This window comes from Variovorax sp. KBW07 (genome assembly GCF_003852515.1).
In the GTDB taxonomy this organism is placed as follows: domain Bacteria; phylum Pseudomonadota; class Gammaproteobacteria; order Burkholderiales; family Burkholderiaceae_C; genus Variovorax.
In genome coordinates this window covers 1-45613 of the sequence record NZ_QAJK01000124.1, presented here as the reverse complement: position 1 = coordinate 45613, position 45613 = coordinate 1, and the positions used below count along the sequence as shown (strand labels likewise).

The following is a 45613-nucleotide window of genomic DNA, read 5'->3' as shown; positions in this document are numbered from 1 at the left end:
TCCCCGCAGCGAAATAAAGGAGGAGCGAAGCGGGGGACATTCGCGGAGGGGAGCACCCGGTGTCATTCGCACAAACCAAGAATGACCCCGAACCCGACAACCGAAGAAAGACTAAGCAGCCGCCTCAAGCCCGTTCTTGAAGTGCTCACGCATGCGCGCCATGGCCGCAGCCGCGTCGCGCGTCTCGATCGCGGCCATCACCAGGCGATGTTCCGCCAGCGATTCGCCAATGCGGCCTGCCTTCAGCAGCGAGTTGTGACGGTTCAGCTTCATCACCTTGCGCAAGTCGGCCACCATCTGGTCACGCCACTTGTTGTCCGCAATCGCCAGCAGCCGCATGTGAAAGCGCTCGTTGATCGCGAAGAAGTGTTCGCGGTCTTCCTTGCCCGGGGCCGCCGCCGCTTCCAGCTCCGCGTGCAGTGCCTTCAGTTCCGCGCGCTGGGCCTCCGTCGCGCGCTCCGCCACCACGCCGGCGGCGTCGCTCTCCAGCAGCGACAGCAGGTGGTACACGTCGGCCAGGTCCTGCTCCGACACCTCCGTCACGTAGGCGCCGCGGCGTACCTTCATCGTCACCAGGCCTTCGGCCGCCAGCACCTTCAACGCTTCGCGCAGGGGCGTGCGGCTGATGCCGTATTCCTCGGCCAGCTTGAGTTCGTCGATCCAGCTGCCGGGCTCCAGCTCCCGGCGGAAAATCCGCTGGCGCAGCAGCTCGGCCACCTCTTCGTAGAGGGCGCGGGGGGTGAGGGTGACGGCGGACATGAGCCGGACTGTACTTCAAAAAATGCGTTTGAATTAATAATTACGGATCGGTTAGACTCGCGGCCGGCTTGCAAATCCGTGCAGGCGAATTTGCGAATATCCAGCAAGACACTGCAAAGCGGCCCCTCATGAGCAGCACACCCGAACCCACCTTCAAGCCCGCCGACCTCGAGGCCTGGGCCAAGTCCGCTGCCAAGTCAGCGCCCGGTGGCGACGTGAATGCGCTCAACTGGATCACGCCCGACGGCATCAGCGTCAAGCCGCTGTACACCGCGGCTGACCTGCAGGGCCTGAAGTACACCGACACGCTGCCCGGCTTCGAGCCCTACCTGCGCGGCCCGCAGGCCACCATGTACGCGGTGCGCCCCTGGACCATCCGCCAGTACGCGGGCTTTTCGACGGCTGAAGAATCGAACGCCTTCTACCGCAAGGCGCTGGCCGCCGGCGGGCAGGGCGTGAGCGTGGCTTTCGACCTGGCCACCCACCGCGGCTACGACAGCGACCATCCGCGTGTGACCGGCGACGTCGGCAAGGCCGGCGTGGCCATCGATTCGGTCGAGGACATGAAGATCCTGTTCGACCAGATCCCGCTGGACAAGGTCTCGGTGTCGATGACGATGAACGGCGCCGTGCTGCCGGTGCTGGCGGGCTACGTGGTCGCGGCCGAAGAGCAGGGCGTGTCCAAGGACCAACTGAGCGGAACCATCCAGAACGACATCCTCAAGGAGTTCATGGTCCGCAACACCTACATTTTTCCGCCGGCGCCGAGCATGCGGATCATCGGCGACATCATCGAGTACACGGCGCAGCACATGCCGAAGTTCAACTCGATCTCGATCAGCGGCTATCACATGCAGGAGGCCGGCGCCAACCAGGCGCTGGAGCTGGCGTTCACGCTGGCCGACGGCAAGGAGTACGTGAAGACCGCGCTGGCCAAGGGCCTGGACGTCGACGGCTTTGCCGGGCGCCTGAGCTTCTTCTGGGCCATCGGCATGAACTTCTATCTTGAAGTGGCCAAGATGCGCGCGGCGCGCCTCCTGTGGTGCCGCATCATGAAGGAGTTCAACCCCAAGAACCCCAAGAGCCTGATGCTGCGCACGCACTGCCAGACCTCGGGCTGGTCGCTCACCGAGCAAGACCCGTACAACAACATCGTGCGCACCACCATCGAGGCCATGGCCGCGGTGTTCGGCGGCACCCAGTCGCTGCACACCAACGCGCTCGACGAAGCCATCGCGCTGCCCACCGAGTTCAGCTCGCGCATTGCGCGCAACACGCAGCTCATCATCCAGGAAGAGACGCACATCACCAACGTGGTCGACCCCTGGGCCGGCAGCTACATGATGGAGAAGCTCACGCAGGACATGGCCGATGCGGCCTGGGCCATCATCGAAGAAGTCGAGGCCATGGGCGGCATGACCAAGGCGGTCGACAGCGGCTGGGCCAAGCTGAAGATCGAAGCCGCCGCCGCCGAGAAGCAGGCGCGCATCGACTCGGGCAAGGACGTGATCGTCGGCGTCAACAAGTACAAGCTGAAGAACGAAGACGCGATCGACAGCCTGTCCATCGACAACGTGATGGTGCGCGACCAGCAGGTGGCGCGGCTGCAGGCCATTCGCGCCTCGCGCGACGGTGCCAAGGTGCAGGCCGCGCTCGATGCGCTGACCGACGCCGCCGAGAACAACAGCGGCAACCTGCTGGCACTGAGCATCGACGCGGTGCGCCTGCGCGCCACGGTGGGCGAGATTTCCGATGCGCTCGAAAAATCGTTCGGCCGCCATCGCGCCGACACGCAGAAGGTGACCGGTGTGTACGCAGCGGCCTACGACTCGGCCGAAGGCTGGGAAGCGCTCAAGACCGAGATCAACGCCTTTGCCGAAGAGCAGGGCCGTCGTCCGCGCGTGATGATCTCCAAGCTCGGGCAGGACGGACACGACCGTGGCGCCAAGGTGGTTGCGACCGCGTTCGCCGACCTGGGCTTCGACGTTGACATGGGCCCGCTGTTCCAGACGCCCGAAGAATGTGCGCGGCAGGCGATTGAAAACGACGTGCATGCCGTCGGCGTGAGCACCCTCGCGGCCGGCCACAAGACGCTTGTGCCCGCGATCATCAACGAGCTGAAGAAGCAGGGCGCGGACGACATCATCGTGTTCGTCGGCGGCGTGATTCCGCGGCAGGACTACGACTTCCTGTACGAAGCCGGCGTGAAGGGCATCTACGGACCGGGCACGCCTATTCCGGCCAGTGCCAAGGACGTGCTGGAGCAGATTCGCGCGGCGGTTGCGGCCTGAAGAAAAGCATCGACGTGAGCGATCTCTTGTCGCGGCTGTCGCTGCAGCCGGTGGACTCCGGCGATTTCGAGGACATGCTGGCCGTGCGCATCGATGCGATGCGTCCGAGCCTGGAGCGCGTCGGCCGCTTCGACCTCACGCGTTCGCGCGAGCGGCTGTCGGCCGGCTTCGTGGTGCCGTTCATGCACCACATCGTGCTCGACGGCGAGCAGCGCGTCGGCTTCGTCACGCTCAAGCCCGAGGACGCGGATGCGCTGCGCCTGGACCACCTGTACCTGCGCACCGGCTTCCAGGGGCGCGGCATCGGCGAATGGGTGATGCACTGGGCCAAGGCGCAGGCGCGCGAAAAGAACCTCGACATCAAGCTCACGGCGCTGGTGCAGAGCGATGCCAACCGCTTCTACCTGCGCCACGGCTTCGTGCTTGAAGGCGAAGAGGGCGTGGACCTGCACTACCGCTGGCGTGTGGCGTCGGAGGCGTCGGCAGCGTCGGAGTTGGCGAGCCGATGAAGACCGTGCAAGCCATCGAAAGCGCGGTCGTCGATGCGCCCGGCATGGCGCAGCGCCGCGCGATTGCCAAGGCGATCACGCTGCTCGAATCGACCCGCACCGACCATCGCGCGCAGGCCGACGAGTTGCTGACGGCACTGCTGCCGCGCACCGGCCAGTCGTTTCGCCTCGGCATCTCGGGCGTGCCGGGTGTGGGCAAATCGACCTTCATCGAAACGCTGGGGCTGCTGCTGATCGACAAGGGGCACCGCGTGGCGGTGCTGACCATCGACCCGTCATCGACCGTGTCGGGCGGCTCCATTCTTGGCGACAAGACGCGCATGGAACGCCTTTCGGTGCACGAGCGCGCCTACATCCGGCCCAGCCCGTCGAGCGGCACGCTCGGCGGCGTGGCCGAGAAGACGCGCGAAGCCATGCTGGTGTGCGAGGCCGCCGGCTACGACATCGTCATCGTCGAGACCGTGGGCGTGGGCCAGAGCGAAACAGCCGTGGCTGGCATGACCGACATGTTCGTGCTGATGCAGCTGCCCAACGCGGGCGACGACCTGCAGGCGATCAAGAAGGGCGTGATGGAGCTGGCCGACCTCGTGGTCATCAACAAGGCCGACATCGACAAGGACGCCGCGACGCGCGCACAGGCACAGATCACTTCGGCGCTGCGCCTGTTCGGGCACCAGGGCAACCCGGACCACGCGCATGCGGTGCACGACGCGCACAGCGGCGCCGAGGTGCGCTTCTGGCTGCCCAAGGTGCTGCAGCTGAGCGCGCTGGCGGGCACCGGCGTCGACGCCTTCTGGGACGCCGTCATGCAGTTCAGGCAACTGCAGACTGCCAACGGCAAGCTCGCAAAGCGCCGCGAGAAGCAGGCGACCGCGTGGATGTGGGAACGCATCGACGCCGGCCTGAAGCAGGCCTTCAGGCATCACGCGCAAGTGCGCGAGCTGCTGCCGCAGCTCACCCAGCAGGTGGCGCAAGGCGCGCTGCCGGCATCCACCGCGGCGCGCCAGCTGCTCGCGGCGGCGGCCATTACCGCCAGGCCGTGAGGCCCCCGAAAAACACACACAAGACATTGCAATTCAGGACCACAGCTTCGGAACCACACCATGCAAGAACTGATTGAAGAACTCGAAAAGCGTCGCGCCCAGGCGCGCCTCGGTGGCGGGCAGAAGCGCATCGATGCGCAGCATGCCAAGGGCAAGCTCACGGCGCGCGAGCGCATCGAGCTGCTGCTCGACGACAACACCTTCGAAGAGTGGGACATGTTCGTCGAGCACCGCTCGGTCGATTTCGGCATGGCCGAGCAGAAGATCCCCGGCGACGGCGTGGTCACCGGCTACGGAATGATCAATGGCCGCCTGGTGTTCGTGTTCAGCCAGGACTTCACCGTCTTCGGCGGCGCGCTCAGCGAAGCGCACGCCGAGAAGATCTGCAAGGTGATGGACCAGGCCATGAAGGTCGGCGCACCCGTCATCGGCTTGAACGATTCGGGCGGCGCCCGCATCCAGGAAGGCGTGGCCTCGCTCGGCGGTTACGCCGACGTGTTCCAGCGCAACGTGATGGCCTCGGGCGTGGTGCCGCAGATCAGCATGGTCATGGGCCCCTGCGCGGGCGGCGCGGTGTATTCGCCCGCCATGACCGACTTCATCTTCATGGTGAAGGACAGCAGCTACATGTTCGTCACCGGCCCCGACGTGGTGAAGACCGTGACGCACGAAAGCGTCACGGCCGAAGAGCTGGGCGGCGCCATCACCCACACCACGCGCAGCGGCGTGGCCGACATGGCGTTCGAGAACGACGTCGAGGCGCTGATGATGCTGCGCCGCCTGTACAACTACCTGCCGCTGAACAACCGCGAGAAGCCGCCGGTGCGGCTGGGCAACAACGGCCAGGGCGACCCGGCCGACCGGCCCGACTATTCGCTCGACACGCTGGTGCCCGACAACCCGAACAAGCCCTACGACATCAAGGAACTGATCCTGAAGGTGGTGGACGACGGCGACTTCTTCGAGCTGCAGCCCGACTACGCGAAGAACATCGTGATCGGCTTTGCGCGCATGGAAGGCCAGACCATCGGCATCGTGGCCAACCAGCCACTGGTGCTGGCGGGTTGCCTGGACATCAAGAGCAGCATCAAGGCCGCGCGCTTCGTGCGCTTCTGCGATGCGTTCAACATTCCGGTCGTGACCTTCGTCGACGTGCCCGGCTTCATGCCCGGCACCGGCCAGGAGTACGGCGGCATCATCAAGCACGGCGCCAAGCTGCTCTACGCGTATGCGGAGTGCACGGTGCCGAAGATCACCGTCATCACGCGCAAGGCCTACGGCGGTGCGTACGACGTGATGGCTTCCAAGCACCTGCGCGGCGACGTCAACCTGGCCTGGCCACGCGCAGAGATCGCGGTGATGGGCGCGAAGGGCGCGGTGGAAATCATCTTTCGCGAAGACAAGAACGATCCCGAAAAGCTGGCCGCGCGCGAAGCCGAATACAAGGCTCGCTTTGCCAACCCGTACGTGGCAAGCGCTCGCGGCTACATCGACGACGTGATCCTGCCGCACGAGACGCGCAAGCGCATCTGCCGCTCGCTGGTGATGCTGCGCGAGAAGAAGCTCGAGAACCCGTGGCGCAAGCACGGAAACATTCCGCTGTGAACGGCACGGAGAAGAAGAACATGTTCAAGAAAATCCTGATTGCGAACCGCGGCGAGATCGCCTGCCGTGTCATTCAAACGGCCAAGAAGATGGGCATCCTTACCGTCGCCGTCTACTCCGACGCCGACAAGGAAGCACGCCACGTCGAGTTGGCCGACGAGGCCGTGCACATCGGCGCGGCGCCCAGCCGCGAGAGCTACCTGCAGGCCGACCGCATCATCGCGGCCTGCAAGAAGACCGGCGCCGAGGCGGTGCACCCGGGCTACGGCTTCCTGTCGGAGAACGAAGCCTTCGCGCGCAAGGTCGAGGAAGAGGGCATTGCCTTCATCGGGCCGAAGCACTATTCGATCGCGGCGATGGGCGACAAGATCGCTTCGAAGAAGCTCGCGAACGAAGCCAAGGTCAACACCATTCCGGGCTGGAACGACGCCATCGAGACGGCCGAGCGCGCGGTCGAGATTGCCAAGGACATCGGCTACCCGGTGATGATCAAGGCTTCGGCCGGCGGCGGCGGCAAGGGCTTGCGCGTGGCCTTCAACGACAAGGAAGCCTTCGAGGGCTTCACCTCGTGCCGCAACGAGGCGCGCAACAGCTTCGGCGACGACCGCGTGTTCATCGAGAAATTCGTCGAGGAGCCGCGCCACATCGAGATCCAGGTGCTGGGCGATTCGCACGGCAACGTCATCTACCTGAACGAGCGCGAATGCTCGATCCAGCGGCGCCACCAGAAGGTGATCGAAGAGGCGCCGTCGCCCTTCATTACCGACGCCACGCGCAAGGCGATGGGCGAGCAGGCGGTGCAACTGGCCAAGGCCGTGAACTACCAGAGCGCGGGCACGGTGGAGTTCGTGGTCGGCAAGGACCAGAGCTTTTACTTCCTGGAAATGAACACGCGCCTGCAGGTGGAGCACCCGGTGACGGAGTGCATCACGGGGCTCGACCTGGTCGAGCTGATGATCCGCGTGGCGGCCGGCGAGAAGCTGTCGCTGACGCAGGCCGAGGTCAAGCGCGATGGCTGGGCCATCGAGTGCCGCATCAACGCGGAAGACCCGTTCCGCAGCTTCCTGCCGTCGACCGGCCGGCTGGTGAAGTTCCAGCCTCCGGCCGAGACGATGTTCGCGAGCGACACGAAGCACCTGCAAGGCGTGCGCGTGGACACGGGCGTGTACGACGGCGGCGAGATCCCGATGTACTACGACTCGATGATCGCCAAGCTCATCGTGCATGGCAAGGACCGCCAGCATGCGATTGCCCGCATGCGCGAGGCGCTCAACGGCTTCGTGATCCGCGGCATCAGCAGCAACATCCCGTTCCAGGCGGCGCTGCTGGCGCACCCGAAATTCGTGGCGGGCGACTTCAACACCGGCTTCATTGCCGAGCACTACGGCAAGGGCTTCCACGCGGAAGACGTGCCGCACTCCGACCCGTCGTTCCTCATCGCGCTCGCCGCGTATGTGCACCGCCGTTATCGGGCGCGCGCCTCGGGCATCAGCGGGCAGCTCGAAGGCCACGGCGTGAAGGTGGGCGAGCAGTTCGTGGTGGTGGAGCTGGGGCCGGAAGGCAAGCACGTGCACCACCCGGTGTCGGTGTCCGACTTCCATGGCAAGACCGGCGCGAGCGCGGTGGCCGTGGGCGACAAGAGCTACAAGATCGACAGCAGCTTTGCGCTGGGCGCGATCCGGGTGCAGGGCATCGTCAACGACAAGCCCTTCACGGCGCAGGTGGAGCGTGGCGCGGGCAAGAACCCGCTGGCGCTGCGCGTGTCGCACGACGGCACGCAGATCGAGACGATGGTGCTGTCGCCGCTGGGCGCGCGCCTGCTGGAGCTGATGCCCTACAAGGCGCCGCCAGACCTGAGCAAGTTCCTGATGTCGCCGATGCCGGGCCTGCTGGTCGAGGTGTCGGTGCAGCCGGGGCAGCAGGTGCAGGCTGGAGAGAAGCTGGCCGTGATCGAGGCCATGAAGATGGAAAACGTGCTGTTCGCCACGCAGGACGGCGTGGTCGGCAAGATCTCGGCGGGCAAGGGCGAATCGCTCGCGGTCGATCAAATCATTCTGGAGTTCAACTGATGGGTGCCAACGACCTGCAACAAGCGATCACGCTGCATCGCCCCACGAAACTCGCGGCGCCGCAAGGCCCGTGGACGATCGAGGCCATCCAGGCGCTGCTCGACAAGCCGCTGATGGACCTGCTGTTCGAGGCGCAGACGGTGCACCGCCAGCACTTCCCCGAAGGCGACATCGAGCTGGCCACGCTGCTGTCGGTCAAGACCGGCGGCTGCCCCGAGAACTGCGGCTACTGCCCGCAGTCGGCCGAGTTCGACACTGGCGTGAAAGCGCAGAAGCTGATGGAGGTCGACGAGGTGGTGCGTGCCGCGCAGGCCGCCAAGGACGCCGGCGCCACGCGCTTCTGCATGGGCGCCGCATGGCGCGCGCCGAAGGACCGCGACGTCGAGAAGGTGGCCGTGCTGGTCGAGGCCGTGAAGGGCCTTGGCATGCAGACCTGCGCCACGCTGGGCATGCTGGAGCCGCACCACGCGCACCAACTGAAGGCCGCGGGCCTGGACTACTACAACCACAACCTGGACACGGCGCCCGAGTACTACACCGACGTGGTCGACACGCGCACCTACCAGGACCGCCTGGACACGCTGGCCCACGTGCGCAGCGCCGGCATCAGCGTGTGCTGCGGCGGCATCGTGGGCATGGGCGAGGCGCCGGTGCATCGCGCGGGGCTGATCGCGCAACTGGCCAACCTGAACCCGTACCCGGAGTCGGTGCCGATCAACAGCCTGGTGCGCGTGCCGGGCACGCCGCTGGCCGATTCGGAACCGGTCGATCCGTTCGACTTCGTGCGCATGATCGCGGTCGCGCGCATCACCATGCCGACGGCGCGCGTGCGGCTGTCGGCCGGTCGCCAGCAGATGGGCGATGCGGTGCAGGCGCTGTGCTTCATGGCGGGCGCCAATTCGATCTTCTACGGCGACAAGCTGCTGGTCACGGGCAACCCCGACGTGGAGGCCGACGTGCAGTTGCTGCGCAAGCTGGGCCTGCAGTCGCGCCGCACCACGACCACCGAAAAAGTCGAGGTCTGCGCATGACGGGCACGGTCTCCGCGCGCCCGTTCAAGGTGCTGGGCATCCAGCAGATCGCCATCGGCGGACCCGACAAGCTGCGGCTGCAGAAGCTGTGGGTCGACATGCTGGGGCTCGAAGTCACGGGCACCTTCAAGAGCGAGCGCGAGAACGTCGACGAAGACATCTGCTCGATGGGCAGCGGGCCGTTCAAGGTCGAGGTCGACCTGATGCAGCCACTCGACCCCGAGAAGAAGCCCGCGGTGCACACGACGCCGCTGAACCACGTGGGCCTGTGGATCGACGACCTGCCCAAGGCCGTGGAATGGCTCACGGCGCAGGGCGTTCGCTTTGCGCCGGGGGGCATCCGCAAAGGCGCGGCCGGTTTCGACATCTGCTTTCTGCACCCGAAGGCGAATGAAGAATTTCCGATCGCGGGCGAGGGCGTGCTGATCGAGATGGTGCAGGCGCCACCCGAGGTGGTGACGGCCTTCAACGCGCTCGCGGCAACTGCTACGCGTTGAGCACTTTTCGAATCGGCGGTTTCACGTCGGCGCGCTGAGGCGGCAGCATCGGCAGATGTTCGCGCGCCGGGTTCAGGATGATCGAGGTCGCGGTCTCCGTGAGGATGCAGAACTTGGTGACCACCGCGTCGAGGTGGCTCACGTCGATCACCGCGATCTCCAGGATCCAGCTGTCCTCGCCGGTCACGTTGTAGGCATTGATGCATTCGGGCGTTTCCTGCACCAGCGCGACCACGCGGTCGTAGTCGGCGCGGCCGACGCGGATGATCGCGCGGATGCCGTAGCCCAGCCGCGTGAGGTTGACTGTGGCGCGGTAGCCGCTGATGACGCCCGCGGCTTCGAGCTTCTTCACGCGCTCCGTTACGGCCGGCTGGCTCAGGTGCACGCGGCGGCCGAGTTCGGCCATGGTGAGGCGCGCATCGGCCTGGAGTTCGGCCAGGATGCGGGTGTCGTGGGCGTCCAGCGTGGGGTTCAAGGCGAAGTCCATGTAACTCCTTTAAATCGACGGTGTGGCGTGGGCAGAACCATGAAATCTGCATGGCAGCCGAAGAGTGGCTTTCATACCATGTCGGGCATCTGGTTCCAACAAGAGACACCCTCGATATGGCGACACTCGCTTCCCCCGCCCATGCCGGGCCTGCTGCCGCGCAGCCCCGGCTGACGCCCCTGTTGTGGCTCTGCTTGGCGGCCACCTGGGTGGTCTGGGGCTCGACCTACCTGGGCATCAAGTACGCACTGATCAGCTTTCCGCCGTTCCTGCAGATGGGCTCGCGCTTTCTTTTCGCGGGCGTGCTGCTCGCGGTGTGGATGCGCTGGCGCGGCGCACCATGGCCGACGCGCCTGCAGTGGCGCAATGCGCTGGTGGTCGGCGCGCTGATGCTGGGTGGAGGCATGGGCGGCACGGCGCATGCCGAGGTGTCGATCGGCTCGGGGCTGGTGGTGGCTTTCATCGCGGTCATTCCGCTGCTGATCGCGCTGTTGAACCTGATCTGGGGCGTGAAGCCGTCGCGGCTCGAAGCGGCGGGCATTGCGGTGGGGCTGGTCGGTGTGCTGATGCTCACGCAGGGCAGTGGCTTCAAGGCGTCGCCCGAAGGCCTGGTGGCGATCTGCGTGGCGTGCAGTTGCTGGTCGCTCGGCAGCGTGTTGAGCCAGCGCAGCCTGCCGCTGGCGCCCGGTGCCATGGGCTTTGCGAGCGAGATGCTGTGCGGCGGCGTGGTGCTGATGGTGCTGGCCGCGGTGTCGGGCGAAACGATGAGCTGGCCGCCACAGCCCGTGGCGGTGGTGGCCTGGGTCTACCTGGTAGTGTTCGGCTCGCTGATTGCGTTCAACGCCTACATGGTGCTGCTCGCGCAAGCGCCGGCCGCGCTGGCGGCGAGCTACACCTTCGTCAATCCGGTGATCGCCATGCTGTTGGGCGTGTGGATCGCCAACGAGACGGTGACGCGCTTCGAGTGGTATGCCGTGGGCGTGGTGCTGGCGGGCGTGCTGCTGTTGCTCTTCAAGCGCTCGAAGGCGGCCTGAGCAAGCGGCTGGCTGTGCCGGTTCAGGTGCCGGGGCGGCGCCAGAACGCGAGGGTGGCCGCGAGCAGCCACATGCCGACCGCGCAACCGCGGTTCAGCGCCGTGAGGCCACGGCGCGAGAGCCAGCGCACGGCCTGCGTTCCGGCGGCTGCGTAGGCCAGCATGACGCAGGTGTCGAGCACCACGAAGATCGCGCCGAGCAGCAGGTACTGCGAGCCCTGCGGCTTGCCGATGTCGATGAACTGCGGCAGGAAGGCCGCGAAGAACAGCACCGTCTTCGGGTTGGACAGCGCCACGAGCAGGCTGCGCATCAGTGCGACGCGGCCCCGCGGCCGCACCTCGATGGCGGACTTGGCGAGCGCGGTGCCCAGGTCGGTCGCTTCGCTGCGCCATAGCTTGAAGCCCAGCCAGACGAGGTAGGCGACGCCGGCCACGCGGATCGCGTTGAAGAGCAGCTCCGACGCGGCAAGCAGCGAGCCCAGCCCGAGCGCGACGACCGCGATCAGCGTGACGCTGCCGAGCGACGCGCCGGCAATGCCCCAGCTTGCGCGGCGCATGCCGCCGTCGATGCCATTGGACAGCGCCAGCAGCATGGTGGGCCCCGGGATCACGGCCAGTGCGAGCGAGGCGACGACGTAGATCAGCAGGGTGTCGGTGGTCATGGTTTGGTGGCCGGCGGCGGGCGTTGTTGCGAGGCGGCGCGGGCACGCGCCAGTGCGGCTTCGACGATGGAGCGCTTGCGCGTGTCGGCGGCCTGGGGTTCGGCGATGGCGGGGAGGGCTTGCGCCTCGTTTTTGGCGCCGCAGCGATGCTCGCCGTGCAGCTTGTAGCGTTGCAGCGCTGCTTCGGCCTGGGTTTGCGACCACGCCTGCCAGCCGCTGCGGCCCGGCGTTTCGACTTCGAGCGAAATGCAGTCGACAGGGCAGACCGGAATGCACAGCTCGCAACCGGTGCAGTGCGCCTCGATCACGGTGTGCATGCGCTTGTTGATGCCGACGATGGCGTCGGTGGGGCAGGCGTCGAGGCAGAGCGTGCAGCCGATGCACCAGGCCTCGTCGATGACGGCCATGGCGCGCGGGCCTTCGGTGCCGAACTGGGGATCGAGCGGCAGCAGGGGCTGGCCCGTGAGCTGCGCGAGCCGGGCAATGCCTTCGGCGCCGCCCGGCGGGCACTGGTTGATGCCGGCCGTGCCGTCGGCCACCGCTTGCGCATAGCCTGCGCAATCCGGGTAGCCGCACCGTGTGCACTGCGTTTGAGGCAGTGCGTCGTTGATGCGTGCGGCGAGCCCGTTCACTTGCTGTTGGCGTGCGCGCTTTTAACGCGCGGCGCGGGTGGCGGGCTTCTTGCGCGCCACGGGCTTCTTGGCGGCCGCGACCGTGGTGGCCTTGGGCTTGGCCGGGGGCCTTGCTGCTGCGGCAACCGTGGCAACTGTGGCCTTGCGGCGGGCCGGCTTGACGGTGTCTTCGGCGGCCAGGGCATCGCGCGCGCTGGCGCGGCTTTGCGGCTGGTCGTTGGCGGCGATGAACTTCACCAGCTTGGGGTAGACCAGTTCGCGCCAGCGGCGGCCACTGAAGATGCCGTAGTGGCCCGCGCCCTTGACTTCGTAGTGCTCGCGCTTGGAGTCGGCGACGCCGGTGCACAGGCTGTGCGCGGCTTCGGTCTGGCCCGAGCCCGAGATGTCGTCGAGCTCGCCTTCGACCGTCAGCAGCGCGGCGGTGCGGATGTCTTGCGGACGCACGCGCTCGATCTGGCCTTCGGGGTTCTTCACGTCCCAGGTGCCGTTGACCAGCTCGAACTGCTGGAACACGGTGCGGATGGTGTCCAGGTAGTAGTCGGCGTCCATGTCGAGCACGGCGTTGTACTCGTCGTAGAACTTGCGGTGGGCCTCGGCGCTGGCGTCGTCGCCCTTGATGAGGTCCTTGAAGTAGTCGTAGTGGCTGGTGGCATGGCGGTCGGGGTTCATGGCCACGAAGCCGGTGTGCTGCAGGAAGCCCGGGTACACGCGGCGGCCTTCACCGGGGAAGCCTTGCGGCACGCGGTAGATCACGTTGTTCTCGAACCACTCGTAGCTCTTGTTCATCGCGAGGTTGTTGACCGCGGTGGGCGACTTGCGGGCGTCGATGGGGCCGCCCATCATCGTCAGCGTGAGCGGCAGCGGTTCCTTGCGGCTGGCCATGAGCGACACGGCCGCGAGCACCGGCACGGTGGGCTGGCACACGCTCACCACGTGGCAGTTGCCGTACTCGGCCTGCAGCAGGCGAATGAACTCCTGCACGTAGTTGATGTAGTCGTCGAGGTGGAATTCGCCTTCCGACATGGGCACGAGGCGTGCGTTCTTCCAGTCGGTGATGTAGACCTTGTGGTCTTGCAGCATGGTGCGCACGGTGTCGCGCAGCAGCGTGGCGTAGTGGCCCGACAGCGGCGCCACGATCAGCACCACGGGCTGGCTCTTGAGCGTCTTGAGAATGTGCGGCTCGTCGGTGAAGCGCTTGAAGCGGCGCAGTTCGCAGAACGGCTTGTCGAGCTCGATCGCTTCCTGGATGACGACCTCTTCGCCGTCGACCTTGACCGACTTGATGTTGAACTCGGGCTTTTCGTAGTCCTTGCCCAGGCGGTAGAGCAGGTCGTAGCCTGCGGCCATGCGCTGGGCCATGGGCAACTGGCCCCACACGGCGCCCTGGCCGTAGAGCTTGGAGGCTGCCTGTGCGAAGTCCGAGAACGGCTCCATCAGGGAACGCTGGGCTTCGTAGAGTTGATAGAGCATCGCTGGTCTTGGAGTGGAATGTTGCGGTGCAATATATCAGCGCATTCGCTGCGATGCAGGGGGCCTAACCCCTACACCGACCCCGCTGCGAGGGTCCTTCTCTTGCAAAGTGTGGGGGAATCGTCNNGACGATTCCCCCACACTTTGCTGTCACCTAGATGACTTTGGCAATCGACGCGCAGACGTAGTCGATGTTCTTGCTGTTGAGCGCGGCCACGCACATGCGGCCGGTGTCGGTGCCGTACACGCCGAATTCATTGCGCAGGCGCACCATCTGGTCCTTCGACAGGCCCGAGTAGCTGAACATGCCGATCTGCGTGGTGATGAAGCTCATGTCTTCCTTCACGCCGGCGGCCTTGAGGCCGTCGACCAGCTTCTGGCGCATGGCCTTGATGCGCACGCGCATCTCGCCGAGTTCTTTTTCCCACAGGGCGCGCAGCTCGGGGTTGCCGAGCACCGCGGCCACCACGGCGCCGCCATGGATGGGCGGGTTGCTGTAGTTGGTGCGAATGGCGATCTTGAGCTGCGACAGCACGCGGCTGGCTTCTTCCTTGTTCTCGCACAGCACCGACAGGGCGCCGACGCGCTCGCCGTACAGGCTGAAGCTCTTCGAGAAAGAGGTCGAGACGAAGAAGGTCAGGCCGGCATCGACGAACTTGCCGACAGCCGCGCCGTCTTCCTTGAGGCCGTAGCCGAAGCCCTGGTAGGCCATGTCGAGGAAGGGCACCAGGCCCTTGGCCTTGACGACGGCAACCACCTGGTCCCACTGGGCGGCGGTGATGTCGTAGCCGGTCGGGTTGTGGCAGCAGGCGTGCAGCACGACGACCGTGCCGGCGGGCGCCGCGTTCAGGGCGGCCAGCATGCCGTCGAAGTTGATGCCGCGCTTGGCCGCGTCGTAGTAGGGGTAGCTTTCGACTTCGAAGCCCGCGTTGGTGAACAGGGCGCGGTGGTTTTCCCAGCTCGGGTCGCTGATCAGCACCTTGGCGCTGGGGTTGATCTTCTTCAGGAAGTCGGCGCCGACCTTCAGGCCGCCGGTACCGCCGATGCCCTGGATGGTGGCGACGCGGCCCGATTGCACGGGTTCGCTGTCCGCGCCGAAGACCAGGCCCTTGACGGCGTTGTCGTAGGCCACGATGCCGTCGATCGGCAGATAGCCGCGGGCCGAGGGGGCCTTCATCATGTTTTGTTCGGCTGCCTGCACGCACTGGAGCAGGGGCAGCTTGCCGTTGTCGTCGTAATAGACGCCGACGCCGAGATTGACCTTGTTGGGGTTGGTGTCGGCTGCAAATTGCTCGTTGAGGCCGAGGATCGGGTCGCGCGGCGCCATTTCGACCGCGGTGAACATAGACATGGAAAGGTCCTTTGGGATGAAAGCTTCGCTGGCAACCGGACTTGCGCTACGCTTTCCGGTTGCCTTGAATTTTACCGGCGCGATCGCCACCTGTCGGGAACAGCCATGCCAGAGAACAACGAAGCCATAGCAGACCTGAAGAAACTGGACCCGATCGGTCCGGCGAAACCGGGTGAATTCATCCGCTACCCCGACTCGCCTTTCGAGTTGTTCCAGCCCTATCCGCCGGCCGGGGACCAGCCCAAGGCGATCGACGGGCTGGTCGAGGGCGTGATCGACGGCGAGGTGTTCCAGACGCTGCTGGGCGTCACGGGCTCGGGCAAGACCTTCACCATGGCCAACGTGATCGCGCGGCTGGGCCGCCCGGCCATCGTGTTCGCGCCCAACAAGACGCTGGCGGCGCAGCTCTACAGCGAGTTTCGCGAGTTCTTTCCTAAGAACGCGGTCGAGTACTTCGTGAGCTACTACGACTACTACCAGCCCGAGGCGTACGTGCCGCAGCGCGACCTGTTCATCGAGAAAGACTCCTCGATCAACGAGCACATTGAGCAGATGCGGCTGTCGGCCACCAAGAGCGTGCTGGAGCGGCGCGACACGGTGATCGTGGCCACGGTGAGCGCCATCTATGGCATCGGCACGCCCGAGGACTACATGGAGATGCGGCTGATTGCCCGCGTGGGCGACAAGATCGGCCAGCGCGACCTGATCGCCCGGCTGATCCGCATGCAGTACACGCGCAACGAGCAAGACTTTGCGCGGGGCACTTTCCGCGTGCGCGGCGACACCATCGACGTGTTTCCGGCCGAGCACAGCGAGCTGGCCATCCGTTTCGAGCTGTTCGACGACGAGATCGAGTCGCTGCAGCTGTTCGACCCGCTGACCGGCCGTGTGCGGCAGAAGGTGCCGCGCTTCACGGTGTACCCGTCGAGCCACTACGTGACGCCGCGCGACAAGGTGCTGGCCGCCGTGGAAACCATCAAGATCGAACTGGCCGAGCGGCTCAAGGAACTGGTGGGCGCGGGCAAGCTGGTCGAGGCACAGCGGCTGGAGCAGCGCAGCCGTTTCGACCTTGAGATGCTCGCCGAAATCGGCCACTGCAAGGGCATCGAGAACTACACGCGGCACCTGTCGGGCGCGGCGCCCGGCGAACCGCCTGCCACGCTGACCGACTACCTGCCGAAGGACGCGCTGATGTTCCTCGACGAGAGCCACCAGATGATCGGCCAGCTCAACGCCATGTACAGCGGCGACCGGGCGCGCAAGACTACGCTGGTCGAATACGGCTTTCGCTTGCCGAGCGCCATGGACAACCGGCCGCTCAAGTTCGAGGAATTCGAGACGCGCATGCGCCAGTGCATCTTCGTTTCGGCCACGCCGGCGCAATACGAGAAGGACCATTCGGGCAATGTCGTCGAGCAGTTGGTGCGGCCGACGGGGCTGATCGACCCCGAGGTCGAGGTGCGGCCCGCCACGCACCAGGTGGACGACGTGCTGGGCGAGATCCGCATCCGCGTCGACAAGGGCGAGCGGGTGCTGATCACCACGCTGACCAAGCGCATGGCCGAGCAGCTGACCGATTACCTGGGCGACAACGGCGTGAAGGTGCGCTACCTGCACAGCGACGTGGACACGGTCGAGCGGGTGGAAATCTTGCGCGACCTGCGGCTGGGCACCTTCGACGTGCTGGTGGGCATCAACCTGCTGCGCGAAGGCCTGGACATTCCCGAGGTGTCGCTGGTGGCGATCCTCGATGCCGACAAGGAAGGCTTCTTGCGCGCCGAACGCTCGCTGATCCAGACCATCGGCCGAGCGGCCCGCAACCTGAATGGCAAGGCCATTCTGTATGCGGACCGGATGACGGACTCGATGAAAAAGGCGATCGGGGAGACCGAGCGCCGCCGCACGAAGCAGATTGCCCACAACGAGGCCCATGGCATCACGCCGCGCAGCATCGTCAAGCAGGTGCGGGACCTGATCGACGGCGTCTACAGCGAGAAGACCGGTAAGGAAATGGCCAAGCTCGACCTGGAACGCGCCAAGGTCGAGGACATGAGCGAAAAAGACATTGCCCGCGAAATCAAACGGCTCGAAAAGCAGATGCTGGAGCACGCCCGCAACCTCGAATTCGAGAAGGCGGCGCGGGTGCGCGACCAGCTGGCGCTGTTGCGGGAGCAGGCTTTTGGCGGTTCGAGCAGCGACAACATCGCGGGTTTGTCGCAGTAGGTCGGAGGTTCGCGTTCTTCAAGCGGGCAGCGCTGGGGTTTACCCCAGCAGACCTGAAGGTCTTCTGCTATACTTGACCGAAATACTCAACAACAAGAAGAACTTCGCGATGAAGGACCGACTCCTACCCCCAGGTTCACCGGGGTCAAGGGTCGGGCAGGGCGGAGACGAAGTCATCGCAGCCCCAGGCCGCGGTGTCATTTCAACGGTAAGCACTTGAAGGAGCTTGCGATGCGTCTCACTACCAAAGGCCGTTTTGCGGTCACAGCAATGATCGATCTGGCGTTGCGTCAGAACACCGGTCCGGTCACGCTGGCTGCGATCAGCCAGCGGCAGCAGATTTCGTTGTCGTACCTCGAGCAGCTGTTCGGCAAACTGCGCCGCCACGAACTGGTCGAATCGACCCGTGGCCCCGGCGGCGGCTACAGCCTTGGCCGCAAGGCCGCGGACATTACCGTGGCCGACATCATCGTCTCCGTCGATGAGCCCATCGATGCCACGCAATGCGGCGGCAAGGAAAACTGCCTGGGCGAAGCCGGCCGGTGCATGACGCACGAGCTCTGGGCCTCGCTGAACCAGCGCATGGTCGAGTTTCTCGATTCCGTCACGCTGCAGAAGCTGGTCGACGACCAGATCGCCAAGGGCGTGCAGATCGAGAACAAGCCGGTCGTCAAGCGCGCGATCTCGGCACAGCCGGTGGTCAAGCCGATTCGCGTGAATGCGCCGAATTCGGTGTTTGCCCTCGGCAACGTGTTCGCCAAGTCCTGAGTTTTCGATAGCGCCTTCGGGCGCTGTCACGAGCAGCCAGATTAAAAAACAACCCCCACGCCAGCACGAGCCAGCCATGGACGTAACTCCTCATTTCCCGATCTACCTCGATTACGGCGCGACCACGCCGGTCGACCCGCGTGTGGTCGACGCCATGATTCCCTGGTTGCGCGAGCACTTCGGCAACCCGGCGTCGCGCAGCCACGCCTGGGGCTGGGAAGCTGAAGAGGCGGTCGAGAAGGCACGTGCCCAGGTGGCCGAGCTGATCAACGCGGACCCTCGCGAAATCGTCTGGACGTCGGGCGCTACCGAGTCGATCAACCTAGCCCTGAAGGGCGCTGCTCAGTTCTACAAGGGCAAGGGCAAGCACCTGATCACGCTGAAGACCGAGCACAAGGCCGTGCTCGACACCATGCGCGAACTCGAGCGCCAGGGCTTTGAGGTCACTTACCTCGACGTCGAGGAAAACGGCCTGGTCGACCTCGATAAGTTCAAGGCAGCCATTCGCCCCGACACCATCCTGGCCAGCGTGCTGTTCGTGAACAACGAAATCGGCGTCATTCAAGATGTGGTCGCGCTGGGCAATGCCTGCCGCGAAAAGGGCGTGATCTTCCACGTCGATTCGGCCCAGGCCACCGGCAAGGTCGAGATCGACATCACGAAGCTGCCCATCGACCTGATGAGCCTCGCCTCGCACAAGACCTACGGCCCCAAGGGCATCGGCGCCCTGTACGTGCGCCGCAAGCCGCGCATTCGCCTCGAAGCGCAGATGCACGGCGGTGGCCATGAGCGCGGCATGCGTTCTGGCACGCTGCCCACGCACCAGATCGTCGGCATGGGCGAGGCCTACCGCATCGCCAAGCTCGAAATGAAGGACGACATCGCCCATGCGGCTCGCCTGCAGAAGCGCCTGCTCGACGGCCTGAAAGACGTGGAGCAAGTGTTCATCAACGGCGACCTCGAGAAGCGTGTGCCGCACAACCTGAACATGAGCTTCAACTACGTCGAAGGCGAGTCGCTGATCATGGGCATCAAGGGCCTGGCGGTGTCGTCGGGTTCTGCCTGCACCTCGGCCAGCCTGGAACCCAGCTATGTGCTGCGCGCCCTGGGCCGCAGCGACGAGCTGGCCCACAGCAGCCTGCGCATGACCATCGGCCGTTTCACGACCGAAGAAGAAATCGACTACGCCATTTCGACCATCAAGCACAACGTCGCGAAGCTGCGCGAGCTGAGCCCCCTGTGGGAAATGTTCCAGGACGGCGTCGACATCAGCACGATCCAGTGGTCGGCCCACTGACGGACAAGACAAGAACGGCCCACCCGGCGCTCCACGATTGAACAAAGTTTGAGAGGTACACCATGGCATATTCATCCAAGGTCATCGACCACTACGAAAACCCGCGCAACGTCGGCTCCTTCGAAAAAGGTGACGACACGGTAGGCACCGGCATGGTCGGCGCACCGGCTTGCGGCGACGTCATGAAGCTGCAGATCAAGGTCAACCCCGAAACCGGCGTGATCGAAGACGCACGTTTCAAGACCTACGGCTGCGGCTCGGCCATCGCTTCCTCGTCGCTCGTGACCGAATGGGTCAAGGGCAAGACGCTCGACGAAGCGGCTGCGCTCAAGAACGCGCAGATCGCCGAAGAACTGGCACTGCCGCCCGTGAAGATCCACTGCTCCATTCTGGCCGAAGACGCCATCAAGGCCGCAGTGAGCGACTACAAGGCCAAGCACGGCGTCAAAGCGGCCGAAGCCGAAGCTGTTCACTGACATGGCCGTCACGCTGACCGAAGCCGCTGCACGGCACGTCACCCGTTACCTCGGCAAACGAGGCAAGGGCGTGGGTGTGCGGCTGGGCGTGAAGACCACCGGCTGCTCGGGCCTGGCCTACAAGCTCGAGTACGTGGACGAGTTCACCCCTGAAGACGTGGTGTTCGAAGACCACGGCGTGAAGGTGCTGGTCGATCCCAAGAGCCTGGCTTACATCGACGGCACGCAGCTCGATTTCGTGCGCGAAGGCCTGAACGAGGGCTTCAAGTTCATCAACCCGAACGAGCGCGACCGCTGCGGCTGCGGGGAAAGCTTTCGCATCTGATGCGCCGTCGCTGACTGCGACCACAGCCGCCACCATGTCATGTGCTGGCGGTTTTTTCTTGCCATGAACCTGAACGACACCGACTTTGAACTGTTCGCCGTCCCGGCGACCTTCGCGCAGGACCGCGCCGCACTCGATGCGCGCTGGAAAGAGCTGCAGCGCGAGGCTCACCCGGACCGCTTTGCCGCGCAGGGCGCCGCAGCCCAGCGCGTGGCCATGCAGTGGTCGGTGCGCATCAACGAGGCCTACCAGCGCCTCAAGGACCCGATTCGCCGCGCCAGCTACATCTGCGAGCTTCATGGTGCGCCGCTGAATGCCGAGAACAACACGGCCATGCCTCCCGACTTCCTGATGCAGCAGATGGAGTGGCGCGAGGCGCTCGACGACATCGACAGCATTGCCGCGCTCGAGCAGCTGCAGGCCGAGGTCGAAGTGGCCCATGCGCGCGCGCTGTCGTCGCTCGACTGGCTGATCGACGAGAAGGGTGACTACCCCGCCGCTGCTCAGCAGGTGAGAGCCCTCATGTTCATTGAGCGCTTCGGGCAGGACGTCGAAGCCAAATTCGATCAGTTGGGACAATAACGAAATGCACCCCCACACTCCTCACTTCGTGTATTCGCTGCCCCCCGAGGGGGCGCAGGCCTCCCTTGGGGCGGCCCGGCGGGAGGCCTGATGGCTCTTCTTCAGATTTCCGAACCCGGCCAGGCGCCCGATCCGCACCAGCGCCGCATTGCCGTGGGCATCGACCTCGGCACCACGCATTCGCTGGTTGCCTCGGTGCGTAACGGCGTGGCCGAATGCCTGCCCGACGACCAGGGCCGCGTGCTGCTGCCCTCCGCCGTGCGCTACCTTGATGGTGACCGCCGCCAGATCGGCTTCGACGCGGTTGCTGCGCGCGCGCAGGACCCGGCCAACACCATCACTTCGGTCAAGCGGCTCATGGGCCGCGGCCTGGCGGACATCGCGAACCGCGAAGCCATGTCCTACCGCATCGAAGGCGGCGACGGCGGCATGGTGAAGGTGCAGACCCAGGCCGGCGAGAAGTCGCCGGTCGAGATCAGCGCAGAGATATTGGCAACGCTGCGCTTTCGCGCCGAAGACACCTTCGACGACGAGCTCTATGGCGCGGTCATCACCGTGCCCGCCTACTTCGACGAAGGCCAGCGCCAGGCCACGAAAGACGCCGCGCAGCTCGCCGGCCTCAACGTGCTGCGCCTGATCAGCGAGCCCACGGCCGCGGCCATTGCCTACGGCCTGGACAACGCGAGCGAAGGTGTCTATGCGGTGTACGACCTCGGCGGCGGCACCTTCGACATCTCGATCCTGCGGCTCACGCAGGGCGTGTTCGAAGTGATTGCCACGGGCGGCGATTCAGCGCTCGGCGGCGACGACTACGACCATGCGCTCGCCGATTTCGTGCTGGCCCAGACCGGCCTGCAAACCCGAAGCGACAACGACAAGGCCGCCATGCTGGTGGCCGCACGTGCCGCGAAAGAGGCGTTGACCGATGCCGATTTGGTGGCGTTCCGCGCGGAAGTCGCGGGCGCGACGGCCTCGTTCGAGCTGACCCGCGAACACTTCGACGCCGCAACCAAGCCGCTCACCGACCGCACCATCGCGGCCGTGCGCAAGGCATTGCGCGATGCGAAGCTCAAGCCCGACGACCTGCAAGGCATCGTGCTGGTCGGCGGCTCGACCCGCATGCCGCAGGTCCGCCGCGCCGTGGCTGAATTCTTCGGCCGCGAGCCGCTGGTCAACCTGAATCCCGATGAAGTCGTGGCGCTCGGTGCCGCGATCCAGGCCAATCAACTGGCCGGCAACAACGGCGCGGGCGAACTGCTGCTGCTCGATGTGATTCCGCTGTCGCTCGGCATTGAAACCATGGGCGGACTGGTCGAGCGCATCGTGCCGCGCAATCAGACCATCCCGACCGCGATGGCGCAGGACTTCACCACCTATCAAGACGGCCAGACCGCGTTGGCGCTGCACGTGGTGCAAGGCGAGCGCGACCTGGTGGCCGATTGCCGCAGCCTCGCGCGCTTCACGCTGCGCGGCATTCCGCCGATGGCCGCCGGTGCCGCGCGCATCCGCGTGACCTTTACCGTCGATGCCGATGGCTTGCTGAGCGTCAGTGCCAAGGAGCAGGGCAGCGGCGTCGAGGCCAGCGTTGCGGTCAAGCCCTCGTACGGCCTGTCGGACGATCAGATCGCGACCATGCTGCAAGAGAGCTTCTCCACTGCGCAGCAAGACATCCAGGCCCGCGCGCTGGTGGAAGCGCGCGTCGATGCAGACCGCATGCTGCTCGCCACGCAAAGCGCGCTGAACGCCGATGGCGACTTGCTGAGCGACAGCGAGCGCGCCGTGATCGACGCGTCGATGGCCAAGCTGCGCGAAGCCATCAAGGGCAACGAAGCCGCCACCATCGAAGCCGTGACCAAGGCGCTTGCCAACGACACCGAGGCCTTTGCCGCCCAGCGCATGAACGCGGGCATTGCGCGCGCGCTGGCTGGCCGTAAGGTCGAATCTCTGTAGAACAACAACATGCCCACGATCAAGATTTACCCGCATCCCGAGTACTGCCCGCAAGGCGCCGAAATTACCGCGCCCGCCGGCACCTCGATCTGCGAGGCGCTGCTCGACAACAACATCAACATCGAGCACGCCTGCGAGATGAGCTGCGCCTGCACCACCTGCCACGTCATCGTGCGCGAGGGTTTCAATTCGCTCAACGAAGCAGAAGAGGGCGAAGAAGACCTGCTCGACCGCGCCTGGGGCCTGGAGCCGCAATCGCGCCTGAGTTGCCAATCGATCCTGGCGCAGGAGAATGTGACGATCGAGATTCCGAAGTACTCGATCAACCACGCCAAAGAGAACCATTGAAAGAGTCACCGTATGTCGCGCCAGATCGTCCTTGATACCGAAACCACCGGCCTCTCCGCCGAGAACGGCGACCGCATCATCGAGCTCGGCTGCGTCGAGCTGTTTGCCCGCAAGCTCACCGGCAACGACCTGCACATCTACTTCAACCCCGAGCGCGAGAGCCATGAAGACGCGCTCAAGGTGCACGGCCTGACGACCGACTTCCTGCGCGACAAGCCGAAGTTCGCCACGCTGGGCAACGACATCGTCGAATACCTGCGCGGCGCCGAGCTGATCATTCACAACGCGGCCTTCGACGTCGGGTTCCTGAACAAGGAGCTCGAAATGGCGGGCCTGCCGCCGCTGCGCAGCTTCGTCGGCGAAGTGACCGACACGCTGGCCATGGCCAAGCTGGTGTACCCCGGCAAGCGCAACTCGCTCGACGCGCTGTGCGACCGCTTCGGCGTCGACCGTTCCAACCGTACCTTCCACGGCGCCAAGCTCGACGCGCAGCTGCTGGCCGATGTGTACATCAACCTCACGCGCGGGCAAGACGCGCTGCTGATCGACGTGGCCTCGAACGAGCCTGAGCAGGGCACCACCGTGGTGGCGATCGACCTGACCCAGTTCGAGCTGCCGGTGATCATGGCGGCCGAGCATGAGCTGACCGCGCACGAGGCCGTGTTGGCGCAACTCGATAAATCAAGCAACGGCAAAACCTTGTTTCGCCAAAACGCTTAAAAAGCTGTGGCATAATCTGAGGCTTCGCACAGCGCGATACGTTTTCAAGACGCTGCAGTCAAACAGCAGCGTCAAGGGCGGTTAGCTCAGGGGTAGAGCACAGCATTCACACTGCTGGGGTCGGAGGTTCGAAACCTCCACCGCCCACCAAACTTGATAAAAAGCGACCTGGATCTCCAGGTCGCTTTTTTTGTTTGTGCGCTTGCTTGGGGTGGGGGAGGCTAGTTGGCCTTGAACAGGTCTTCGCAGCTGTCGCACGCAAAGTACAGCTTCTGCTCCCCGCATTGAACAGAACCCGTGGCGCCGGCACGAATCTGCCAGTCGCACGATTTGCCCTGGCGGCTCAGCGTTCCCTCGACGTAGCAGGGCGCCAGTTCGTAGTTGTCATGCAGCGTCTTGTAGTCGACCTGCCGTGCCCGCGAAAAGAATTCCCGCGCCTTGCCATGGCTCTGCGGCACATCGGAAGTGCGGCAGCGGGCCGGCTCGTCGGAATGAAAGTCGGCGACATAGACGTTGGAGAAGGCCGCGTCGCCGGTTGCGCAAGAAGCGACGAGCATGGCGCCGACGGCCAGGGCAATGGCACGCGCTTTCGCTTTCATTTCCATATCGCCGAACTCGCTTCGCCCGGATTCTTGTACGAGACGGTCGGGTGCCTGTAGACGTCGCTCGACTTCAGGTTGAACTGCACGTACAGCGCGTCGATCAGCCACTGGAGCGATGTGTTCTGTGCTGCCGTCACGGCTTCGTAGCTCTTGTCGTCGATGTGCATGCCGACCAGCTCGATGCCGATGGAATCGCTGTTCACCGGGTAGCGGTCGGGGTACGACTTGGCGCGCTCGTGTGCGTCGAGTGCATTGATCTGGCTGGTCCAGGACATCGCCAGCATCTTGGCCATCGCGGCCGTGTCGCAACTGCTCTTGTTGACGGTCAGGCACTTCGATTTGATGAGCTTGCCGACGTGGTAGCAGCGCGCGAAGACGCTGGCGGTCTGGTAGATCTGGCCGTTCTTGTCGATCAGGAAGTGGGCGCCGTTGCCGCCCACCTGGTAGCCGTTGAGGCTGGACTCGGCGGTTCCCGAATCGGTCTGGTGAACGACGATGGCGAGCACGCTGGGCAGGCTGCCGTGCTCGATTCCGGACGACCGCCGAAGGATCACCTTGGGATCGATCAGCATCCCGTTTGCATCGATGGTGGACATTGCTCTCCCTGAAGAAAACGAAGCTGGCCGGGTGCGGCAGCGCGTCAAAGTACAACATAGCCTCGGGGGATTTCAAAGACACAGGAAGTAGTAATGCGAGGGCTGGTCGCCTTGCTGCGAGGCGCATCGTGGCGAACCGGCGACGTTGAGCTATCGAATTGTCGGCACCCGCCGACGGCAAGTGCAGCCCGATGCTGGCGCCAGTACGGCGCCAGGCGCCTACAACTTCAGGCAAAGGAGAGCAGCCATGGCCACGCACCCCGATCTTCCGACCCCCGTCACTCCGAACCTGCCTGTCGAGCCCGACGAAGGGCCGGGCACGCCGTCCGACGAACCCACCGATCCCGAGCCGCCACCCTCCGTGTCGTGAGGTTTTCGGCGCGCAAGCCGCGATAAGCTTGCGCGATGGATGAAATCGATTGCGCCGTCATCGGCGGTGGTGTGGTGGGGCTGGCCGTGGCGCGCGAATTGGCGCTGGCTGGCCGGGAAGTGCTGGTGCTCGAAACCGAAGGTGCCATCGGCACCGGGACCAGTTCGCGCAACAGCGAAGTGATTCACGCGGGCATCTACTACCCGCAGGGCTCGCTCAAGGCGAAGCTGTGCGTGGAAGGCAAGGAACTGCTGTATGCCTACGCGGCGGAGCGCGGCGTGCCGCACCGGCGTTGCGGCAAATTCATCGTGGCGACATCGCCCGAGCAGGCTGGCCAGCTCGAAGCGATCCGGGTCAAGGCCGCGGCCAATGGCGTGGATGACCTGGTTCAGATCACCGCGCAGCAGGCCATCGCGATGGAGCCGCAACTGCATTGCGTGGCGGCGCTGCATTCGCCGAGCACCGGCATCGTCGACAGCCACGCGCTCATGCTGAGCCTGTTGGGCGATCTCGAAAATGCGGGCGGCATGCTGGCGCTCAAATCGCCCATCACGCGGGCTGAATGCGGTGATGGCGCCATCGTGCTGGTAGCGGAAGACGGAACGGCACTGCGCTGCCGCAGCGTCATCAATGCGGCAGGGCTCGGGGCGCCGGCGCTGGCCAGCCGCTTCGAAGGGCTGGCGCCCGAGACGATCCCCAAGGCGTACTTTGCCAAGGGCAACTACTTCACCCTGTCCGGCAAGGCGCCGTTCGGCCGCCTCATCTACCCCGTGCCCGAGCCGGGTGGCCTGGGCGTGCACCTTACCGTCGACCTGGGCGGCCAAGCCAAGTTCGGGCCCGACGTGCAATGGGTCGCGTCGGCCGACGACCTGGTGGTCGACCCCGCGCGTGGCGATGGCTTCTATGCCGAGGTTCGCAAGTACTGGCCTGCGTTGCCCGATGGCGCGCTGATCCCGGGCTATGCGGGCATGCGGCCCAAGATTTCGGGACCGGGCGAACCGGCCGCCGACTTCGTGATCGACGGCCCCGAGTCGCATGGCGTGCCGGGGCTGGTGAACCTGTTCGGCATCGAATCGCCGGGGCTCACGAGCAGCTTGGCCATCGGCCGCCATGTGGCCCGCCTGCTCGCGCAGGCCTGACGTTCAAGGCCGCATCGTGAGGGCATTGGGTGCGACGGCGGGCACAAGTCCGCACATCTGTCGCGCATGAGGGGCTTTCGAGCCTGTAACATGACAGCACGCCATATGCTGGCGTGAAGCCGCCGGCGCGGTGCCGGTGTCATCACGGAGGAAAGATTCCAATGAGTGCATCCAACAATCTTGAAGCAGCAGCCGAAGACATCGCGAGCGACGTGCGCGGCGTGCTGGCCAGCAAGGACCTGGATTCGGTTCCCCACATCAAGGCGCTGCGCCAGCGCATCGACACCAAGCTCGCCATCGCGCGCGAGCTCGCCGCCGAAAAAAGCAAGCTTGCCGCCAAGAAGGCGCGAGACGCGGCCACCGCCACCAACGCCTACGCTCACGACGAACCATGGCAGATCGCCGGTGCCGCACTGGCCGTCGGCGTGCTGGTGGGCCTGCTGCTTGGCCGCCGCTGACCTGAGCACCCACCGCAGCATCGTTCACCAGGCGCCTCGGCGCACTGCCGGGGCCGGCTCATGAGGCTGCGGTCATTGTTCGGGCTCGACGCCCGGATCCGTCGGCTGCGCATTGCCGCCGCCGAAGGCGCCCTGGCCGCCGAAGACCGGGTGCAACTGCTGCGCATGGCATGGGAAGACGAGAAGCAGCGCCTCAAGCTGATGCTCGTGTTCGTGGTCGCCGTGCTGGGGTTGACCACCGTCGCCGTGGCGCTGCTGTCGATGGCGGTGGTGGTGAATTTCTGGGACACGCCATACCGCGCCACGGCCGCCTGGTCGGTGGCCGGTGTGTGGATCGCGCTTTGGGTGGTGGCCGCCGTCGGCTTGCTGCTGACGCTGCGCAACGCGTCCAGCAGCTTCATCCCGACGCGCCATGAGTTCGAGCGCGACTGGGCCTGGGTGCAAGACCGCTTCGGCCTGGGCAAGGACCCGGAGCAGCACGAAGACGAACCACGCCCCGCACGCCCGGCCACGCGCGAAGAGCTGCTGGCCCGCATGGACCGTCAGCGCGAGCGCATCGCAACGATGCAGGGCGGGCGCGAACCCCAACCCGCGAGCGCCTCGGCCGATGCGCCTCCGCCCAACGAAACGGCTGCCGCCGCCGCGTTGCGCATCGCGAAGGCGCATCCGGTGGCCACAGGTGTCGTTGCCGCGGCTGCCGTCGTGGTGATCCGTCCGAAGCGCCTGCTGCGCTGGGCCGCAGTCATCGCGCCAATTCTCTGGCGCATGCGCTGAGAAGAAGCGAGACGAAAAAGCCTCAGGCCTTGCTGCGTTCCCGCAGCAGCGCCTGGGCAGCTTCGCGGACCAGCGCAGGGCCGCGATAGATCAGCCCCGTGTAGATCTGCACCACGTCCGCGCCCGCGGCGATCTTGGCCTTGGCATCGGCCGCGCTCAGGATGCCGCCGACCCCGATGATCGGGAAATCTTTCCCCAGTGCCGCGCGCAACTGCGCAATGACCCGGTTGCTCGCCTCGCGCACCGGCGCGCCCGACAGCCCCCCGGCCTCGCCCGCATGCGGCAGGCCCGCGACCGCGTCGCGTGCCAGCGTGGTGTTGGTGGCGATCACGCCGTCCATGCCGTGGCGCTGCAAGGTGGCGGCGATGACCGCGACCTGGGCTTCGTCGAGATCAGGCGCGATCTTCACGAACAGCGGCGAGCGCTTGTCGTGGCGCGCGGCCAGGGCTTCGCGCCGCTCGGCCACCGCGCCCAGCAGGGCGTCGAGCGCCTCGTCGCTCTGCAGCGAGCGCAGGTTGGCCGTATTGGGGCTCGAGATGTTGATCGTTACGTAGTCGGCATGCGGGTACACGCCGTCGAGGCAGGCCAGGTAGTCGTCCACTGCGCACTCGATCGGCGTGGCGGCGTTCTTGCCGATGTTCAGGCCCAGCAGCATCGGCGCCTTGGTGCCGCCGCCGGCCCTGCGAAAACGCGCCTTCTGCACGTTGGCCAGGAAGGCGTCGAGCCCTTCGTTGTTGAAGCCCAGCCGGTTGATGAGCGCGTCGCGTTGCGGCAGGCGGAACATGCGCGGCTTGGGGTTGCCCGGCTGCGCCTTGGGCGTCACCGTGCCGACTTCGACAAAGCCGAAGCCCATGGCCGAGAAGGCATCGATGCAGCGGGCGTTCTTGTCGAGCCCGGCGGCCAGGCCCACGCGGTTCGGAAAAGTCAGCCCGGCAAGCTGGACGGGGTCGTCCACGCGCGGGGCCGAGTAGGCGCAGGCCAGCGGCGTGTTCTGCGTGCGTGCCAGTCCGTCGAGGGTCAGTTCATGGGCATGCTCGGGGTCGAAACCGAACAGGAAAGGGCGGGCCAGGCCGTAGAGCGAAGAGGGCATCAGCAGGGGCATCGGATAATTCTCGACTTCAATGAGCCAAGGATTCTCCGCGATGACCGCACCCGCCTCCCCAACTTCCGCCCCTGGCGCCCCCGCCGCGCTTTCCCAGGACGAACTCAAGGCCCAGGTCGGCCTTGCCGCGCTGGCCTACGTGGTCAAGGGCGAGATCGTCGGTGTCGGCACCGGCTCGACGGTCAACAAGTTCATCGACGCGCTGGCCACCATCAAGGACCAGATCAAGGGCGCCGTTTCCAGCTCGGTGGCCTCGACCGAACGGCTGCGCGCACTGGGCATTCCGGTGTTCGACAGCAATGAAGTGGAAGAACTGGCCGTCTACATCGACGGGGCCGACGAAATCGATCACCGTGGCTTCATGGTGAAGGGCGGCGGCGCCGCGCTCACGCGCGAGAAGATCGTCGCGGCCCAGTCGCGCAAGTTCATCTGCATTGCCGATGCGTCGAAGCTGGTCGAGACGCTCGGTGCTTTCCCCCTGCCGGTCGAGGTGATCCCGATGGCCGTTCAGCGCGTCATGCGCCAGTTTGCCGCCATGGGCGGCATTGCCCAGGTGCGCGAGAAAGACGGCCTGCCGCTGGTGACCGACAACGGCCAGCACATCATCGACGTGACCGGCCTGCGCATCAGCGATCCGCGTGCCTTCGAGTCCGAGGTGAGCCAGTGGCCCGGCGTGGTGACGGTCGGCGTGTTTGCCTACCAGAAGGCCGATGTGTGCCTGCTGGGCACGGCCACGGGCGTGAAGACGATGCAGTTCGCCTGAAGGCAGAAGGACTGAAAGGACCGAAGGGTGGGCCGAACGGCCCTTCGGTTCAGGCCCGGATCAGAACTTGATGCCAGCCGGGTTGCTGGGGCTCGGTCCGCTCGGCGCGGCCTGCGGCGCGGGTTGCGCTGCCGGTGGTGCCGCGGCGGCACGCGGTGCGGGCGCCGCCTGCTGGGCAATCAGCGGCCGGGCTGGTGTGTTGCGGTAGCCCGCGGGCAGGCTGTTGCTCTTGGGGTAGCCGGCCGCATCGAGGTACTTCGACCAGTCGACGTCGCCGTAGCCCTTGAGCTGCTGCGAGCCGATCGTGAGCAGCGGCAGCGAGGTCTGGCCGCTCAGGCGCTGCAGCGCCTCGATCTCATCATTGCTCTTGATGGTGCGTTCCTCGAAGGGAATGCCGCGCGTGGTGAGCAGCGTGCGGCCCTCGCTGCAGGGGCCGCAGTCGTCGCCGGTGTACAGCGTGACCGGGAAGCGTTGTGCCACCTGGCGCAGTTCGTAGGGCAACCCTGTATTGGCTAACGTGCCGGCGGCGCCTTGCGGTGCGGCGGCGGGCTCGGTGCTGGCCGTGGGGGCGCGGTCGGAGAAGGTGACCTTGCCGTTCTTGTCGACCTGGCGGTAGACCGGCTGCGCCATGGCGCCCGCGGCAACGAGCACAAGGGCGAGGCCTGTCAGGCGATGCAGTGAGAATTTGTAAATGGTCGGATGCATCGCCCGAGTATCGCAAGCTTCAGCGCCGCATCAAGCGGGCTGGGCCTGCGCCATGCCCTGGTGTCGCAGCAGCGCATCAAGCTGGGGCTCACGGCCGCGGAAGGCCTTGAACGAATCCATCGCACTGCGGCTGCCGCCGGCCTCCAGGATGGCCTGGCGGTACTTGCGGCCGGTCTCGATGTTCGGCTCGCCATCGGCGCCCACGGTTTCCTCGAAGGCCGCGTAGGCGTCGGCGCTCAGCACCTCGGCCCACTTGTAGCTGTAGTAGCCGGCCGCGTAGCCGCCCGAGAAAATGTGGCTGAAAGTATTCGGCGTGCGGCTGAAAGCGGGCGAGGGCATCACCGCGACTTCGGCGCGCACCTTGCCGAGCAGCGCCATCACGTCGCCGGGCCTGGCGGCGGCCGCGTGGTACTCGGTGTGCAGCAGCATGTCGAACAGCGAGAACTCGATCTGGCGCAGCGTCTGCAGGCCGCTCTGGAAGTTCTTGGCGGCGGTCATCTTGTCGAACCGCGCGCGCGGCAGCGGCTCGCCGGTGTCGACGTGGGCCGTCATGTGGCTGAGCACGTCCCACTCCCAGCAGAAGTTTTCCATGAACTGGCTCGGCAGTTCGACCGCGTCCCACTCGACGCCGCTGATGCCCGAGATGTCGCGCTCGTTCACCTGCGTGAGCATGTGGTGCAGGCCGTGGCCGAATTCGTGGAAGAGGGTGGTCACGTCGTCGTGCGTGAGCAGCGGCGGCTTGCCGTCCACGCCGCTGGCGAAGTTGCAGACCAGTTGCGCGACCGGCGTTTGCAGCATGCCGTTGTCGGGGCGCAGCCAGCGGGCGCGCACGTCGTCCATCCAGGCGCCGCCGCGCTTGGCGGCGCGAGCCGAAGGGTCGAGGTAGAACTGGCCGACCTTCTGCACGCCTTGTGGGGTTTGGCGTTCGATGCGATAGAACTCGACGCTCGGGTGCCACGTCGGCGCGCTGTCGCGGCGGATCGACACTTCGAACAGCGTCTCGACGATCTTGAACAGGCCGGCCATGACCTTGGGCGCGGGGAAGTACTGCTTCACCTCCTGCTCGCTGAAGGCGTAGCGCGCTTCCTTGAGCTTCTCGCCGATGTAGCTCCAGTCCCAGGGCTGCGGGTCGGTGATGCTCAATTGTTCGGAGGCAAAGGCGCGCAGGTCGGCCAGGTCGCGCTCGCCGTAGGGCTTGGCCTTGGTCGCGAGATCGCGCAGGAACTTGACGACCTGCTCGGGCGATTCGGCCATCTTCGGCACGACCGACAGTTCGCCGAAGTTCTTGTAGCCGAGCAGCTTGGCTTCTTCTTCGCGCAGCGCGAGGATCTCGGTGATCAGCGCGGTGTTGTCGAATGCCGCATCGCCGAATTCGCTGGCCCGCGTGACGTAGGCGCGGTAGAGCGTTTCGCGCAGCGCGCTGCTCTTGGCGAACTGCATCACCGGCAGGTAGCACGGCATCTTGAGCGTGAGCTTGTAGCCGTCCTTGCCTTCGGCTTCGGCGGCAGCGCGGGCTGCGCTCACCACGTCTTCCGGCACGCCTTCGAGCTCGCCCAGCTTGGCGTAGTAGGCGAAGGCGTCGGTGGCGTCGAGCGCGTTTTCGCTGAACTTCTGGCTCAGCTCGGCCTGGCGTTCCTGGATGTCGGCAAAGCGCTTCTTGGCGTCGCCTTGCAATTCGGCGCCGCCCAGCACGAAATTGCGCACGGCGTTGCGGTGCGCCTGGCGTTGCTCGGCATTGAGCGTGGCGACGTCGATGGCCTTGTACTTGGCGTACAGCCGCTCGTCGGAACCCAGGCTGGTCCAGAAAGCGGTGACGCGGGGCATGGCTTCGTTGTAGGCGGCGCGCAGCTCGGGCGTGTCGGCCACGGCGTTGAGATGGCCCACGGCGTTCCAGGCGCGGCCGAAGCGCTCGGACGCGACTTCGAGCACCTTGGAAATCGCGTTCCAGTCGGCCGGAAACTCCGGTGCCGTGACGGTTTGCAGTGCGGTCTCGGCTTCGGCCAGCAGCACATCGACGGCGGGAGCGACGTGCTCCGGCTTGATGCGGTCGAACAGCGGAAGATCGGTGAAGTCGAGGAGGGGATTGTTCGTCATGGCCATGAAAGTTACTTGGCGGCGCGTTCGGCCGCTTCAAGGGTGTTGACCAGCAGCATGGCGCGGGTCATGGGGCCGACGCCGCCCGGCACGGGCGTGATCCAGCTGGCCACTTCCTTCACGCCGTCGAAATCGACGTCGCCGGCCAGCTTGCCGTCGGCCTTGCGGTTCATGCCCACGTCGATGACCACGGCGCCAGGCTTCACCATGTCGGCGGTCAGCAGGTTCAGCTTGCCCACGGCGGCCACCACCACGTCGGCCTGGCGCGTGATGGCGCCCAGGTCTTGCGTGGCGCTGTGGCAGATGGTCACGGTGGCGCTCTTGGCCAGCAGCATCATGGCCATCGGCTTGCCGACGATGTTGCTGCGGCCGATGACCACGGCGTGCTTGCCGCGCAGGTCGTAGCCGATCGATTCGAGCATCTTCATGCAGCCGTGCGGGGTGCAGGGCCAGAAGCCGGGGGCACCGGTCATCAGCGCGCCGGCGCTGGCAACGTGGAAGCCATCGACGTCCTTGGCGGGCGATATGGTCTCGATGACCTTCTGGCTGTCCATGTGCCTGGGCAGCGGCAGCTGCACCAGGATGCCGTGCACCTTGGGGTCGTCGTTGAGCGCGCGGATACGGGCGAGCAGGTCGGCCTCGCTCATGTCGGCGGGGTAGCGTTCCAGTGTGGCCTGCAGGCCGGTTTCGGTGCTGTCGTTGACCTTGTGCTTGGTGTAGACCTGGCTGGCCGGATCGTCGCCCACGAGGATGATGGAAAGGGCCGGGTTCACGCCACTGGCCTTCAGCGCGGCGGTGCGGCCGGCGACCTCGGCACGGATGGTTTTTGCGAGGGCGTTGCCGTCGATCAGTTGGGCGGTCATCGGTTTCGATTTTCCAAGTAAAAACGCCCGCTTGCGCAGGCGTGGGGGATATGCATTGCTATCGGGGAAATAGCTTCTAGGCCTTGGCCGCGGGGGCCGCCTGTCCGAGCGCGATCTTCAGCAGGTCGGCCACGGTGTTGGCGTTGAGCTTTTCCATGATGTTGGCGCGGTGCGCCTCCACCGTCTTGATGCTGATGCCCAGGTCGTCGGCAATCTGCTTGTTCAGGCGGCCGGCGACGATGCGCTCGAGCACCTGTGCCTCGCGGCCCGTGAGCTTGGACAGCAGCGCGTCGCGGCTGGCCGACTGCTGGTGCTGCGTGAAGGCGCCGCGCGCGTGTTCGAGCATGCGCTCGACCAGCGTGACGAGTTCTTCGTCGTTGAAGGGCTTCTGGATGAAATCCATGGCGCCCTTCTTCATGCTGTCGACCGCCATGGGCACGTCGCCGTGGCCGGTGATGACCACGATCGGCAGCGGGGAGCGCCTCTCGATCAGCCGATCCTGCAATTCGAGGCCGGTCATGCCGGCCATGCGGATGTCGACGATCAGACAGGCGACTTCGCGCGGGTCGTATCGGGAGAGAAAGGATTCGGCGGAATCGAAGCAGCGGACTCTGTAGTCCTTGCCCTCGAGCAGCCATTGCAGCGAATCGCGTACGGCTTCGTCATCGTCGACGACGTAGACCGTGCCCTTCTTCGGAATCAAACTCATGCAGGTACCTTTGCCTCGTCGCTAGCTACGGAACTGATAGCGTCCAACACCGGAATCCAGAAGGAAAAACGGCATCCGATCACATCCGGGCCATTGTAGATGTTCTCTGCCTGCATCCGGCCGCGGTGCGACTCGACGATGGTCCGGCACAAATTCAGCCCGATGCCCATGCCTTCCGGCTTGGTGGAGAAGAAGGCTTCGTAGAGCCGGTCCATCACTTCCGGTGCCAGGCCCTTGCCCGTGTCCTGCACCGAGAACTCGATGGCGTTGTGACCTTCGATAACCTTTGGCAACACACGGAGTTCAACGCTGCGGCGAGCCAGCGGGCGGTCGGCAATGTCGATGGATTCGGCGGCGTTCTTCAGCAGGTTGACCATCACCTGCTCGATGAGGATCGGGTCGACGCGCACCACCGGCAGTCGCGCGGCCACGTAGTGGTTCAGGCGCACATTGCGGCGGCGCAGCTCGATGCCCGCGAGCTCGACCGCTTCGCTCACCATCGTGGCCACGTCGGCCGGCGTGCGGTTGGGCTCGCTGCGCTTCACGAAGGAGCGGATGCGCTGGATGATCTGGCCCGCGCGCTGGGCCTGCTTCGACGTCTTCTCGAGCGCGGCAAGCAGCGCCTCGGTGTCGATCGTCTGGCCCTTGATGCGCGACATCATCCCGTTGCAGTAGTTGGTGATGGCGGTCAGCGGCTGGTTGAGTTCGTGCGCCACGCTCGACGCCATTTCACCCATCGTGATGAGGCGGCTCGCGGCTTGCGCGCGGTCGGCCTGTGCCGCGGCCTGCTCCTCGGCATCGCGACGCGGCGTGATGTCGGTCGCAATCACCAGCTGTGCAAGGCGCCCGTCGACCCAGGTCAGGTAGCGCGAACGCACTTCGAGCCACTTGCCCAGGTGCGGCACGAAGATCTCGTTGTTGGCGGTCTGCGCGGCGGTGAGCGTGTCGATGGGCAGGCCGGCATACGGATCGACGTCGTCCAGGCCTTCGTCGTGCGCGTTCGATGCCGGCACGCCGGCCTGCGCCACCATGCCCAAGTGGCCCACGGTGTCGGAGCCGAACCACAGGCGGTACAGCTTGTTGGCGAACAGCAGTTCCTCGCTGCCGATGGGCGCCACCGACACGGCTGCGTCCAGCGCTTCGAGCACGGTGGTGAAGCGTTCGTACGACGCCGACAGCTGTTCGCGAATGCGCGTGGGCTCGGTGATGTCGGTCATCGACGTCATCCAGCCGGTCTGGTGGCCGCGCGCGTCGATCAGCGGCGACACATAAAGCCGGGCGTTGAACACGCTGCCGTTCTTGCGCTTCACGCGCACCTGGAAGCCGCCGGGCAGGGCACGCCCGTGCAGCTCTTCTTCAAGGCGCTCGTTCATCACCTCGCGGTCGGATTCCAGCCAGTAGGGGAAGGGCGGCGATTGCCCGACCAGCTCGGCTTCGCTCCAGCCCGTCATGGCGCAGAACGCGGCGTTCACATAAGTGATGCGGCCTTGCAGGTCGAGCACGCGCATGCCGGTCAGCATGGAGTTTTCCATCGCCCGGCGGAAGTTGGTTTCGGCCACCAGCCGCTGCTGTGCCTGAAGTCGTCGTCGCGTATGGCGCCAGGTGCCGATCAGCATCCAGCTGGTGAGCACGCTCAGCGCGCAGACCAGCCAGAACAGGCCGTTGCCCACCACGCCCTGCGAGGTGCGGTAGGCCTGGGCGCGCAGCACCAGCGCATTGCCGACCGGGGACACCGGCACCTCGTATTCGTTGGTGCGTTCGGTCCAGGGCAGCAGGCGCGTGCCGCCGTCCTTCAGGTTGGCGGTGTTGCCGGCGATCACGTTGCCCTTGGCGTCGAGCAGCGAGACGGCATAGCGCGCCTGCACCTCGGAGGGCATGCCGTAGCGCAGCAGGCCATCGACCGAGAACTCGCCCAGCACCACGCCCGCGAACAGGCCCTGGTCGAACAGGGGGATGTGCAACTGAAGCATGGCCGGCGGGTCGCCACCGGCCACGGGCTGCGAGTACACCGGCTGGCGCAACTCGCGCGCCAGGGCGTAGTTGCTTTCGATGTCGCCGGGGCGCAGCACGTCGCCGATCAAATGCTGCTGCGCGGGGTGCACGCTGGGCGCCGCATAGCCAGCCTTGAAGCGGCGGCGGTCGTCGATCCACGTGATCGTCTGCAGCTCGGGGAACTGGCTGACCAGCGACTCGGCCCGGCTGGTGAATTCGACCGGGTCGATCTCGCGGTTGGACGCATCGCGCGCGATGCGCATCAACTGCTCTTGCCGCTCCAGCAGGCGCAGCCGCATGCGCTGCTGCGCGTATTCGACGTCGCGTCGCACCGACTCCTGCTCGCGCTCGACTTCCTCGGTGCGCAAGTACCAGAAGGCCGAGACGATGGCTGCAAGAAAAAGAAGCACGGCCGCCATCGGCGCGAGCATGGCGACGGCGTCTTGCAGCACCGGCGTCTGCCGGCGCCACCAGCGGCGCCACCAGGACAGCGGCGAGGCATTCACGGCACTGCGGGCCACGGCCAGCGGAGAGGAAAAGGGCATGCGCCGAGTTTAGGGGATGCCCCCTCTGACGGGCTGGAAAGGCGGGGTGACACTGGTCCCGGCGCGGTTGCGCTTTTTGCCATCGAGAAACCTCTGAAATATCACATTAAGAAATCAACTGACGCCATTTGAAATGCCGGGATTTCTATGAGAAACTCCCGCGCGTTCGCTGCTTAGCGCACTAAATTACAGCCACAGCCCTAAAAGGAGAGACAAGCATGTCGGCAAATCCCGAGAACCTGTTCGGCTCGGCCGCAAACGATGCGGACGCCCAGGAGACCCGTGAGTGGATGGATGCACTGTCTTCCGTCATCCAGAGCGAGGGTCCGGAGCGGGCCCACTTCCTTCTCGAGCAACTGCTCGAGCACGCCCGTCAGAACAGCGTCGACATGCCGTTCTCGGCCAATACCGGCTACGTCAACACCATCGAGCCCGGCGTGGAGGCTCGCAGCCCCGGCAACCTCGAGATCGAACAGCGCCTGCGCGCCTACATGCGCTGGAACGCGATGGCGATGGTGGTCAAGGCCAACCGCCATCACCCGGCCGAAGGCGGCGACCTGGGCGGCCACATCGGCTCCTTCGCTTCGCTGGCGAGCATGTTCGGCGCCGGCTTCAACCACTTCTGGCACGCCGAGAGCGAAAACCACGGCGGCGACCTGCTGTACATCCAGGGCCACGTGTCGCCCGGCATCTATGCCCGCGCGTACCTGGAAGGCCGCCTGAGCGAAGAGCAACTGCTCAACTTCCGCCAGGAAGTCGACGGCAAGGGCCTGTCGAGCTACCCGCACCCGAAGCTCATGCCCGAGTTCTGGCAGTTCCCCACGGTGTCGATGGGCCTCGGCCCGCTGATGGCCATCTACCAGGCCCGCTTCCTCAAGTACCTGCATGCCCGCGGCATTGCCAACACCGAAAACCGCAAGGTCTGGGTGTTCTGCGGCGACGGCGAAATGGACGAGGTCGAATCGCTGGGCGCCATCGGCCTGGCCGCGCGCGAAAACCTCGACAACCTGGTCTTTGTCATCAACTGCAACCTGCAGCGCCTGGACGGCCCGGTGCGCGGCAACGGCAAGATCATCCAGGAGCTCGAAGGCGAATTCCGCGGCGCCAACTGGAACGTCATCAAGCTGATCTGGGGCAAGGGCTGGGACGCCTTGCTCGAGAAGGACCATGACGGCGCGCTGCGCAAGATCATGATGGAGTGCAACGACGGCGACTACCAGTCGTTCAAGGCCAACGACGGCGCCTACGTGCGCAAGAACTTCTTCGGCCGCGACCCGCGCACGCTGAAGATGGTCGAGCACCTGAGCGACGACGAAGTCTGGGCGCTGCAGCGCGGCGGCCACGACTCGCAGAAGGTGTACGCCGCCTTCCACGCCGCGCAGGGCCACAAGGGCCAGCCCACGGTGGTGCTCGTGAAGACCGTCAAGGGCTTCGGCATGGGCAAGATCGGCGAGGGCAAGAACAACGTCCACCAGACCAAGAAGCTCAGCGACGAAGACATCATGGCCTTCCGCGACCGCTTCAACATTCCGATTCCCGATAGCAAGATCGCCGAGCTGCCGTTCTACAAGCCGGCCGACGACACGCCGGAAATGAAGTACCTGCACGAGCGCCGCAAGGCCCTCGGCGGCTACCTGCCGCACCGCCGCACCAAGGCCGACGAAGCGTTCACGGTGCCGTCGCTCGATACCTTCAAGTCGGTGATGGAGCCCACGGCCGAAGGCCGCGAGATCTCGACGACGCAAGCCTACGTGCGCTTCCTGACGCAGTTGCTGCGCGACAAGGCGCTCGGCCCGCGCGTGGTGCCTATCCTGGTGGACGAAGCCCGTACCTTCGGCATGGAAGGCCTGTTCCGCCAGATCGGCATCTACAACCCGCATGGCCAGCAGTACACCCCGGTCGACAAAGACCAGGTCATGTACTACAGGGAAGACAAGGCCGGCCAGATCCTGCAGGAAGGCATCAACGAAGCCGGCGGCATGTCCAGCTGGATTGCCGCGGCCACCTCGTACAGCACCAACAACCGCATCATGGTGCCGTTCTACGTGTACTACTCGATGTTCGGTTTCCAGCGCATCGGCGACCTGGCCTGGGCCGCCGGCGACATGCAGGCCCGCGGCTTCCTGCTGGGCGGCACCTCGGGACGCACCACGCTCAACGGCGAAGGCCTGCAGCACGAAGACGGCCACAGCCACATCCTGGCCAACACCATCCCGAACTGCGTGAGCTACGACCCGACCTTCGCGCATGAAGTCGGCGTGATCCTTCACCACGGCCTGAAGCGCATGGTCGAGAAGCAGGACAACGTCTACTACTACATCACGCTGCTGAACGAGAACTACCCGATGCCCGGCCTGCAGCCCGGCACCGAAGAGCAGATCATCAAGGGCATGTACCTGGCCAAGCAGGGCCCCGCGGTCAAGGCGGCAAAGGGCAAGGAAGCGCCGACCGTGCAACTGCTGGGCAGCGGCACCATCCTGCGCGAGAGCTTCGCGGCGCAAGAGCTGCTCGAGAAAGAGTGGGGCGTTTCGGCTTCGGTGTGGAGCTGCCCGAGCTTCAACGAGCTGACGCGCGACGGCCAGGATGCCGACCGCTGGAACCTGCTGCACCCCGACCAGGCGCCGCGCGTGCCGTTCGTGGCCGAGCAGCTGTCGGCCTCGACCGGCCCGGTGGTCGCTTCGACCGACTACATGAAGGCCTACGCCGAGCAGATCCGCCCCTTCATCCCGAAGGGCCGTACCTACAAGGTGCTGGGCACCGACGGCTTCGGCCGCAGCGACTTCCGCAACAAGCTGCGCGAGCACTTTGAAATCAATCGTCACTACATCGTGGTGGCCGCACTCAAGGCGCTGAGCGAAGATGGCACCGTGCCGGTGGCCAAGGTGGTCGAAGCGATCAAGAAGTACGGCATCAACGTCGACAAGGTCAACCCTCTCTATGCCTGACCCTCTCGAGCAAATGTGGCTTTGCCACTTTGCTTGACCCCCTCGGGGGCGGGCTGGGCGCAGCCCGGCCCTGGGGCTCAACAATCAACGAACGAAACGGCGCCTCACGGCGGGAGACAAACGATATGGCAGCAGTGGAAGTCAAGGTGCCGGACATCGGCGATTTCGATGAAGTCGCGGTGATCGAGGTACTGGTGAAAGTGGGCGATACGGTCAAGGCCGAGCAGTCGCTCATCACCGTGGAGTCGGACAAGGCGTCGATGGAAATTCCGTCGTCGACCGCCGGTGTGGTCAAGGAAATCAAGGTCGCCGTGGGCGACAAGGTGAAGGAAGGCTCGGTGGTGCTGGTGGTCGAAGCCGAGGGCGCGGCTGCCGCCGCCCCGGCACCGGCCGCTGCGCCTGCTGCCGCGGCACCCGCCACAGCGCCCGCACCGGCTGCCTCACCTGCGCCAGCAGCCGCGCCGGCTGCCTCGGGTCCGGTCGAGATCAAGGTGCCGGACATCGGCGACTTCAAGGACGTGGCCGTCATCGAGCTGCTCGTGAAGGTCGGCGATACGGTCGCGGCCGAGCAGTCGCTGATCACGGTGGAGTCGGACAAGGCCTCGATGGAAATCCCGTCGTCGGCTGCCGGCGTGCTCAAGGAACTCAAGGTCAAGGTTGGCGATACGGTCAACATCGGTGACCTGATTGCAGTGCTAGAAGGCGCCGCTGGCGCCGCGGCGGCACCTGCTGCCGCGCCCGCACAGGCCGCGGCCGCCGCACCGGCGACCGCGACAGCCAGTTCGCCTTCGCCTGCGCCCGCTGCAGCATCGCCTGCACCAGCCGCAGCCGCAGCGCACAACCCCACCACGGCGCCGACCGGCAGCCTGCCGCATGCCTCGCCCTCGGTGCGCAAGTTCGCCCGCGAACTCGGCGTGCCGCTCGACGAGGTCAAGGGCTCCGGCCCCAAGGGCCGCATCACGCAGGAAGACATCCAGGGCTTCACCAAGGCCGTGATGAGCGGCCAGGCCAGCACCAAGGCCTCGGCGGCCAAGGCGCCGGCCGGTGGCGGCGCCGACGGCGCGGCACTGGGCCTCATTCCATGGCCCAAAGTCGACTTCACGAAGTTCGGCCCGGTCGAGCGCAAGGACCTGTCGCGCATCAAGAAGCTCAGCGGCGCGAACCTGCACCGCAACTGGGTGATGATTCCGCACGTCACCAACAACGACGAAGCCGACATCACCGAGCTCGAAGCTTTCCGCGTCTCCACCAACAAGGAGAACGAGAAGTCGGGCATCAAGGTCACGATGCTGGCCTTCGTGATCAAGGCGGTGGTCGCGGCGCTGAAGAAATTCCCCGACTTCAACGCCAGCCTCGACGGCGACCAGCTGGTCTACAAGCAGTACTACAACATCGGCTTCGCGGCGGACACGCCCAATGGCCTGGTGGTGCCGGTGCTGAAAGATGCCGACAAGAAGGGCATCCTGCAGATCAGTGCCGAGATGGGCGAGCTCGCCAAAAAGGCACGCGACGGCAAGCTCGGCTCGGCCGACATGCAGGGCGGCTGCATGTCGATCAGCTCGCTCGGCGGCATTGGCGGCACGCACTTCACGCCCATCATCAACGCTCCCGAAGTAGCCATCCTCGGCCTCTCCAAGGGCCAGATGAAGCCGGTGTGGGACGGCAAGCAATTCGTGCCGCGCCTGACGCTGCCGCTGTCGCTGTCGTACGACCATCGCGTGATCGACGGCGCCCTGGCAGCGCGTTTCAACGCCTACCTGGGCCAGGTGCTCGCAGACTACCGCCGCATCCTGCTATGACCACCGTAGTGGCCGTCCGCAAAGGCGGCCAGGTCACGATGGCAGCCGATTCCCTGGTGACCTTCGGCGACACGCGGCTTTCGCACCGTGCCGAGAAGAACCAGAAGATCTTCTCCATCGACGACGCGGCAGGGCAGAGCCTGTTCGCGGTGGCCGGTGCCGCCGCGCATTTTTTGGTGCTGCAGCATGCACTGGCCGCGCAACCGCGCGAGCAGTTGCTGTTCGGCAGCAAGCACGAGATCTTCCGCACCTTCACGCTCTTGCATCCGGTGCTGAAGGACTCGTTCTTCATGCAGACCAAGGAAGATGACCACGAGCCCTACGAGTCGAGCCAGTTCACGATGCTGATGGCCAACGCAAGCGGCATCTACGGCATCTACAGCTACCGCGAGGTGTTCGAGTTCAAGGAGTTCTGGGCCATTGGCTCGGGACGCAGCTTTGCGCTCGGCGCCATGCACGCGGCCTATGACATCAAGTCGCGCACGTCGCGCGACGTGGCGGAGGCAGGCATTGCCGCCGCCTGCGAATTCGATCGCAATTCGGCCCCACCGGTCGACGTTCTCACACTCAAACTGAAAGTGTCCAAATGAGCGAACAACAAATCAAGGTGCCCGACATCGGCGACTTCGACGAAGTCGCGGTGATCGAGGTGCTCGTCAACGTCGGCGACACGGTCAAGGCCGAGCAGTCGCTGATCACGGTCGAGTCGGACAAGGCCTCGATGGAAATTCCGTCGTCGTCGGCTGGCGTGGTGAAGGCGCTGGCGGTGAAGGTGGGCGACAAGGTCAAGCAGGGCTCCGTGGTGCTGACGCTGGAAGTCGATGGCGCTGCTGCCGCGCCTGCACCGGCCGCGGCTGCACCCGCTCCGGCTGCCGCCGCGCCAGCGGCACCCAAGGCTTCGCCCCCCGCGCCGGCACCGGCTGCGGCGCCTGTCGCGTCCACGTACGGCGGCAAGGTCGATGTCGAGTGCGACGTGATCGTGCTCGGCGCCGGCCCCGGAGGCTACTCGGCCGCCTTCCGCGCCGCCGACCTCGGCCTGAAGGTGGTGCTGATCGAACGCTACGCCACGCTCGGCGGCGTGTGCCTGAACGTCGGCTGCATTCCGTCGAAGGCGCTGCTGCACGTTGCTTCGGTGATGGACGAGGTCAAGCACTTCGCCGACCTGGGGGTGAGCTTTGCCGCGCCCACGGTCGATCGCGCCAAGCTGCTCGGCCACAAGAACAAGGTGGTGGGCAAGCTCACCGGCGGCCTCACGGCCATGGCCAAGATGCGCAAGGTGACGGTGCTGCGCGGCGTCGGCAACTTCATCGATCCGTACCACCTGGAAGTGGAAGAAACTTCCGGCACCAGCTGGGACACCACGGGCAAGAAGCAGACCGTCAAGTTCCGCAACGCGATCATCGCCGCCGGTTCGCAGTCGGTCAGCCTGCCGTTCATGCCGAAGGACCCGCGCATCGTGGATTCCACCGGCGCGCTCGAGATGGGCACCGACCCCAAGCGCATGCTGATCCTGGGCGGCGGCATCATCGGCCTCGAAATGGGCACCGTGTACTCGACGCTGGGCGCGCGCCTGGACGTGGTCGAAATGCTCGACGGCCTGATGCAGGGCGCCGACCGCGACCTCGTCAAGGTCTGGCAGAAGATGAATGCGCCGCGCTTCGACAACATCATGCTCAAGACCAAGACGGTCGGCGCGGAAGCCACGAAGGAGGGCATCAAGGTCACCTTCGAAGGCGAGAACGCACCGAAGGAGCCGCAGGTGTACGACCTGGTGCTGCAGGCCGTGGGCCGCAGCCCGAACGGCAAGAAGATCGGCGCCGAGAAGGCGGGCGTCACGGTGAGCGACCGCGGCTTCATTCCGGTCGACATCCAGATGCGCACCAACGTGCCGCACATCTTCGCCATCGGCGACATCGTGGGCCAGCCCATGCTGGCGCACAAGGCGGTGCATGAGGCGCATGTGGCGGCCGAGGTGATCGCCGGCGAGCAGAAGGGCGACAAGGAGCTGTCCAGCGCGGCCTTCAACGCCCGCGTGATCCCGAGCGTGGCCTACACCGACCCCGAGGTGGCGTGGGTCGGCCTCACGGAAGACCAGGCCAAGGCCGAAGGCATCAAGGTCAAGAAGGGCCACTTTCCGTGGACCGCTTCGGGCCGCGCGATTGCCAACGGCCGCGACGAAGGCTTCACCAAGCTGCTGTTCGACGCCGAGACGCATCGCATTCTTGGCGGCGGCATCGTCGGCACGCATGCCGGCGACATGATCGGCGAGATCGCGCTGGCCATCGAAATGGGCGCCGACGAGATCGACATCGGCAAGACCATCCACCCGCACCCGACGCTGGGCGAAAGCATCGGCATGGCGGCGGAAGTAGCGCACGGTACCTGTACCGATCTGCCGCCGGCGAAGAAGTAGCAGCGGTTGCCCGAAAGGAGGCGAGCGAGAATGCGACGCGCATTCCGCTCGCTTCTTCTTTTTGGGAACCTCGATGCCTCTTCCTCTTGATAAGACCCTCAAGCTTGTCGCGATAGCGGCGGCCGCGACGGCACTGCTCGCCGGTTGCAACGAGCCGGCGCCCGCGCCTGAAAAATCCCAGAAGCCGGCCCTGGTCGCGCCCAAGGCGGAAGTGCCCGCTCCGGGCCTGCAGGCCCCGGCAGGCGGCGCTTCTTCGCAAGGAACGACGACTGAGCCCGAGCCGTCGAAGCCGGTTGCGGCCCCCGCTCCGCCGCCCCAGCCCCCACGCCCGCCCGTGGTGACCTGACGCCGATGAACGCGCCGGTCATTGCGGCGCCCGATGGCCCTGGCTCCCTGTGGCTTCGCAGCAAGGTATTCGATGCCTTCCTGATCTTCGGCGTGCTGGCGATTGCGCTCGCGATGGGGATGGTGGCGTCCATCAGCCCCGCGCTGTTTCTCACGGTGTTGACCCTCGACGTGTGGCTCTTCGCCTATCCCCACGTCACGTCGACCTACACAAGAATCGCGTTCGACCGCGAAAGCATCCGGCGCCACTGGTTCCTGCTGCTGGGCCTGCCGCCCCTGGTGCTCGCAGCCACGTCCACTGTGGCGGCGCTGTGGAGCGTGGGCGGGCTCTTCACGGTCTACTTCGTCTGGCAGACTCACCACTACACCCGCCAGTCCTTCGGCATTGCCAGGGCGTACCGGCGCAAGGGCCCTGGTGCGGGCGCGACGGACTGGCTCGCCGATGCAGTCATCTATGCATTCCCGTTGTGGGGGCTGCTCCACCGGGCCGCGCAGGGCCACAAGGAGTTCTACGGCTACCCCTTGTTCCTGTTGAACGTGCCGGCCTTCGTGGCGCAGGGAGCGGGCGTCGTCGCCATTGCGCTGGGCGCGGCGTGGGCGGTCAGGGAGGCGCGGCGGTGGATGAACGGCGACGCCCATCCCGGCCGCGCGATGTTCGTGGCGACGCATGTCTTCATCACGACCCTGAGCTATGTCCTTTTCGCGGACATCACCACGGGCTGGCTGTTCATCAACATCTGGCACAACGCCCAGTACCTTATGTTCGTCTGGGCGCAGAACGCCAGGCGTTTCGCCGACGGCGCAAACGCCCACAAGAGCCGATTCCTTGCTTACCTGTGCCAGCCCCGGAATGCACTGCAATACCTGGCCTTCTGCATCCTCTTCGGCGCTGCGCAGTACGAGCTGATCAAGCGCGGCGCGGAGCAACTGGCGTGGACGATGTTCCCGGTCATCCTGGTGCTGTACCTGACGGTCAATTTCCACCACTACCTGGTCGACAGCGTGATCTGGAAGCGCAAGGTGGCCGGGGCGACCTGACGCTCTTCAGGTCGCGATCAGCGGTTCTTCAGGCGATCTTTAGATGGGCGAGGCAAACTTCTCCTGTCCAAAACAGATCGTCCGCCGCGTGCGGAACCCGAGAAATTGCACCAGCCAACTCATTCACCTGTTCGCAATGCGCAAGCCGTGATTGGCGAGCCGCTCGCCGCAAATGCGTTGGACGGGGTGTCGGCTGTTGCTGCTGCTACTGCCGTTCAGGGCGACGCCCGCGC

The 45613-nt window shown here is 65.5% G+C and carries 41 protein-coding genes and 1 tRNA gene; 28 read left to right on the top strand and 14 right to left on the bottom strand.

The features are described 5' to 3' along the window. Positions 1-111: 111 nt before the first annotated feature. Positions 112-759, bottom strand: a complete 648-nt coding sequence (locus tag DBV14_RS23625) for a GntR family transcriptional regulator (RefSeq protein WP_124462659.1) — start codon at positions 757-759, stop codon at positions 112-114. Positions 760-887: 128 nt separating this feature from the next. Between DBV14_RS23625 and scpA the strand changes: the two genes are divergently transcribed. From scpA to DBV14_RS23590, 7 genes are read left to right on the top strand one after another with little or no spacing between them, the layout of a single operon-like run. Continuing rightward, on the top strand, positions 888-3050 hold the full coding sequence (scpA, locus tag DBV14_RS23620; protein ID WP_124462656.1) for a methylmalonyl-CoA mutase: 2163 nt from the start codon (positions 888-890) through the stop codon (positions 3048-3050). A 14-nt stretch (positions 3051-3064) separates the two neighbouring features. Continuing rightward, positions 3065-3559, top strand: coding sequence for a GNAT family N-acetyltransferase (locus tag DBV14_RS23615; RefSeq protein WP_124462654.1), 495 nt, complete (start codon positions 3065-3067; stop codon positions 3557-3559). Next, the gene (gene meaB, locus DBV14_RS23610) at positions 3556-4602 is read left to right on the top strand and encodes a methylmalonyl Co-A mutase-associated GTPase MeaB (RefSeq protein WP_124462652.1); all 1047 of its coding nucleotides are present in this window, start codon (positions 3556-3558) and stop codon (positions 4600-4602) included. The genes DBV14_RS23615 and meaB overlap by 4 nt, the downstream gene beginning before the upstream one ends. Before the next feature lie 60 nt (positions 4603-4662). After that, positions 4663-6207 (top strand): acyl-CoA carboxylase subunit beta, encoded by a 1545-nt coding sequence (locus tag DBV14_RS23605; protein WP_124462650.1) that lies wholly within the window; start codon positions 4663-4665, stop codon positions 6205-6207. Positions 6208-6227: 20 nt separating this feature from the next. Next, on the top strand, positions 6228-8276 hold the full coding sequence (gene accC, locus DBV14_RS23600) for an acetyl-CoA carboxylase biotin carboxylase subunit (RefSeq protein ID WP_124462648.1): 2049 nt from the start codon (positions 6228-6230) through the stop codon (positions 8274-8276). After that, positions 8276-9307, top strand: a complete 1032-nt coding sequence (gene bioB, locus DBV14_RS23595; protein ID WP_124462646.1) for a biotin synthase BioB — start codon at positions 8276-8278, stop codon at positions 9305-9307. Before accC ends, bioB begins: the two co-directional genes overlap by 1 nt. Then, a complete protein-coding gene (locus tag DBV14_RS23590) occupies positions 9304-9804 on the top strand; it encodes a VOC family protein (RefSeq protein ID WP_124462644.1) in 501 nt (166 codons plus the stop codon). Before bioB ends, DBV14_RS23590 begins: the two co-directional genes overlap by 4 nt. Here DBV14_RS23590 and DBV14_RS23585 read toward each other — a convergent pair. Further along, positions 9794-10291 carry an Lrp/AsnC family transcriptional regulator gene (locus tag DBV14_RS23585; protein ID WP_124462642.1) on the bottom strand — a complete coding sequence of 166 codons (498 nt, stop codon included), beginning with the start codon at positions 10289-10291 and terminating at the stop codon, positions 9794-9796. The two genes, DBV14_RS23590 and DBV14_RS23585, sit on opposite strands and share 11 nt — an antisense overlap. A gap of 116 nt (positions 10292-10407) precedes the next feature. Between DBV14_RS23585 and yedA the strand changes: the two genes are divergently transcribed. After that, positions 10408-11325, top strand: coding sequence for a drug/metabolite exporter YedA (yedA, locus tag DBV14_RS23580; RefSeq protein ID WP_124462639.1), 918 nt, complete (start codon positions 10408-10410; stop codon positions 11323-11325). Positions 11326-11347: 22 nt separating this feature from the next. Here yedA and DBV14_RS23575 read toward each other — a convergent pair whose 3' ends face one another. The 4 genes from DBV14_RS23575 to DBV14_RS23560 form a co-directional block, all read right to left on the bottom strand. Further along, positions 11348-11986 carry a LysE family translocator gene (locus DBV14_RS23575; RefSeq protein ID WP_124462637.1) on the bottom strand — a complete coding sequence of 213 codons (639 nt, stop codon included), beginning with the start codon at positions 11984-11986 and terminating at the stop codon, positions 11348-11350. Continuing rightward, a complete protein-coding gene (locus DBV14_RS23570) occupies positions 11983-12618 on the bottom strand; it encodes an RnfABCDGE type electron transport complex subunit B (protein ID WP_124462635.1) in 636 nt (211 codons plus the stop codon). The genes DBV14_RS23575 and DBV14_RS23570 overlap by 4 nt, the downstream gene beginning before the upstream one ends. A 21-nt stretch (positions 12619-12639) precedes the next feature. Then, a complete protein-coding gene (locus tag DBV14_RS23565) occupies positions 12640-14088 on the bottom strand; it encodes a polyhydroxyalkanoate depolymerase (RefSeq protein ID WP_124462633.1) in 1449 nt (482 codons plus the stop codon). A gap of 154 nt (positions 14089-14242) precedes the next feature. Then, positions 14243-15439 carry an amino acid aminotransferase gene (locus tag DBV14_RS23560; protein WP_124462631.1) on the bottom strand — a complete coding sequence of 399 codons (1197 nt, stop codon included), beginning with the start codon at positions 15437-15439 and terminating at the stop codon, positions 14243-14245. Positions 15440-15544: 105 nt separating this feature from the next. Between DBV14_RS23560 and uvrB the strand changes: the two genes are divergently transcribed. The 10 genes from uvrB (at position 15545) to DBV14_RS23510 (ending at position 24278) form a co-directional block, all read left to right on the top strand. Beyond that, the gene (gene uvrB, locus DBV14_RS23555) at positions 15545-17662 is read left to right on the top strand and encodes an excinuclease ABC subunit UvrB (RefSeq protein WP_124462630.1); all 2118 of its coding nucleotides are present in this window, start codon (positions 15545-15547) and stop codon (positions 17660-17662) included. 231 nt (positions 17663-17893) lie between these two features. Then, a complete protein-coding gene (gene iscR / locus DBV14_RS23550) occupies positions 17894-18430 on the top strand; it encodes a Fe-S cluster assembly transcriptional regulator IscR (protein ID WP_093237517.1) in 537 nt (178 codons plus the stop codon). 76 nt (positions 18431-18506) lie between these two features. Beyond that, positions 18507-19727, top strand: a complete 1221-nt coding sequence (locus DBV14_RS23545) for an IscS subfamily cysteine desulfurase (protein ID WP_124462628.1) — start codon at positions 18507-18509, stop codon at positions 19725-19727. Between the two features lie 62 nt (positions 19728-19789). Next, positions 19790-20203, top strand: coding sequence for a Fe-S cluster assembly scaffold IscU (gene iscU, locus DBV14_RS23540; protein WP_124462626.1), 414 nt, complete (start codon positions 19790-19792; stop codon positions 20201-20203). Position 20204: 1 nt separating this feature from the next. Continuing rightward, a complete protein-coding gene (iscA, locus tag DBV14_RS23535; protein ID WP_007828190.1) occupies positions 20205-20528 on the top strand; it encodes an iron-sulfur cluster assembly protein IscA in 324 nt (107 codons plus the stop codon). 63 nt (positions 20529-20591) lie between these two features. Then, positions 20592-21110: a Fe-S protein assembly co-chaperone HscB gene (gene hscB / locus DBV14_RS23530; protein WP_124462624.1), complete on the top strand. Its 519-nt coding sequence runs from the start codon at positions 20592-20594 to the stop codon at positions 21108-21110. Between the two features lie 90 nt (positions 21111-21200). Then, positions 21201-23060: a Fe-S protein assembly chaperone HscA gene (gene hscA, locus DBV14_RS23525; RefSeq protein ID WP_124462622.1), complete on the top strand. Its 1860-nt coding sequence runs from the start codon at positions 21201-21203 to the stop codon at positions 23058-23060. Between the two features lie 9 nt (positions 23061-23069). Beyond that, positions 23070-23408 (top strand): ISC system 2Fe-2S type ferredoxin, encoded by a 339-nt coding sequence (gene fdx, locus DBV14_RS23520; protein WP_093176617.1) that lies wholly within the window; start codon positions 23070-23072, stop codon positions 23406-23408. A gap of 12 nt (positions 23409-23420) precedes the next feature. Next, positions 23421-24128, top strand: a complete 708-nt coding sequence (gene dnaQ / locus DBV14_RS23515; RefSeq protein ID WP_124462620.1) for a DNA polymerase III subunit epsilon — start codon at positions 23421-23423, stop codon at positions 24126-24128. A 75-nt stretch (positions 24129-24203) separates the two neighbouring features. Continuing rightward, positions 24204-24278: transfer RNA gene (locus tag DBV14_RS23510), tRNA-Val, on the top strand. Positions 24279-24349: 71 nt separating this feature from the next. On the opposite strand, the gene DBV14_RS23505 is transcribed toward DBV14_RS23510, so the two are convergent. Both DBV14_RS23505 and DBV14_RS23500 read right to left on the bottom strand, forming a co-directional pair. Further along, positions 24350-24727 carry a hypothetical protein gene (locus DBV14_RS23505; RefSeq protein WP_124462663.1) on the bottom strand — a complete coding sequence of 126 codons (378 nt, stop codon included), beginning with the start codon at positions 24725-24727 and terminating at the stop codon, positions 24350-24352. Continuing rightward, entirely contained in the window at positions 24724-25326 is a 603-nt protein-coding gene (locus tag DBV14_RS23500) for a peptidoglycan recognition family protein (protein ID WP_124462618.1), read from the bottom strand. Before DBV14_RS23500 ends, DBV14_RS23505 begins: the two co-directional genes overlap by 4 nt. A gap of 145 nt (positions 25327-25471) precedes the next feature. Between DBV14_RS23500 and DBV14_RS34015 the strand changes: the two genes are divergently transcribed. The 4 genes from DBV14_RS34015 to DBV14_RS23480 all read left to right on the top strand — a co-directional run bounded on the left by DBV14_RS34015 (position 25472) and on the right by DBV14_RS23480 (position 28067). Beyond that, positions 25472-25696: a hypothetical protein gene (locus DBV14_RS34015; protein WP_260397200.1), complete on the top strand. Its 225-nt coding sequence runs from the start codon at positions 25472-25474 to the stop codon at positions 25694-25696. Positions 25697-25731: 35 nt separating this feature from the next. After that, the gene (locus DBV14_RS23490) at positions 25732-26835 is read left to right on the top strand and encodes an NAD(P)/FAD-dependent oxidoreductase (protein ID WP_124462616.1); all 1104 of its coding nucleotides are present in this window, start codon (positions 25732-25734) and stop codon (positions 26833-26835) included. A 161-nt stretch (positions 26836-26996) separates the two neighbouring features. Continuing rightward, positions 26997-27293, top strand: coding sequence for a DUF883 family protein (locus DBV14_RS23485; RefSeq protein ID WP_124462614.1), 297 nt, complete (start codon positions 26997-26999; stop codon positions 27291-27293). A gap of 60 nt (positions 27294-27353) precedes the next feature. Next, positions 27354-28067 (top strand): phage holin family protein, encoded by a 714-nt coding sequence (locus tag DBV14_RS23480; protein ID WP_124462612.1) that lies wholly within the window; start codon positions 27354-27356, stop codon positions 28065-28067. 22 nt (positions 28068-28089) lie between these two features. Here the strand turns inward: DBV14_RS23480 and DBV14_RS23475 are convergent, their stop codons facing one another. Next, positions 28090-29169, bottom strand: coding sequence for a quinone-dependent dihydroorotate dehydrogenase (locus DBV14_RS23475; RefSeq protein WP_124462610.1), 1080 nt, complete (start codon positions 29167-29169; stop codon positions 28090-28092). Between the two features lie 40 nt (positions 29170-29209). On the opposite strand from DBV14_RS23475, the gene rpiA reads away from it, so the two are divergent. Beyond that, positions 29210-29932 (top strand): ribose-5-phosphate isomerase RpiA, encoded by a 723-nt coding sequence (gene rpiA, locus DBV14_RS23470; RefSeq protein WP_124462608.1) that lies wholly within the window; start codon positions 29210-29212, stop codon positions 29930-29932. A gap of 60 nt (positions 29933-29992) precedes the next feature. Here rpiA and DBV14_RS23465 read toward each other — a convergent pair whose 3' ends face one another. The 5 genes from DBV14_RS23465 to DBV14_RS23445 form a co-directional block, all read right to left on the bottom strand. Continuing rightward, a complete protein-coding gene (locus DBV14_RS23465) occupies positions 29993-30637 on the bottom strand; it encodes a glutaredoxin family protein (RefSeq protein WP_124462606.1) in 645 nt (214 codons plus the stop codon). Between the two features lie 30 nt (positions 30638-30667). Continuing rightward, positions 30668-32737 (bottom strand): M3 family metallopeptidase, encoded by a 2070-nt coding sequence (locus DBV14_RS23460; RefSeq protein WP_124462604.1) that lies wholly within the window; start codon positions 32735-32737, stop codon positions 30668-30670. Positions 32738-32742: 5 nt separating this feature from the next. After that, positions 32743-33594, bottom strand: coding sequence for a bifunctional methylenetetrahydrofolate dehydrogenase/methenyltetrahydrofolate cyclohydrolase FolD (gene folD, locus DBV14_RS23455; protein ID WP_124462602.1), 852 nt, complete (start codon positions 33592-33594; stop codon positions 32743-32745). A gap of 76 nt (positions 33595-33670) precedes the next feature. Next, a complete protein-coding gene (locus tag DBV14_RS23450) occupies positions 33671-34303 on the bottom strand; it encodes a response regulator transcription factor (RefSeq protein ID WP_012747279.1) in 633 nt (210 codons plus the stop codon). Beyond that, positions 34300-36840, bottom strand: coding sequence for a PAS domain S-box protein (locus DBV14_RS23445; RefSeq protein WP_124462600.1), 2541 nt, complete (start codon positions 36838-36840; stop codon positions 34300-34302). The genes DBV14_RS23450 and DBV14_RS23445 overlap by 4 nt, the downstream gene beginning before the upstream one ends. A gap of 218 nt (positions 36841-37058) precedes the next feature. Between DBV14_RS23445 and aceE the strand changes: the two genes are divergently transcribed. From aceE to DBV14_RS23420, 5 genes are all read left to right on the top strand, one after another. Beyond that, positions 37059-39785, top strand: a complete 2727-nt coding sequence (gene aceE, locus DBV14_RS23440) for a pyruvate dehydrogenase (acetyl-transferring), homodimeric type (RefSeq protein ID WP_124462598.1) — start codon at positions 37059-37061, stop codon at positions 39783-39785. A 125-nt stretch (positions 39786-39910) separates the two neighbouring features. Next, positions 39911-41584 (top strand): dihydrolipoyllysine-residue acetyltransferase, encoded by a 1674-nt coding sequence (gene aceF, locus DBV14_RS23435; protein WP_124462596.1) that lies wholly within the window; start codon positions 39911-39913, stop codon positions 41582-41584. Then, positions 41581-42174 (top strand): MFS transporter, encoded by a 594-nt coding sequence (locus tag DBV14_RS23430; RefSeq protein ID WP_124462594.1) that lies wholly within the window; start codon positions 41581-41583, stop codon positions 42172-42174. The genes aceF and DBV14_RS23430 overlap by 4 nt, the downstream gene beginning before the upstream one ends. Beyond that, positions 42171-43997 (top strand): dihydrolipoyl dehydrogenase, encoded by a 1827-nt coding sequence (gene lpdA, locus DBV14_RS23425; RefSeq protein ID WP_124462593.1) that lies wholly within the window; start codon positions 42171-42173, stop codon positions 43995-43997. Before DBV14_RS23430 ends, lpdA begins: the two co-directional genes overlap by 4 nt. A gap of 351 nt (positions 43998-44348) precedes the next feature. Continuing rightward, positions 44349-45380, top strand: a complete 1032-nt coding sequence (locus tag DBV14_RS23420) for a hypothetical protein (protein ID WP_124462592.1) — start codon at positions 44349-44351, stop codon at positions 45378-45380. Positions 45381-45613 lie beyond the last annotated feature (233 nt).

Bases quoted from the DNA above. Each gene is read 5' to 3' on its own strand.
- hscB (WP_124462624.1), top strand. From the start codon at position 20,592: ATGAACCTGAACGACACCGACTTTGAACTGTTCGCCGTCCCGGCGACC.
- DBV14_RS23475 (WP_124462610.1), bottom strand. From the start codon at position 29,169: ATGCCCCTGCTGATGCCCTCTTCGCTCTACGGCCTGGCCCGCCCTTTC.
- DBV14_RS23450 (WP_012747279.1), bottom strand. From the start codon at position 34,303: ATGAGTTTGATTCCGAAGAAGGGCACGGTCTACGTCGTCGACGATGAC.
- aceF (WP_124462596.1), top strand. From the start codon at position 39,911: ATGGCAGCAGTGGAAGTCAAGGTGCCGGACATCGGCGATTTCGATGAA.
- DBV14_RS23505 (WP_124462663.1), bottom strand. From the start codon at position 24,727: ATGAAAGCGAAAGCGCGTGCCATTGCCCTGGCCGTCGGCGCCATGCTC.
- DBV14_RS23605 (WP_124462650.1), top strand. From the start codon at position 4,663: ATGCAAGAACTGATTGAAGAACTCGAAAAGCGTCGCGCCCAGGCGCGC.
- DBV14_RS23460 (WP_124462604.1), bottom strand. From the start codon at position 32,737: ATGGCCATGACGAACAATCCCCTCCTCGACTTCACCGATCTTCCGCTG.
- aceE (WP_124462598.1), top strand. From the start codon at position 37,059: ATGTCGGCAAATCCCGAGAACCTGTTCGGCTCGGCCGCAAACGATGCG.
- DBV14_RS23490 (WP_124462616.1), top strand. From the start codon at position 25,732: ATGGATGAAATCGATTGCGCCGTCATCGGCGGTGGTGTGGTGGGGCTG.
- DBV14_RS23420 (WP_124462592.1), top strand. From the start codon at position 44,349: ATGAACGCGCCGGTCATTGCGGCGCCCGATGGCCCTGGCTCCCTGTGG.
- DBV14_RS23625 (WP_124462659.1), bottom strand. From the start codon at position 759: ATGTCCGCCGTCACCCTCACCCCCCGCGCCCTCTACGAAGAGGTGGCC.
- DBV14_RS23500 (WP_124462618.1), bottom strand. From the start codon at position 25,326: ATGTCCACCATCGATGCAAACGGGATGCTGATCGATCCCAAGGTGATC.
- DBV14_RS23485 (WP_124462614.1), top strand. From the start codon at position 26,997: ATGAGTGCATCCAACAATCTTGAAGCAGCAGCCGAAGACATCGCGAGC.
- iscR (WP_093237517.1), top strand. From the start codon at position 17,894: ATGCGTCTCACTACCAAAGGCCGTTTTGCGGTCACAGCAATGATCGAT.
- folD (WP_124462602.1), bottom strand. From the start codon at position 33,594: ATGACCGCCCAACTGATCGACGGCAACGCCCTCGCAAAAACCATCCGT.
- iscU (WP_124462626.1), top strand. From the start codon at position 19,790: ATGGCATATTCATCCAAGGTCATCGACCACTACGAAAACCCGCGCAAC.
- DBV14_RS23585 (WP_124462642.1), bottom strand. From the start codon at position 10,291: ATGGACTTCGCCTTGAACCCCACGCTGGACGCCCACGACACCCGCATC.
- yedA (WP_124462639.1), top strand. From the start codon at position 10,408: ATGGCGACACTCGCTTCCCCCGCCCATGCCGGGCCTGCTGCCGCGCAG.
- DBV14_RS23430 (WP_124462594.1), top strand. From the start codon at position 41,581: ATGACCACCGTAGTGGCCGTCCGCAAAGGCGGCCAGGTCACGATGGCA.
- uvrB (WP_124462630.1), top strand. From the start codon at position 15,545: ATGCCAGAGAACAACGAAGCCATAGCAGACCTGAAGAAACTGGACCCG.
- DBV14_RS23480 (WP_124462612.1), top strand. From the start codon at position 27,354: ATGAGGCTGCGGTCATTGTTCGGGCTCGACGCCCGGATCCGTCGGCTG.
- DBV14_RS23465 (WP_124462606.1), bottom strand. From the start codon at position 30,637: ATGCATCCGACCATTTACAAATTCTCACTGCATCGCCTGACAGGCCTC.
- fdx (WP_093176617.1), top strand. From the start codon at position 23,070: ATGCCCACGATCAAGATTTACCCGCATCCCGAGTACTGCCCGCAAGGC.
- iscA (WP_007828190.1), top strand. From the start codon at position 20,205: ATGGCCGTCACGCTGACCGAAGCCGCTGCACGGCACGTCACCCGTTAC.
- lpdA (WP_124462593.1), top strand. From the start codon at position 42,171: ATGAGCGAACAACAAATCAAGGTGCCCGACATCGGCGACTTCGACGAA.
- scpA (WP_124462656.1), top strand. From the start codon at position 888: ATGAGCAGCACACCCGAACCCACCTTCAAGCCCGCCGACCTCGAGGCC.
- rpiA (WP_124462608.1), top strand. From the start codon at position 29,210: ATGACCGCACCCGCCTCCCCAACTTCCGCCCCTGGCGCCCCCGCCGCG.
- hscA (WP_124462622.1), top strand. From the start codon at position 21,201: ATGGCTCTTCTTCAGATTTCCGAACCCGGCCAGGCGCCCGATCCGCAC.
- meaB (WP_124462652.1), top strand. From the start codon at position 3,556: ATGAAGACCGTGCAAGCCATCGAAAGCGCGGTCGTCGATGCGCCCGGC.
- accC (WP_124462648.1), top strand. From the start codon at position 6,228: ATGTTCAAGAAAATCCTGATTGCGAACCGCGGCGAGATCGCCTGCCGT.
- DBV14_RS23560 (WP_124462631.1), bottom strand. From the start codon at position 15,439: ATGTCTATGTTCACCGCGGTCGAAATGGCGCCGCGCGACCCGATCCTC.
- DBV14_RS23545 (WP_124462628.1), top strand. From the start codon at position 18,507: ATGGACGTAACTCCTCATTTCCCGATCTACCTCGATTACGGCGCGACC.
- DBV14_RS23575 (WP_124462637.1), bottom strand. From the start codon at position 11,986: ATGACCACCGACACCCTGCTGATCTACGTCGTCGCCTCGCTCGCACTG.
- DBV14_RS23590 (WP_124462644.1), top strand. From the start codon at position 9,304: ATGACGGGCACGGTCTCCGCGCGCCCGTTCAAGGTGCTGGGCATCCAG.
- dnaQ (WP_124462620.1), top strand. From the start codon at position 23,421: ATGTCGCGCCAGATCGTCCTTGATACCGAAACCACCGGCCTCTCCGCC.
- DBV14_RS23565 (WP_124462633.1), bottom strand. From the start codon at position 14,088: ATGCTCTATCAACTCTACGAAGCCCAGCGTTCCCTGATGGAGCCGTTC.
- DBV14_RS23445 (WP_124462600.1), bottom strand. From the start codon at position 36,840: ATGCCCTTTTCCTCTCCGCTGGCCGTGGCCCGCAGTGCCGTGAATGCC.
- bioB (WP_124462646.1), top strand. From the start codon at position 8,276: ATGGGTGCCAACGACCTGCAACAAGCGATCACGCTGCATCGCCCCACG.